49 protein-coding genes and 2 pseudogenes (2 of these 51 cut by a window edge) are annotated in these 57127 nt (G+C 70.3%); 34 read left to right on the forward strand and 17 right to left on the reverse strand.

Features of this window, described 5'->3' with window-relative positions:
* The 15 genes from ACZ6WN_RS05555 to ACZ6WN_RS05625 all read left to right on the forward strand — a co-directional run.
* Positions 1 to 417 carry the 3' portion of an SDR family oxidoreductase gene (locus ACZ6WN_RS05555; RefSeq protein ID WP_465863513.1) on the forward strand. Its footprint begins 330 nt before the window's first position, so only the last 417 of its 747 coding nucleotides appear in the window; its start codon lies beyond the left edge, outside the window; the stop codon is at positions 415 to 417.
* A 9-nt stretch (positions 418 to 426) separates the two neighbouring features.
* Complete coding sequence (locus tag ACZ6WN_RS05560) at positions 427 to 1197, forward strand: serine hydrolase (protein WP_465863229.1); 771 nt, start codon at positions 427 to 429, stop codon at positions 1195 to 1197.
* Positions 1198 to 1199: 2 nt separating this feature from the next.
* Complete coding sequence (locus ACZ6WN_RS05565) at positions 1200 to 2381, forward strand: dipeptide epimerase (protein WP_465863231.1); 1182 nt, start codon at positions 1200 to 1202, stop codon at positions 2379 to 2381.
* Positions 2378 to 2956: a C40 family peptidase gene (locus tag ACZ6WN_RS05570; protein WP_465863232.1), complete on the forward strand. Its 579-nt coding sequence runs from the start codon at positions 2378 to 2380 to the stop codon at positions 2954 to 2956. Before ACZ6WN_RS05565 ends, ACZ6WN_RS05570 begins: the two co-directional genes overlap by 4 nt.
* An 85-nt stretch (positions 2957 to 3041) precedes the next feature.
* Positions 3042 to 4775 carry a glycerol-3-phosphate dehydrogenase/oxidase gene (locus tag ACZ6WN_RS05575; protein WP_465863233.1) on the forward strand — a complete coding sequence of 578 codons (1734 nt, stop codon included), beginning with the start codon at positions 3042 to 3044 and terminating at the stop codon, positions 4773 to 4775.
* 90 nt (positions 4776 to 4865) lie between these two features.
* The gene (locus ACZ6WN_RS05580) at positions 4866 to 5465 is read left to right on the forward strand and encodes a hypothetical protein (protein ID WP_465863234.1); all 600 of its coding nucleotides are present in this window, start codon (positions 4866 to 4868) and stop codon (positions 5463 to 5465) included.
* A gap of 48 nt (positions 5466 to 5513) precedes the next feature.
* On the forward strand, positions 5514 to 7136 hold the full coding sequence (locus ACZ6WN_RS05585) for a succinic semialdehyde dehydrogenase (RefSeq protein WP_465863236.1): 1623 nt from the start codon (positions 5514 to 5516) through the stop codon (positions 7134 to 7136).
* On the forward strand, positions 7133 to 8845 hold the full coding sequence (locus tag ACZ6WN_RS05590; RefSeq protein ID WP_465863237.1) for a GMC family oxidoreductase N-terminal domain-containing protein: 1713 nt from the start codon (positions 7133 to 7135) through the stop codon (positions 8843 to 8845). The genes ACZ6WN_RS05585 and ACZ6WN_RS05590 overlap by 4 nt, the downstream gene beginning before the upstream one ends.
* Before the next feature lie 247 nt (positions 8846 to 9092).
* Positions 9093 to 10667, forward strand: coding sequence for a glutamine-hydrolyzing GMP synthase (gene guaA / locus ACZ6WN_RS05595; protein ID WP_465863239.1), 1575 nt, complete (start codon positions 9093 to 9095; stop codon positions 10665 to 10667).
* Positions 10668 to 10703: 36 nt separating this feature from the next.
* On the forward strand, positions 10704 to 11735 hold the full coding sequence (locus ACZ6WN_RS05600; RefSeq protein WP_465863240.1) for a hypothetical protein: 1032 nt from the start codon (positions 10704 to 10706) through the stop codon (positions 11733 to 11735).
* A gap of 66 nt (positions 11736 to 11801) precedes the next feature.
* Positions 11802 to 12143 carry a DUF3140 domain-containing protein gene (locus ACZ6WN_RS05605; protein ID WP_465863241.1) on the forward strand — a complete coding sequence of 114 codons (342 nt, stop codon included), beginning with the start codon at positions 11802 to 11804 and terminating at the stop codon, positions 12141 to 12143.
* A gap of 205 nt (positions 12144 to 12348) precedes the next feature.
* Positions 12349 to 12771 (forward strand): uracil-DNA glycosylase family protein, encoded by a 423-nt coding sequence (locus ACZ6WN_RS05610; protein ID WP_465863514.1) that lies wholly within the window; start codon positions 12349 to 12351, stop codon positions 12769 to 12771.
* 80 nt (positions 12772 to 12851) lie between these two features.
* On the forward strand, positions 12852 to 13223 hold the full coding sequence (locus ACZ6WN_RS05615; RefSeq protein ID WP_465863242.1) for a DoxX family protein: 372 nt from the start codon (positions 12852 to 12854) through the stop codon (positions 13221 to 13223).
* A gap of 236 nt (positions 13224 to 13459) precedes the next feature.
* Positions 13460 to 13792, forward strand: a complete 333-nt coding sequence (locus ACZ6WN_RS05620) for a hypothetical protein (protein ID WP_465863244.1) — start codon at positions 13460 to 13462, stop codon at positions 13790 to 13792.
* A gap of 10 nt (positions 13793 to 13802) precedes the next feature.
* Positions 13803 to 14066, forward strand: coding sequence for a hypothetical protein (locus tag ACZ6WN_RS05625; protein ID WP_465863246.1), 264 nt, complete (start codon positions 13803 to 13805; stop codon positions 14064 to 14066).
* A gap of 27 nt (positions 14067 to 14093) precedes the next feature.
* Here the strand turns inward: ACZ6WN_RS05625 and ACZ6WN_RS05630 are convergent, their stop codons facing one another.
* Positions 14094 to 14735, reverse strand: coding sequence for a GntR family transcriptional regulator (locus tag ACZ6WN_RS05630; protein ID WP_465863248.1), 642 nt, complete (start codon positions 14733 to 14735; stop codon positions 14094 to 14096).
* Between the two features lie 147 nt (positions 14736 to 14882).
* Between ACZ6WN_RS05630 and ACZ6WN_RS05635 the strand changes: the two genes are divergently transcribed.
* The 6 genes and pseudogenes from ACZ6WN_RS05635 (at position 14883) to ACZ6WN_RS05660 (ending at position 21057) form a co-directional block, all read left to right on the forward strand.
* Positions 14883 to 16139 (forward strand): NRAMP family divalent metal transporter, encoded by a 1257-nt coding sequence (locus ACZ6WN_RS05635; RefSeq protein ID WP_465863249.1) that lies wholly within the window; start codon positions 14883 to 14885, stop codon positions 16137 to 16139.
* 5 nt (positions 16140 to 16144) lie between these two features.
* Positions 16145 to 16924, forward strand: coding sequence for a LamB/YcsF family protein (locus ACZ6WN_RS05640; protein WP_465863250.1), 780 nt, complete (start codon positions 16145 to 16147; stop codon positions 16922 to 16924).
* The gene (locus ACZ6WN_RS05645) at positions 16921 to 17715 is read left to right on the forward strand and encodes a putative hydro-lyase (RefSeq protein ID WP_465863252.1); all 795 of its coding nucleotides are present in this window, start codon (positions 16921 to 16923) and stop codon (positions 17713 to 17715) included. Before ACZ6WN_RS05640 ends, ACZ6WN_RS05645 begins: the two co-directional genes overlap by 4 nt.
* Positions 17712 to 18314, forward strand: a pseudogene (locus ACZ6WN_RS05650) (5-oxoprolinase subunit B family protein); the annotation flags it as partial. The gene ACZ6WN_RS05645 and the pseudogene ACZ6WN_RS05650, both read left to right, overlap by 4 nt.
* Before the next feature lie 105 nt (positions 18315 to 18419).
* A pseudogene (locus ACZ6WN_RS05655) lies at positions 18420 to 19337 on the forward strand (5-oxoprolinase subunit C family protein); the annotation flags it as partial.
* Position 19338: 1 nt separating this feature from the next.
* Positions 19339 to 21057: an acetyl/propionyl/methylcrotonyl-CoA carboxylase subunit alpha gene (locus tag ACZ6WN_RS05660; RefSeq protein ID WP_465863253.1), complete on the forward strand. Its 1719-nt coding sequence runs from the start codon at positions 19339 to 19341 to the stop codon at positions 21055 to 21057.
* A 134-nt stretch (positions 21058 to 21191) separates the two neighbouring features.
* Here ACZ6WN_RS05660 and ACZ6WN_RS05665 read toward each other — a convergent pair whose 3' ends face one another.
* Positions 21192 to 23300, reverse strand: coding sequence for an MMPL family transporter (locus tag ACZ6WN_RS05665; protein ID WP_465863254.1), 2109 nt, complete (start codon positions 23298 to 23300; stop codon positions 21192 to 21194).
* A gap of 114 nt (positions 23301 to 23414) precedes the next feature.
* On the opposite strand from ACZ6WN_RS05665, the gene ACZ6WN_RS05670 reads away from it, so the two are divergent.
* Positions 23415 to 23846: a MarR family winged helix-turn-helix transcriptional regulator gene (locus ACZ6WN_RS05670; protein ID WP_465863256.1), complete on the forward strand. Its 432-nt coding sequence runs from the start codon at positions 23415 to 23417 to the stop codon at positions 23844 to 23846.
* A gap of 17 nt (positions 23847 to 23863) precedes the next feature.
* Here ACZ6WN_RS05670 and ACZ6WN_RS05675 read toward each other — a convergent pair whose 3' ends face one another.
* Together ACZ6WN_RS05675 and ACZ6WN_RS05680 are read right to left on the reverse strand one after the other, a co-directional pair.
* Positions 23864 to 24718 (reverse strand): alpha/beta fold hydrolase, encoded by an 855-nt coding sequence (locus ACZ6WN_RS05675; RefSeq protein WP_465863258.1) that lies wholly within the window; start codon positions 24716 to 24718, stop codon positions 23864 to 23866.
* Positions 24719 to 24766: 48 nt separating this feature from the next.
* Positions 24767 to 25816 (reverse strand): adenosine deaminase, encoded by a 1050-nt coding sequence (locus tag ACZ6WN_RS05680; protein ID WP_465863259.1) that lies wholly within the window; start codon positions 25814 to 25816, stop codon positions 24767 to 24769.
* Positions 25817 to 25954: 138 nt separating this feature from the next.
* Here ACZ6WN_RS05680 and ACZ6WN_RS05685 point away from each other — a divergent pair, with 138 nt between their 5' ends.
* The gene (locus tag ACZ6WN_RS05685) at positions 25955 to 26350 is read left to right on the forward strand and encodes a VOC family protein (protein ID WP_465863260.1); all 396 of its coding nucleotides are present in this window, start codon (positions 25955 to 25957) and stop codon (positions 26348 to 26350) included.
* A gap of 15 nt (positions 26351 to 26365) precedes the next feature.
* On the opposite strand, the gene ACZ6WN_RS05690 is transcribed toward ACZ6WN_RS05685, so the two are convergent.
* Complete coding sequence (locus tag ACZ6WN_RS05690) at positions 26366 to 26821, reverse strand: DUF5709 domain-containing protein (RefSeq protein WP_465863261.1); 456 nt, start codon at positions 26819 to 26821, stop codon at positions 26366 to 26368.
* Positions 26822 to 26947: 126 nt separating this feature from the next.
* Here ACZ6WN_RS05690 and ACZ6WN_RS05695 point away from each other — a divergent pair, with 126 nt between their 5' ends.
* Positions 26948 to 28492 (forward strand): sulfatase-like hydrolase/transferase, encoded by a 1545-nt coding sequence (locus tag ACZ6WN_RS05695; protein ID WP_465863263.1) that lies wholly within the window; start codon positions 26948 to 26950, stop codon positions 28490 to 28492.
* A 4-nt stretch (positions 28493 to 28496) separates the two neighbouring features.
* On the opposite strand, the gene ACZ6WN_RS05700 is transcribed toward ACZ6WN_RS05695, so the two are convergent.
* The 4 genes from ACZ6WN_RS05700 to ACZ6WN_RS05715 all read right to left on the reverse strand — a co-directional run bounded on the left by ACZ6WN_RS05700 (position 28497) and on the right by ACZ6WN_RS05715 (position 33859).
* Positions 28497 to 29453: a formylglycine-generating enzyme family protein gene (locus tag ACZ6WN_RS05700; protein WP_465863264.1), complete on the reverse strand. Its 957-nt coding sequence runs from the start codon at positions 29451 to 29453 to the stop codon at positions 28497 to 28499.
* Between the two features lie 4 nt (positions 29454 to 29457).
* Positions 29458 to 30675: a hypothetical protein gene (locus tag ACZ6WN_RS05705; protein WP_465863265.1), complete on the reverse strand. Its 1218-nt coding sequence runs from the start codon at positions 30673 to 30675 to the stop codon at positions 29458 to 29460.
* A gap of 20 nt (positions 30676 to 30695) precedes the next feature.
* Positions 30696 to 33221: a bifunctional FO biosynthesis protein CofGH gene (locus tag ACZ6WN_RS05710; protein WP_465863267.1), complete on the reverse strand. Its 2526-nt coding sequence runs from the start codon at positions 33219 to 33221 to the stop codon at positions 30696 to 30698.
* Positions 33222 to 33319: 98 nt separating this feature from the next.
* Positions 33320 to 33859 (reverse strand): TetR/AcrR family transcriptional regulator, encoded by a 540-nt coding sequence (locus ACZ6WN_RS05715; protein WP_465863268.1) that lies wholly within the window; start codon positions 33857 to 33859, stop codon positions 33320 to 33322.
* Between the two features lie 81 nt (positions 33860 to 33940).
* On the opposite strand from ACZ6WN_RS05715, the gene ACZ6WN_RS05720 reads away from it, so the two are divergent.
* Positions 33941 to 34675 (forward strand): SDR family oxidoreductase, encoded by a 735-nt coding sequence (locus ACZ6WN_RS05720; protein ID WP_465863269.1) that lies wholly within the window; start codon positions 33941 to 33943, stop codon positions 34673 to 34675.
* Positions 34676 to 34695: 20 nt separating this feature from the next.
* Here ACZ6WN_RS05720 and ACZ6WN_RS05725 read toward each other — a convergent pair whose 3' ends face one another.
* The 4 genes from ACZ6WN_RS05725 to ACZ6WN_RS05740 all read right to left on the reverse strand — a co-directional run bounded on the left by ACZ6WN_RS05725 (position 34696) and on the right by ACZ6WN_RS05740 (position 41970).
* Positions 34696 to 36963, reverse strand: a complete 2268-nt coding sequence (locus ACZ6WN_RS05725; protein ID WP_465863270.1) for a serine/threonine-protein kinase — start codon at positions 36961 to 36963, stop codon at positions 34696 to 34698.
* 114 nt (positions 36964 to 37077) lie between these two features.
* Complete coding sequence (locus ACZ6WN_RS05730) at positions 37078 to 38256, reverse strand: hypothetical protein (protein WP_465863272.1); 1179 nt, start codon at positions 38254 to 38256, stop codon at positions 37078 to 37080.
* Positions 38257 to 38577: 321 nt separating this feature from the next.
* Positions 38578 to 40836, reverse strand: coding sequence for an MMPL family transporter (locus tag ACZ6WN_RS05735; protein WP_465863273.1), 2259 nt, complete (start codon positions 40834 to 40836; stop codon positions 38578 to 38580).
* Positions 40837 to 40929: 93 nt separating this feature from the next.
* Positions 40930 to 41970: an LLM class F420-dependent oxidoreductase gene (locus ACZ6WN_RS05740; RefSeq protein ID WP_465863275.1), complete on the reverse strand. Its 1041-nt coding sequence runs from the start codon at positions 41968 to 41970 to the stop codon at positions 40930 to 40932.
* Positions 41971 to 41993: 23 nt separating this feature from the next.
* On the opposite strand from ACZ6WN_RS05740, the gene fgd reads away from it, so the two are divergent.
* The 6 genes from fgd to ACZ6WN_RS05770 all read left to right on the forward strand — a co-directional run bounded on the left by fgd (position 41994) and on the right by ACZ6WN_RS05770 (position 47422).
* On the forward strand, positions 41994 to 42998 hold the full coding sequence (gene fgd / locus ACZ6WN_RS05745; RefSeq protein ID WP_465863276.1) for a glucose-6-phosphate dehydrogenase (coenzyme-F420): 1005 nt from the start codon (positions 41994 to 41996) through the stop codon (positions 42996 to 42998).
* Between the two features lie 181 nt (positions 42999 to 43179).
* Entirely contained in the window at positions 43180 to 44154 is a 975-nt protein-coding gene (locus ACZ6WN_RS05750) for an RNA polymerase subunit sigma-70 (RefSeq protein ID WP_465863277.1), read from the forward strand.
* A 95-nt stretch (positions 44155 to 44249) separates the two neighbouring features.
* Positions 44250 to 45032: an SDR family NAD(P)-dependent oxidoreductase gene (locus ACZ6WN_RS05755; RefSeq protein ID WP_465863278.1), complete on the forward strand. Its 783-nt coding sequence runs from the start codon at positions 44250 to 44252 to the stop codon at positions 45030 to 45032.
* Between the two features lie 20 nt (positions 45033 to 45052).
* Positions 45053 to 45778, forward strand: coding sequence for an acyltransferase (locus tag ACZ6WN_RS05760; protein ID WP_465863280.1), 726 nt, complete (start codon positions 45053 to 45055; stop codon positions 45776 to 45778).
* 115 nt (positions 45779 to 45893) lie between these two features.
* A complete protein-coding gene (locus tag ACZ6WN_RS05765) occupies positions 45894 to 46772 on the forward strand; it encodes a glycerophosphodiester phosphodiesterase family protein (protein ID WP_465863281.1) in 879 nt (292 codons plus the stop codon).
* Between the two features lie 29 nt (positions 46773 to 46801).
* Positions 46802 to 47422 (forward strand): TetR/AcrR family transcriptional regulator, encoded by a 621-nt coding sequence (locus ACZ6WN_RS05770; protein ID WP_465863282.1) that lies wholly within the window; start codon positions 46802 to 46804, stop codon positions 47420 to 47422.
* A 1048-nt stretch (positions 47423 to 48470) separates the two neighbouring features.
* Here ACZ6WN_RS05770 and ACZ6WN_RS05775 read toward each other — a convergent pair.
* The 3 genes from ACZ6WN_RS05775 to ACZ6WN_RS05785 all read right to left on the reverse strand — a co-directional run bounded on the left by ACZ6WN_RS05775 (position 48471) and on the right by ACZ6WN_RS05785 (position 52260).
* Positions 48471 to 49733, reverse strand: a complete 1263-nt coding sequence (locus ACZ6WN_RS05775; RefSeq protein ID WP_465863284.1) for an HNH endonuclease signature motif containing protein — start codon at positions 49731 to 49733, stop codon at positions 48471 to 48473.
* A gap of 956 nt (positions 49734 to 50689) precedes the next feature.
* Complete coding sequence (locus ACZ6WN_RS05780; protein ID WP_465863285.1) at positions 50690 to 50941, reverse strand: hypothetical protein; 252 nt, start codon at positions 50939 to 50941, stop codon at positions 50690 to 50692.
* Complete coding sequence (locus ACZ6WN_RS05785) at positions 50938 to 52260, reverse strand: PspC domain-containing protein (protein WP_465863286.1); 1323 nt, start codon at positions 52258 to 52260, stop codon at positions 50938 to 50940. The genes ACZ6WN_RS05780 and ACZ6WN_RS05785 overlap by 4 nt, the downstream gene beginning before the upstream one ends.
* Before the next feature lie 124 nt (positions 52261 to 52384).
* On the opposite strand from ACZ6WN_RS05785, the gene ACZ6WN_RS05790 reads away from it, so the two are divergent.
* Positions 52385 to 53686, forward strand: a complete 1302-nt coding sequence (locus tag ACZ6WN_RS05790; protein WP_465863288.1) for an ATP-binding protein — start codon at positions 52385 to 52387, stop codon at positions 53684 to 53686.
* Positions 53679 to 54326: a response regulator transcription factor gene (locus ACZ6WN_RS05795; RefSeq protein ID WP_357337444.1), complete on the forward strand. Its 648-nt coding sequence runs from the start codon at positions 53679 to 53681 to the stop codon at positions 54324 to 54326. Before ACZ6WN_RS05790 ends, ACZ6WN_RS05795 begins: the two co-directional genes overlap by 8 nt.
* A 4-nt stretch (positions 54327 to 54330) precedes the next feature.
* Here ACZ6WN_RS05795 and ACZ6WN_RS05800 read toward each other — a convergent pair whose 3' ends face one another.
* Positions 54331 to 56601 carry a SulP family inorganic anion transporter gene (locus ACZ6WN_RS05800; protein WP_465863289.1) on the reverse strand — a complete coding sequence of 757 codons (2271 nt, stop codon included), beginning with the start codon at positions 56599 to 56601 and terminating at the stop codon, positions 54331 to 54333.
* A gap of 170 nt (positions 56602 to 56771) precedes the next feature.
* Between ACZ6WN_RS05800 and ACZ6WN_RS05805 the strand changes: the two genes are divergently transcribed.
* On the forward strand, positions 56772 to 57127 hold the 5' portion of the coding sequence (locus tag ACZ6WN_RS05805) for a hypothetical protein (protein ID WP_357337446.1). It continues 7 nt past the right edge of the window; 356 of the gene's 363 nt are visible here — the first part of the coding sequence; the start codon lies at positions 56772 to 56774; the stop codon falls past the right edge of the window.

Consider the following 57127-nt stretch of genomic DNA (forward strand, 5'->3'; position numbering starts at 1 on the left):
CCGGAGTGGGTCGCCCGTGGTGCCGGTCGGTTCGTGGTCACCTCCTCCTCCGCGGGTCTCCTCACGCTGCTCGGCTCCCCGTCCTACGCGGCCACCGAGCACGCCGAGATCGCCTTCGCCGAGTGGCTCGCCGCGACGTACCGGCACCAGGGCATCGTCGCTCAGGCGATCGTCGCGCGCAGCGTGAAGACGGCGATGCTCGAGCGCTCCTCCGGACTCCCGGGTTTCCGGTCGGCCGAGGGCGCGCTCACCGCCGAGGAGGTCGCCGACGCCGTCTGGGAGGCTGGGCAGAGCTCGCAGTTCTGGATCTCGCTCGAGCCCGACGTGGCCGAGGAGTACGCCACGCGTGCCGCCGACGTCGATGCCTGGATCGACGACGTCAACCGGGTCCGGCAGGAGCTCGACCAGACCGACTAGCCTCGAGTCGTGGAATCTTTGGTCTCGACCTGGCTCAGTGGCCTCGACGGCATCCCGACGCAGGCGCAGAACGTCAACCAGCAGCACTATGCGGCGAGCCTGATGAAGGTGCCGGTCGCGATCGCCGCCTATCGGCTGCGCGATCGCGGGCTGCTCTCGCTCGACGAGCCGATCACGGTCCATCCCGACTTCGACTCCGCCGCCACCGGGTCGCGGTTCGAGATGGACCCGGCCGAGGACCAGGACCCCGAGACCTGGCAGGCGGTCGGCTCCCAGCTGCCGCTGGGTGAGCTCGTACGCCGCTCCCTGACCGTCTCCGGCAACCTGGCCGTCAACCTCGTGCTCGAGCGGGTCGGGCTCGCGGAGGTCGCCGCGGTGCTCGCCGACGCCGGGGTGACGCCGATGACGACAGTGTCCCGCGGGATCGAGGACGCACCTGCGCGCGAGGCCGGGCTGCAGAACCTGGTCACCGCCAACGACATGGGCAAGCTGCTCACCAAGCTCGCCTCGGGCCGGCTGCTCTCGCCCGAGTCGACCGCCGAGCTCGAGGGGATCCTGGTCGCCCAGGAGTATCGCGACGCGATCCCGCTCGGGGTGCCCGAGGACGCGGTGGTCGGCAACAAGACCGGTTGGGTCGACGGCGTCCGCCACGACATGGCGATCATCCGCCCGGCCCAGGGTGAACCTCAGGTCATGGTCGTGCTCACGACCGGCCTGGACGACGACGAGTCGGAGTTCCGGATCAGCGAGGTCGCTCGCTATCTGTGGTCGACCCTGTGACGGTGCCTCGGGTCGCCGCGGTGCGCACCCAGCGTGTCCGGGTGCCGCTGCACACCCCGTTCGTGACCGCGCTGCGGCGTACGGAGTTCGCGGAGACGGTCGTCGCCACGGTCGAGGACTCCGACGGGTGCGTCGGGTGGGGTGAGGCGCCGCAGGTCTGGCGGGTCACCGGCGACTCGCTCGCCGGGTCCGCCGCGGCGTTGGAAGGACCGATCTCGGATGTCCTGATCGGGGCAGCCGCCGATCTGTCGTCGGCCGAGCTGATCCAGGGTGCGGTCGTCGGGAACCGGTCGGCCAAGATGGCCGCCGACATCGCGTTGCACGACCTTGTCGCTCGCCGGGCTGGGGTGTCGATGACCGAGCACCTGGATGTGTTGGTTTCGACACGCCTCCGCCTAGCGGCTCCGAGGTCTGAACGAAGTGGCCTTCAACCAACGCCGAGCCCCCGCTGGTTGAGCCCGGCGAGCGCCAGCGAGCCGGTGTCGAAACCAACACAGCTGCTCACCGACATGACCCTCTCCGTCGGCACCCCGGCCGACCTGGCAGAGACAGCAGCCGCCCGAGCGCGCGACGGGTTCACGACCCTCAAGATCAAGGTCGGCACCGACGCCGCGGGTGATGCCGAGCGCGTGCTCGCGGTGCGCGAGGCGGTCCCGGGGTGCGTGCTCCGGCTGGACGCCAACACCGGCTGGCGCGCGGACGAGGCGGTGGCGGTGCTGACGACCCTGGCCGACCAGGACGTCGAGCTCGAGTTCGTCGAGCAGCCGGTCGCCCGGCGGGACCTGGAGGCGATGGCGTACGTCCGTCGTCACCAGCCCTACCGGATCCTCGCCGACGAGTCGGTCTTCGACCTCGAGGACCTCGTCGACGTCATCCGCGCGGGCGCTGCGGACGCGGTCAACGTCAAGCTGGCCAAGTGCGGCGGGATCACGCCCGCGATCGAGCTGCTGGAGGTCGCGAAGCGTCACGGCCTGGGTCGCCTCGTCGGCTGCATGATGGAGTCCCACCTCGGCATCGGCGCGGCGGCAGCCCTGGTCGCAGCGCTCGGCATCCCCGGCGAGCAGGACCTCGACGCGGGCTGGTGGGCGAGGACCAGCCCGTACGCCGGTGGGATCAGCTATGACGGCCCCCGCATCCTCTTCCCTGATCAGCCGGGCCTCGGCATCGAAGGAGTCCTCCCATGACCACCGTCCACCAGCCCACCTTCGTCGTGGCCGAGCCCGCCGAGGACGCCGAGCACGAGACCGAGGTCGTCCCCGGCGAGGAGGTCGTCGTCCTCGAGACCCGAGGCGAGTGGGCGTACGTCGTGGTCCCCTCCCACGCCTCCACGAAGGACGAGCGGGGCTACCCCGGCTGGCTGCCGGCGGATGCCCTGACCAGCTCCGTCTCCGTCCTGCTGAGCAGGGCCAGGAGCTTCCTCGGTGTCCCGTACGTCTGGGGCGGCACCACCGACGCGGGCATCGACTGCTCCGGCCTGGTCTTCCGGGCGGCGGAGGCCATCGGCGTACGTCTCCCGCGGGACGCCCGTGACCAGGCCGCCGCGCTCACCGCGATCGACCTCGACGAGGTCCGCGCCGGCGACCTCTATTTCTTTGCGCGCCCGGACGGGCGGGTCATGCACGTGGCCGTCGCGACCGCGTCCCCGGAGCCCGACGGCACCCGCCCGATGATCCACGCCGACGGCGAGACGATGGTCGTGGTCGAGGAGCCCATGCCTCCCGACCGGCTCGCCACCCTGGTCGGTGCCGCCCGTCTGTGACACCCGCGTGACTTATCGGCCCGCGCCGGTGAATTTCTCGCGCGCCAGAAGTGACAATTCGACGTGGTGAGTTAACTTCGAACGTATGACTCGAACTGGGGCCCTGAGTCCACAGAGCCGCGATCTCGCGATCGGCACGATGGTCGGTGCGGCGGGGGAGACCGAGCTCGACGTACTCGTCGTCGGTGGAGGTGTGACCGGCGCCGGGGTGGCGCTGGACGCCGTCACCAGAGGCCTGAGCACGGGCCTGGTCGAGCAGCGCGACCTGGCCTCGGGAACGAGCTCGCGGAGCTCGAAGCTCGTCCACGGCGGCCTCCGCTACCTCGAGATGCTCGACTTCGAGCTGGTCCGCGAGGCGCTCCAGGAGCGCGGTCTGCTGCTCAACACCCTGGCCCCGCACCTGGTCCGGCCGGTGCCGTTCCTCTACCCGCTGACCAACCCGGTCTGGGAGCGCGCCTACATCGGAGCGGGCCTCGCGCTCTACGACGGGATGGCCAGCTTCGGGCCGCTCTCCGGGATGGGCAACTCCGGCCTCCCGCGCCACCGCCACCTCACCCGCCGGGGCGTCGCCCGGATCGCCCCCGACTTCAACACCGACACGATCACCGGCGCGATCCAGTACTACGACGCCCAGGTCGACGACGCCCGTCTGGTGATGACGATCGCCCGCACCGCCGCCTCCCACGGCGCCCACATCGCGACCCGGGTCCAGGTGACCGGGTTCCTGCGCGAGGGCGAGCGGGTCGTCGGGGTCCGGGCTCGCGACCTCGAGCACGACCAGGACCTGGTCATCCGGGCCAAGACGGTCGTCAACGCCGCCGGGGTGTGGACCGACGAGATCCAGGACATGGTCGGCGGTCGCGGCGCCCTGCATGTCAAGGCGTCCAAGGGCATCCACCTCGTCGTCCCGCGCGACCGGATCCGCTCCGAGTCGGGCTTCATCGTCCGCACCGAGAAGTCGGTCCTCTTCGTCATCCCGTGGGGCCGCCACTGGATCATCGGCACCACCGACACCCCCTGGACCTACGACCTCGCCCACCCGGCCGCCTCCAAGACCGACATCGAGTACGTCCTGGAGCACGTCAACGCGATCCTGCGCGAGCCGCTCGACCTCGAGGACGTCGAAGGCGTCTACGCCGGGCTCCGCCCGCTCCTGACCGGCGAGTCGGACCAGACCGCCGGTCTCAGCCGCGAGCACACCGTGGTCACGCCGCTGCCGGGGCTGGTGCTGATCGCCGGCGGCAAGCTGACGACCTACCGGGTGATGGCCAAGGACGCCGTCGACGCCGCGGCGCACTCGCTGGGGACCACGACCAACATGACCCTGCGCGACTCGATCACCGACAAGGTGCGACTGGTCGGGGCCGAGGGCTTCGAGACCCGCTCCAACCAGCGGGTCCTGCTCGCCCGTCGCTCCGGCCTCCACGTCGCCCGGATCGACCACCTCCTGGGCCGTCACGGCGGCCTGATCGACGACGTGCTCGACCTCATCCAGGAGCGCCGCCCGCTCGCGCTGCCCCTGGAGGGCGCCGAGGACTACCTCGCCGCCGAGGTCGTCTACGCCGTCACCCACGAGGGCGCCCGCCACCTCGACGACGTGCTCGAGCGCCGCACCCGGATCTCGATGGAGACCTTCGACCGCGGCGTACGCGCTGCTCCGGGGGTCGCCAAGATCATGGCCGACGAGCTCGGCTGGGACGAGCAGCGCGCCAAGGAGGAGGTCGACCACTACCTGCGCCGCATCGAGGCCGAGCGCCGCTCCCAGCTCATGGTCACCGACGAGGAGGCCGACCGCGCGCGCCTGGAGGTCGAGGTCTGAGCCTGCGACCCGAATCCGCGGGTCGAGATCAATCGAGGTGGGCTGGAATTGCCGTGGCGGAGCAAGCGGTTGACGTAGCAATCTGATCCCATGTTCCTGGTCGCAGATCCCCCCGAGCCGTTGGCCACCGACGACTTCGTGCTCGCGCCGCTGAGTCCCGAGCTGCTCGACCTGGACACCGAGGCCTACCTGGCCAGCCCGGACGTGATCCGCGACCACAGCTGCGGCAGGTGGCCGCTGGAGGGGTTCGGCAGCGACGACAACCTGCCCCTGGTGATCCGGCACTGGTCCGACCACCAGGCGAAGCGGGCCTTCACCTACCTCTTCCTCGACCCCACCGGCACCTCCTCGCTCGGCTGCCTCTACGTGCAGCCCTTGTACCCCTACCTGGAGGCGATGGGCGCCGACGCCCAGACCCTGCTCAGGTACGCAGGTGGCTCCACCGCCCGGGTGAGCTACTGGCTCCGCCAGGACCGCGATCCCGAGCTCACCGCGTCGGTCGCCGAGCGGCTCGACGAGTGGCTGCGTACGAAATGGCCGTTGGACGCCTATCTCTACCGGGCCACCCCCGCGGAGGAGTGCACCGTGCACGCCCTCGACCGGCTGCCGCTGGACCGCGTCGACATCGACCTCCCGGCCGAGCGTCACAGCTATCTGTGGTGGGCAGCGGACGTTCGTATCGTGAGTTAGTGGGACGGCTGTCTGGCTTCAGAGACGCCGGTCACATACTCTCGGTACATGAGCGCATCGAACCCGACTTCTTCCGGCGGCCCGATCGTCGAGGGCCCGCTCGATCCCGAGCACGACGCCACGGCGTCCCTGGCCCTCGAGCCTGACTATGTCTCCCGCCTGACCGGCCGCATCGTGGCGACGACGGGGGAGAGCCGAGAGGTCATCAGTCCGCTCAACGGGGCGCCGCTGGCGCACATCCCGCAGTCGAGCGACGACGACGTCGCCGCGGCCTTCGCCAAGGCCCGGGTCGCGCAGGAGAAGTGGGCCGCGACCCCGGTCTCCGAGCGCGAGCGCATCCTGATCAAGCTGCACGACCTCGTCCTCGACCGGCAGGCCGAGATCCTCGACCTGATCGTGCTGGAGTCGGGCAAGGCCCGCAAGCACGCGTTCGACGAGCCGCTGCACATCGCCCTGACCGCCCGCTACTACGGGCGGAGGAGCAGCAAGATCCTCGACACCGAGCGCAAGCTCGGCGTCATCCCGGTGCTGACCCGGGTCGAGCTCAACCACGTCCCCAAGGGTGTCGTCGGCATCATCAGCCCGTGGAACTACCCGTTCACGATGGCGCTGTGCGACGGCCTGGCCGCGATCGCCGCCGGCAACGCGGTGGTCATCAAGCCCGACTCGCAGACCATGCTCAGCGCGCTCCTCGGCGCCGAGCTGCTGGCCGAGGCCGGGCTCCCGGAGAACCTGTGGACCGTCGTGGCCGGACCGGGGTCCAAGATCGGCACCAGCATCATCCAGCGCGCCGACTACGTCTGCTTCACCGGCTCGACCAACACCGGCAAGATCGTCGCCAAGCAGGCCGCGGAGCGGCTGATCGGCGCGAGCCTCGAGCTCGGCGGCAAGAACCCGATGCTGATCCTGAAGGACGCCGACATCGAGAAGGCGGCCGAGGGCGCGACCCGCGCGGTCTTCTCCAACTCCGGCCAGCTGTGCGTCAGCGTCGAGCGCCTCTTCGTCGACGACAAGATCTACGACCGGTTCGTGGAGCGCTTCGTCGCCCGCACCCAGGCGATGACCCTCGGGGCCACCCTCGGGTGGGAGAACGACATGGGCACCCTGATCTCGCAGGCCCAGGTCGACACCGCGACCGCCCACGTCGAGGACGCCGTCTCCAAGGGCGCCCGCGTGCTCGCCGGCGGCAAGGCCCGCCCCGACCTGGCGCCGTTCTTCTTCGAGCCGACCATCCTCGAGGGTGTCACCCCGGAGATGACCTGCTTCGGCAACGAGACCTTCGGCCCGGTCGTCTCCCTCTACCGCTTCCACAGCGAGGAGGAGGCGATCCAGCGCGCCAACGACGGCGAGTACGGCCTCAACGGCTCGATCTACAGCCGCGACACCTCGCGCGCCCGCCGCATCGCCCGCCAGATCAAGTGCGGCACCATCAACATCAACGAGGCCTTCGGCGCCACCTTCGCCAGCATCGACGCCCCGATGGGCGGCATGCGCGAGTCCGGCCAGGGCCGTCGCCAGGGCGTCGAGGGCATCCTGCGCTACACCGAGACCCAGTCGGTCGCCTCGCAGGCCGTGCTGCGCTTCGCCCCGCAGTTCGGGATGAGCGACCAGGCGTACGCCAAGTTCATGACCGCCTCGCTGCGCGCGCTGAAGGCGCTGGGCCGCGCATGACCCACTACGACGTGCTCGTCATCGGGTCGGGTTTCGGGGGATCGGTCAGCGCGCTGCGTCTCACCGAGAAGGGATACAAGGTCGGGGTGGTCGAGGCGGGTCGCCGGTTCAGCGACGACGAGCTGCCCAACACCTCCTTCGACCTGCGCAAGTACCTCTGGGCGCCGGCGATCGGCTGCTACGGGATCCAGCGCATCGACATGGTCAAGGACGCCGTGATCATGGCCGGCGCCGGTGTCGGTGGCGGCTCGCTGGTCTACGCCAACACTCTCTACGAGCCGCTCGACCCGTTCTACGAGGACCCTTCCTGGAGCCACATCACCAACTGGAAGGACGAGCTCGCTCCCTACTACGAGCAGGCCAAGCGGATGCTCGGCGTCACCCTCTACCCCCACCTGACCCCCGCCGACGAGGTCATGCAGAAGGTCGCGGCCGAGGCCGGCCGCGGTGACACCTTCCACAAGGCGCCGGTCGGCGTCTTCTTCGGCGGCCCGGGCCAGGTCGAGGGGCAGGAGGTCGCGGACCCCTACTTCGGCGGTGAGGGCCCCGACCGGCGTACGTGCACGAACTGCGGCGAGTGCATGACCGGCTGCCGCCACAACGCGAAGAACACCTTGGTCAAGAACTACCTCTACCTCGCCGAGAAGAACGGCGCCGAGGTGCACCCGCTGACCACTGTCACCCGCGTCTACCCGGCCAGGACCGGAACCGGGTACGTCATCGAGACCCGCTCCACCAAGGCCAAGCTCGGCATCGGCCGCACCCGGAAGTTCACCGCCGACCAGGTGATCTTCTCGGCGGCCTCGCTCGGCACCCAGAAGCTGCTCCACAAGCTCAAGCGCACCGGCGACCTCCCGCAGATCTCCCCGCGCCTGGGTGAGCTGACCCGCACCAACTCCGAGTCGATCCTGGGCGCGATCGCGCCGGACACGGCCATCGACTACACCGAGGGCGTGGCCATCACCTCCTCGTGGCACCCCGACGAGCACACCCACATCGAGCCGGTCCGCTACGGCCACGGCAGCAACGCGATCGCGGCGATGCAGACGGTGCTCACCGAAGGTGGTCCCCATCGGCTCCGCCGCTGGCTCAAGGAGATGTGGCTGCAGCGGCGGTCGCTGCGTACGTTCTACGACTTCAAGCACTGGTCCGAGCGCACCGTCATCGCGCTGGTCATGCAGGCGCTCGACAACTCGATCACGACCTTCCCGAAACGCACGATCTTCGGGTGGCGGATGTCGTCGAAGCAGGGTCACGGCAAGCCCAACCCGACCTGGATCCCGGCCGGCCTGGATGCCGTGCGGAAGATGGCCGGGGTGATGAGCCGGGGCGACAAGCCGGGCTATGCCGGCGGCACGATCGGGGAGCCGTTCAACAAGCCGATGACCGCCCACTTCATCGGCGGCTGCACCATCGGCGACTCGGTGGAGACCGGTGTGATCGACCCCTACCAGCGGCTCTACGGCTACGACGGCCTGCACGTCGTCGACGGCTCGGCGATCTCTGCCAACCTGGGCGTGAACCCGTCGCTGACGATCACCGCGCAGGCCGAGCGGGCGATGGCGTTCTGGCCCAACAAGGACCAGGCCGACCCGCGCCCGGAGCTGGGTGCCGGCTACGCGCGGATCCAGCCGGTCCGGCCGGCCTCGCCGGCGGTGCCCGCGAGCGCGCCGGCTGCGCTGCAGCTGCCCATCGTTGACGTACGGTGACCAGACTGTTGCCGTAGCGACACCGACTGCGCGGGAAGTTCTTGGCAGGAAGTTTTAAGTTGACCCGTAACTGTGGTTAAGAGGGGTCGTTGGAGTGATCAGACCCGGGATTGCTCCCTCCCTAATACATGCCGGGTCTTTCGTCCGGGACAGTTCTGCCTCGGGCAATCAGGGCCCGGCCACCTCCCTCCCCGGCCGGGCCCTGGTGCATTTCACGGAGGACGCGACCCGTCGTTAGGATTCGTGCATGACGCAGGCTCCTGGGGCGGAAGAGCACGATCTGGTTCTCGTGGTGGACTTCGGTGCGCAGTATGCGCAGCTGATCGCCCGCCGCGTACGTGAGGCGAAGGTCTACTCCGAGATCGTGCCGCACTCGATGCCGGTCGAGGAGATGCTCGCCAAGAACCCGAAGGCGATCATCCTCTCCGGCGGCCCCTCGAGCGTGTACGCCGAGGGCGCCCCCGCCATCGACAACGGCCTGTTCACCGCCGGCACCCCGGTGTTCGGGATGTGCTACGGCTTCCAGCTGATGGCCCAGGGCCTGGGCGGGACCGTCGACGACAACGGAGCCCGGGAGTACGGCCGTACGCCGGTCACCGTCGGCGTCCCCGGCACCCTGCTCCGGGACATGCCGCCGGCCCACAACGTGTGGATGTCGCACGGCGACTCGGTCTCCGAGGCGCCCGAGGGCTTCACCGTGCTCGCGAGCACCGCGGACACCCCGGTGGCGGCCTTCGAGAACGTCGAGAAGCAGCTGGCGGGCGTGCAGTGGCACCCCGAGGTGCTCCACTCCGAGCACGGGCAGAAGGTGCTCGAGCACTTCCTGTGGGACATCGCCGGCGCGCGCCAGACCTGGACCATCGGCAACATCGCCGAGGACCAGATCGAGCGGGTACGCCAGCAGATCGGCGACCACCGCGCGATCTGCGCGCTCTCCGGTGGCGTCGACTCCGCGGTCGCCGCGGCCATCGTCGCCAAGGCGATCGGTGACCGGCTGACCTGCGTCTACGTCGACCACGGCCTGATGCGCAAGAACGAGTCGGTCGCGATCGAGAAGGCGTTCCGGGACTCGACCGGCGCCGAGCTGAAGATCGTCGACGCCGAGAAGGAGTTCCTCGACGCGCTCGCCGGGGTCACCGACCCGGAGGAGAAGCGCAAGATCATCGGCCGCGAGTTCATCCGCTGCTTCGAGCGTGCCGAGGTCGAGATCCTCGGTGACTCGGACGAGAAGGTCGCCTTCCTCGTCCAGGGCACCCTCTACCCCGACGTCGTCGAGTCCGGCGGCGGCGCCGGCACCTCCAACATCAAGTCCCACCACAACGTCGGCGGCCTCCCCGAGGACCTCGAGTTCGAGCTGGTCGAGCCGCTGCGTGAGCTCTTCAAGGACGAGGTGCGTGCCGTCGGCTCCCAGCTCGGCCTGCCCGACGAGATCGTCCAGCGCCAGCCGTTCCCCGGCCCCGGCCTGGGCATCCGCATCATCGGCGAGGTCACCAAGGAGCGGCTCGACATCCTGCGCGAGGCCGACGCCATCGCCCGCGAGGAGATGACCCGCGCCGGTCTCGACCGCGACATCTGGCAGATGCCAGTCGTGCTGCTCGCCGACGTCCGCTCGGTCGGCGTCCAGGGCGACGGCCGCACCTACGGCCACCCCGTCGTGCTCCGCCCGGTCACCTCCGAGGACGCGATGACCGCCGACTGGGCGCGCCTGCCCTACGACGTCATGGAGCGCATCTCCACCCGGATCACCAACGAGGTGAGCGAGATCAACCGGGTCACCGTCGACATCACCTCGAAGCCCCCGGGCACCATCGAGTGGGAATGAGTTGTTGAGCGGTCCCGGCCGTGGACAATGGCGTCCATGACTGAGCCGGACCTCGCTCGACGACTCCTTGACGCCCACGTCGCCCACGAGATGGCGGCGATGCGGGGCGTACGCTTCCTCGATCTCGTCACCGGCGAGATCGACTTCGCGCTGCGTGCGGCCAGCGGTCTGACGCTCGACCAGGTGATGCCGCGCGACCTGATCAAGGAGGTCGCGCTCAAGTACGTCAGCACCTTCCGGCTCCCGGGCGCGATCCCGGAGGTCGCTGGGGCGCTCGCGACGCGGCTGAAGGCGCATCCCGCCAACGACACCCAGCTGGGCAAGGTGGTCAGCCGGCCGCGGATCGCCGAGCTGGTCGAGGCCCTCGTCGAGATGCGTACGCTGCGCCAGCAGGTCCTGCGCAGCCTGGCCGACAACTCGGGGATCCAGGCCGGCGTCGGCACCTTGGTGCGCGGCACGGCCCGGGGTGCGGTCGACACCGGCCGCCGGCTCGCCGACAACCTGCCGGGTGGCTCCCTCGGCTTCTCGATCGCCGAACGCGTCGCCGGCCGGATGGCCGACACCGTGAAGGGCACCCCGGTCGGCGCCGCCGTCGACCAGAGCGCCCGCGAGCTGGCCGAGCGGGGTGCCGGAGCGCTGCTCGGCTACCTCACCGACACCGCCGCGAGCTCGGTCACCGACGAGGAGGTGCACGACGCGCTGCTGGAGATCTGGGACGCGCTCGCGACCCGACCGGTGCGCGAGCTCGCCGACCTGGTCGACGACGAGCAGCTGGTCGCGCTCTTCGTCGGGCTCTACCAGGTCTGGCTCGACATCCGGGACTCCGAGTATCTGCAGGCCCTGGTCGACACGGGTGTCGACTTCTTCTTCGACACCTACGGGGGCTTCACCCTCGACCGGCTCCTGGAGGAGTGGGGCCTGGGCCGCGACGACCTGATCGAGGAGGCGCTCCGCTTCGGTCCGCCGGTGATCGAGGCGCTCGCCGAGGCCGGTGTCCTCGAGCAGCTGGTCCGTCGCCGGCTCTCGAGCTTCTACGAGTCACCGGAGGCTCAGGCTCTTCTGGAGTGAGGCCGTGTGCCTGGCCGCCGGGGTGGGTACCGGACCCCGAGCAGTCGATCAGGCAGGAGGCACGACATGGCCGAGACGATCGTCGACGACAGGCTCTGGGAGAACTTCCACCGCGCGGTGAACATGACCTCGCGCGACCTGCGGAAGTGGCTCGCCGTGCAGGGGGCGGGGGAGACGACCGAGGCCGAACCGGACCGGGCCGGCAGCGCGCTCGGCCACCGGGTGGCCGCCATCCTGGGAAAACGCCGCGCCGACCTCACCCCCGACGACGTGGACGTGATGCATCGGGTCGTCGACAAGGTCACCGACCTGCGCGGCGGAGACACCGGCCAGTGGGAGCCGACCGCGGGCGATGCGCACTGGCGCCGCCGGCTGATGAACGTCGGCCACGACCCGCTGGGCTCGTGAGTGCCGCGGAGTGGGTTCCGGAGTCGCCGAGCCTCGCCGATCTCCGCAGCGCGGTCCAGGACTGCCGCGGCTGCGAGCTCTACCGCGACGCCACCCAGGGCGTGATGGGGGAGGGGCCCACGCCGGCCCCGTTGATGCTCCTCGGTGAGCAGCCCGGTGACGGGAGGACCGTGAGGGCGAGCCGTTCGTCGGCCCGGCCGGCGGCATCCTCCACGAGGCGCTCGCCGATGCCGGGATCGAGCCGGAGGCGACGTACACGACGAACGTCGTCAAGCACTTCCGCCACCGCCTCTCGGGCAAGCGCCGCATCCACCAGTCACCCACGAGCAAGCAGGTCGGGGCCTGCGCTCCGTGGCTGGCGGCGGAGCTGGACCTGGTACGTCCCGCCGGCGTCGTCCTGCTGGGCGGCACCGCCGGCAAGGCGCTGTACGGCTCGTCCTTCCGCGTCGGTGAGGCCCGCGGCCACCTCCTCGAGTGGCCCGACGCCATCGCCACGGAGACCCTCGACCCCTGGGTCCTCGCCACGACCCACCCCTCGGCGGTCCTCAGGGCGGAGGACGAGAGACAGGCGACGTACGACGGTCTGGTCGCCGATCTGCGGGTCGCCGCGAAAGCCCTGAAGAAATAGTGACGGGCGATGTCGAGATCGCCGGTGCACGCTCGACGCGTGGGTACGAGCATCACCACCCACTTCCTGAGGAGATCGAGATGAGCACCAACGCACAACGAGCCGGCTGGGTCATCACCGTCCTGGTCACCCTGTTCCTCGGCTTCGACATCGTCACGCACCTGCTGCGGGTCGAGCCCGTCATGGACTTCAACGACAAGGTCGGCGCGCCGGGCTGGTTCCCGGTGGTCTGTGGCGTCGTCCTCGGCCTGTCGCTGGTCGCCTACCACGTCCCGGCCACCCGGGCGATGGGGACGGTCCTGATCACCGCCTACCTCGGCGGCGCGGTCACGGTGAACCTGGTCTTCGGGCAGCCGGCCTTCAACACCGTCTTCGCCATCGCCACCGCCGTCCTCGTCTGGGCCGGCGCCTGGCCCCGCGACGAGCGCCTCCGCGCCCTCGTCACCGCCTGAGCCCCCGCCGAGTCGGCCCGTCCTGACCGAAAACCCCGCCGAGTCGGCTCGTCATGACGAGCCGACTCGGCGAGGGTTCTGGTCAATTCGAGCCGACTCGCCGCCCTTCGGGCTCGCGGTGGTATCTGGAGACGGTCTATGCCGGCCAGGTCGGTCGCTGCGACTGAGCTCGGAGCGACCGAGAATGTCGGTGGGCCGGATTACTGTTCCTGTGCGTGAGATGGAGCTACCCGACCATGGCGGATGGCACGAGCGTGTCCTTCCGTCCGTCGGGGCGCCCGCAGCTCTCAGCGTGGATGAGTGCGCACATCCTCGAGCGTCACCAGGCCACCTCTGAGTCCGAACGAGATTGGCCCAGGAAATCGAAGTTTCCCGCGGGCTGGAGCGCAGTTCAGATCATTGCCGCGGTGGACCTGGCCCTCGCCGAGCCCGACCGCCCGCCGACGCGTCTCGGCGACAAGATTCGCTTCGAGCGGGTGGTCGATGGTCAGCTCGTGCGCGTGCAGGTTCGGGACGACAGGGAGCCACCCGAGATCTGGAACGCCTATCCCGTGGACAGCGAGGGCTAGCATGGTTGTCATGAACGTCGAGGACTTCGCCTATGGCGTACTGATGGAGGCACTGCCGTCCATCCCCGCGGAGGTGCTCGAGGTCATCGCGGACGATATCGACGCAGGTGAATACCTGACATCCTTGATCGAATTGATCGAACGGGCCCCCGAGACCGTCTCGGTGGCGGTCGTGGATGCCCTGGAAGGCCATCTCGAGAACCTTCCCGAAGGGCCCCATCGCAGGGTCGGCGCCGACGCTGTGGCCCGTCTCCGCCACCTCAAGACCGCCTGAGCACCCGCCGACCCGGCGGGTTTCGGGCTAGCTGTGGTGCAGGCGGGTGAAGGCGCCGAGGACGGTGCGCTCGGAGAGGACGAGGTAGTCCTGGAGCTCGGCCGCGGCGGCGGGTCCGCCCTGCTCGAGGAAGGTCTCGAGGAGGGCGCGGTTGCGGGTGACGAAGGGGGCGTGCAGGGCCTCGGGGTTGTCGATCTCGAGGAACGCGAGCCGCAGCTCGGCGGCGATGTCGCGGAAGAGCCGCTCCAGGCGCGGGCTGTCGGCGAGGGCGACGATGGCGTCGTGGAAGGCCATGTTGGCGGTGCCGAGCGTGCGCCAGTCGCGCGCCTCGAGGCTGGTCTCGCTCTGCTCCACCGCCTCGCGCATCGCCGTCACCGCGGGATGGAGCGGGGAGCCGGCGGCCAGGGCGGCTGTCTCGACGTAGCGTCGCGCCCGATAGATGTCGACGACGTCCGCCACGGTGGGTGAGGCGACCGAGACGCCGCGGTGGGGTACGTGCTCGACGAGCCCCTGCTCGGAGAGGACGCGGAACGCCTCACGAAGCGTGTTGCGCGAGACCCCGAGCTTCTCGGCGAGGGAGATCTCCGAGAGCCGGGTGCCGGGGGCGAACTCGCCGTCGATGATCCGCCGGCGCAGGGCGTTCGTCAGGGTGTCCTCGACTTCGGGCATGACCGCATCCTAGGGGAATCGGATCCGCGGACAATCGAAACGCCATTTTAACAATGCCGGGTGTTGTTGTAGAACAATCTGTGCCATCTTGTACTACACAAAGAGTGTGGTGCCAGCCACACAGCCCGTTGATGGCAGGAGTCCCCCATGACTGACACGACCAGCGCCGAGCGCGCGAAGAGCTTCGCGCGCTCCCGCCGAGGACCGATCCTCGGCGCCATCTTCCTGATGGCCACCTCGGCCATCGGCCCCGGCTTCATCACCCAGACCGCGACGTTCACGGCACAGCTCGGCGCGGCGTTCGCCTTCGCGATCCTCGCCTCGATCCTGATCGACTTCGCGCTGCAGATGAACGTGTGGCGCATGATCACCGTCGCCGGCAAGCGGGCCGGCGACCTGGCGAACGAGGCGGTGCCGTACTCCGGTCACGTGCTGGCCACGCTCATCGTGATCGGTGGCCTGGCGTTCAACATCGGCAACATCGCGGGTGCCGGTCTCGGTCTGAACGCACTGCTGGGCATCGACCCGAAGATCGGTGGCCTGCTCTCGGCGCTGCTCGCGATCGGCATCTTCATGTACAAGCGGGCCGGCCGCGTCGTCGACATGGTCGTGCTCGTGCTCGGTCTGCTGATGATCGGGCTGACGCTCTTCGTCGCGATCGCGTCGCAGCCTCCTGTCGGTGACGCGCTGCGCCAGACCTTCGTGCCCGACACGCTCAACTTCGCGACCATCACCACGATCGTGGGCGGCACCGTCGGCGGCTACATCACCTACGCCGGCGCCCACCGCTACCTCGACTCGGGCCTGGTCGGCGCCGAGCACGTGCCGGCCGTGCACCGCGCCTCGATGAGCGGCATCCTCGTCACCGGGATCATGCGCTACGTACTCTTCCTGGCGATCCTCGGTGTCGTGGCCTCCGGCGTCACCCTCGACTTCTCGAGCCAGGCCGCGAACCCGGCCGGTCAGGCGTTCGGCGCGGTGCTCGGCGAGGCAGGCATCCGGATCTTCGGTGCGATCTTCTGGGCCGCGGCGATCACCTCGGTCATCGGTGCCGCCTACACCTCGGCCACCTTCATCTCGACCTTCTCCAAGAAGCTGGGAACGGGGTGGCGGCTGCAGGTCGCGACGGTCGGCTTCATCGTGGTCTCCCTCGCTCTCTACCTGCTGATCGGCGCGGCTCCCGCGGCTATCCTGGTCTTCGTCGGTGGCTTCAACGGCCTGATCCTCCCGATCGGCATGACGATCTTCATGTACATCGGCTGGTTCCGTCAGCGCGACGTTCTGCACGGCTACCGCTACCCGGTGTGGCTGCTGACCGTGGGCACGCTCGCGACCCTGCTCAGCTGGTACATGGGCATCGTCTCGATCGGCCCGATCTTCGCCTTCATCGGCATTGGAGCGTGAGCACCGTGAACAACAAGGCAACCATCGACCTGAACTCCGACCTCGGCGAGAACGCTCCCGACCGGGTGGTCGCCGACGACGCGGCCATGCTGGCGATCGTCTCGAGCGCCAACGTCGCCTGCGGGTTCCACGCCGGCACCCCCGAAGGGATCCGTACGACGCTCGCCGATGCCGTGGCCAACGGCGTCACGATCGGCGCGCACCCCGGCTACCGCGACTACGAGGGCTTCGGCCGCCGCGCGATGGACATCGACTCGGCGACGCTGCAGGCGCACGTCGAGTACCAGCTCGGCGCGCTGCTCGGCCTGACCTCGACGGTCGGCGGCGCGGTCCGCTACGTGAAGCCGCACGGCGCGCTCTACAACACGATCGCCCGCGACGAGCGACAGGCGCGGGACGTCGTCGCCGCGGTCAAGGCGATCGACCCGTCCCTCGTGCTGCTCGGGCTCGCGGGCGGCGTCGTGCTCGACATCGCCGAGGCCGCCGGGATCGCGACCGCCGCGGAGGCCTTCGCCGACCGCGCCTACACGCCCGGCGGCGAGCTGGTCTCGCGCGCCGAGCCCGGTGCGGTGCTGCACGACGCCGACGCCGTCGCGGCCCGGATGCTGCGGCTCGCGCGCGAAGGGGTGGTCGAGGCGATCGACGGCACCGACGTGGCCGTACGCGCCGACTCGATCTGCGTGCACGGCGACAGCGACGGGGCCATCCGGATGGCCGCCGCGACCAAGGCGCTCCTCGAGGCCGAGGGCATCGTCATCGCTCCCTTCGCCGGGGCGGACGCATGAGCGCGAGCACCACCCAGCTGGCGCAGGCGCGGGCCGCGCGTGCCGGGTACCGGGCGGGCGAGGTGGCTCCCACGAGCGGTGTCGCCGACGGCCTGGTGCAGGCCAACCTGATCTCCGTGCCGGCCGACTGGGCCTTCGAGGTGCTGCTGTTCGCGCAGCGCAACCCGAAGCCGTGCCCGGTGCTCGAGGTCCTCGACCCGGGCGCCTACGAGTCCGCCCTGGCGCCCGGCTCCGACCTGCGCACCGACATCCCGGCGTACCGGATCTGGCGTGACGGTGTGCTGACCGAGGAGGTCACGGATGCGAGCGGGGCGTGGGAGGAGCACCCCGACCTGGTCTCGTTCCTGATCGGCTGCAGCTTCACGTTCGAGGCGGGGCTGACCGACGCCGGGATCGCGATCCGTCACCAGGAGCTCGGCCGCAACGTGCCGATGTACCGCACCTCGCGCGCCTGCGCGCCGGCCGGGCGCCTGCGCGGAGACATGGTCGTCTCGATGCGACCGATCCCCGCCGACCGCGTCGCCGATGCCGTACGCATCTCGGGGCGCTATCCGGCGGTGCACGGCGCGCCGGTGCACGTCGGTGACCCGGCCTCGCTCGGTATCGCCGACCTCGCCGCTCCCGAGTTCGGGGACCCGCCCGAGGTGCGCGAGGGCGAGGTGCCGGTGTTCTGGGCCTGCGGGGTCACGCCCCAGGCCGCGATCATGGACTCGCGTCCGCCGTTCGCGCTCACCCACGCGCCCGGCCACATGTTCATCACCGACGTACGGGATTCGGAGTATCTGGCGTGAGGCGCGTTCTCATCGCATCGGATCAGGCGTTGCTGGTCGAGGAGGACGACCTCGAGGGCGCGATGCGGCTGCACGCGACGCTCGTGGCCGAGCCTCCGATCGGCGTCGTCGAGCTGGTGCCCGCGGCCCGGACGGTGCTCGTCCGGTTCGACCCCACGCTGGTCGACGAGGTGACGCTCGCCAAGGAGCTGTCCCGCGTCGAAGCCGTCCACGGCGGTCTTCCGGCCGCCGGTTCGGTGACGATCGGCGTGCGCTACGACGGGCAGGATCTCGACGAGGTCGCCGAGCTGCTCGGGGTCAGCGCCGAGCAGGTCGTCGCCCGCCATGCGGCCGCGACCTGGCGGGTGGCCTTCACCGGCTACGCGCCGGGCTTCGGCTACCTCGTCGGTGACGACCCGCTGTTCGACGTACCGCGGCGCTCGTCTCCGCGCACCCGGATCCCGGCCGGCTCCGTCGGCCTGGCCGGGACCTTCTCGGGTGTCTACCCTCGGGAGAGCCCCGGCGGCTGGCAGCTGATCGGGCGTACGGACGCACCGATGTGGGACCTGCACCGGGACCCGCCCGCGCTGCTCGCGCCCGGGATGACCGTGCGCTTCGAGCGGCTCGAGCGGCTCGAGCGGGAGTCGGTCGTCGTGAGCGAGCCTGCTCCGGCTGCCGCCGCCGCGGAGCATCCTGCAGAGCATCCCTTCGCCGTCGAGGTCGTACGCCCCGGCCTGCAGCTGGTGCTCGAGGACCTCGGCCGTCCCGGCCATGCCGCCCTCGGTGTCTCCGCCTCGGGAACCGCCGACCGCCGCGCCCTGCGGGCCGCGAACCGTGCCGTGGGCAACCCGCCCGGAGCGGCAGGGTTCGAGCTCGCCGGCGGTGGCGCGGTCCTGCGCTTCACCGGAGCCGCGGTCGTGGCGGTCGCGGGCGCTCCCGCCGAGACGACGGTCGTACGCACCGACGGCCCCGCGCTTCCCGTCGAGCACGGCGCCGCCACCGCCGTCGAGGACGGCGAGGAGCTGCATCTCGGCGCGGTGAGCGCCGGCCTGCGCGCCGTGGTCGCGGTGCGTGGTGGCCTCGATCTCGAGCCGGCGCTCGGCAGCCTCTCGAGCGACACCCTCGCGGGCCTCGGCCCGGGCGACCTCGGCGGACGGCCGCTGCGCGCGGGGGATGTCGTGCCGCTGAACGGACCCGCGGCCGCACCGCACGCGGTGGACCCGAACCCTGCGGCCGCCGACCTGCTGCCCGCACCGGGTGACACGGTCGTGCTGCGTGTCGTGCTCGGTCCGCGCGAGGACTGGTTCACCCCGGCTGGCGTACGCACCCTCGTCGAGCAGAAGTGGACCGTCACGCCCCGCTCCGACCGTGTCGGCGTACGCCTCGAAGGTGCCGTCCCGCTCGAGCGCGACGTGGCCGGCGAGCTGCCGAGCGAGGGGGCGGTGACCGGTGCCATCCAGGTGCCGCCCGACGGTCAGCCCGTGCTGTTCCTTCCGGACCACCCGCTCACCGGCGGCTATCCGATCATCGGCGCGGTCATCGACCGCGACCTGGACCTGGCCGGGCAGCTGCCGCCCGGGGTCCGCATCCGCTTCCGACCCGTCGCGCCCGATGGGCCGGCTGCCGAGACCCGAGGAGACTGACATGCGCAGGGTGCTCATCGCCAACAGAGGAGAGATCGCCGTCCGCGTCGTGCGGGCGGTTGCCGAGGCCGGCCTCGTGTCGGTCGCCGTCTACGCCGACCAGGACGCCGACGCACTGCACGTGCGTCTTGCCGACGAGGCGTACGTGCTCGGTGGGGCCACGGCCGCCGAGTCCTACCTCAGCATCGAGTGGCTCATGGCCGCGGCGCAGGCCTCCGGCGCCGACGCGGTGCATCCGGGCTACGGGTTCTTGTCGGAGAGCGCCGAGTTCGCGCGCGCCGTCGAGGCCGCCGGCCTGACCTGGATCGGACCGAGCCCGGAGAGCATCGACCAGCTCGGCGACAAGATCACCGCGCGCCGGATCGCGCAGAGCGTGGGCGCACCGCTCGTGGCCGGCACCGACCGGCCGCTGGAGTCCGCCGACGAGGCGGTGGCGTTCGCGCGCGAGCACGGTCTCCCGATCGCGATCAAGGCCGCCTTCGGCGGCGGCGGGCGCGGTCTGAAGGTCGCCCGGGAGCTCGAGGACGTCGCCGACGCCTTCGACTCCGCCTCGCGTGAGGCGCTGGCCGCGTTCGGTCGCGGGGAGTGCTTCGTCGAGCGCTTCCTCGAGCGTCCGCGGCACATCGAGGCGCAGGTGCTCGGCGACGGCGCCGGGCACGTCGTGGTCGTCGGTGACCGGGACTGCTCGCTGCAGCGCCGCAACCAGAAGCTCGTCGAGGAGGCCCCGGCGCCGGGGCTGACCGACGAGCAGCGCCGCCGCATCCACGAGGCCGCGCGCGACATCTGCGCGGCGGTCTCCTACCGCGGCGCCGGGACCGTCGAGTTCCTGATGGGCGAGGACGGGGTGATCTCCTTCCTCGAGGTGAACACCCGCCTGCAGGTCGAGCACCCGATCACCGAGGCGGTCACCGGAGTCGACCTGGTCGCCGAGCAGCTCCGGATCGCCGCGGGTGAGGGGATCTCCTTCTCGGAGACCCCCGCGCCGACGGGCCATGCGATCGAGCTGCGGATCAACGCCGAGGACCCGGGCCGCGGCTTCCTGCCGAGCCCGGGCGTCGTGACGGGGCTGCGAGTTCCCGCGGGGCCCGGCGTGCGCTGGGACGCGGGAATCGAGGCCGGCGACACCGTGCAGAGCGCCTTCGACTCGCTGATCGCCAAGCTGATCGTGCACGCGCCGGACCGGGACACCGCCGTCGTACGCGCCCGCCGCGCGCTCCGCGAGCTCGATGTGGAGGGGGTGGCGACCGTCGTACCCTTCGCTCGGACGCTGCTCGAGGACCCGGCCTTCTCGACCGACGGGTTCGCGGTGCACACCCAGTGGATCGAGACCACGCTGATGCCTCGGCTCGAGGCGCAGCGGCGTCCCGAGCCGGCCCCCGCGCAGCCGCTGCGGCGGGTACCGATCGAGATCGACGGTCGCCGGGTGATGCTCGGTCTGCCCGATGAGCTCCTGCGGGGGATCGCGGCGGGCGGGTCAGCGGTGGCTGATGCGGGTCCGGCGGCTGCCGACCCGGCCGGGCTGGAAGCCCCCGTCCCCGGCGTGCTCGTCGACTGGCTCGTCGCGGACGGCGAGCAGGTCGCCGCGGGCCAGGACGTCGCGGTCATCGACGCCATGAAGATGGAGACCCGTGTCGCCGCACACCGTGCGGGCGTGCTCGCCCACGGCACCGACGTGGGCGGCACGGTCGCGATCGGGGACGTGCTCGGGAAGATCGACTAGCTCAGGTAGCCCGGCTCCGGCTTCGGCGTACGGAGACAGCGGCATCATTGGGGAACCCCTGCCGGCAGGGCGAACCACGCCCTGCCGGTCGAGGCAAGAGTTCCTGGGACCGACCCCGTTCACCCGCGGGTCGATCACGCCGGTCGATCGGGCTCGCCCGTGATCGCCCCGGATCGGCGCGGCCACCAGAACGCCGGGCCAAGCCACAACGACAGGGCGGGGACCAGCACGGTGCGCACGAGCAGCGTGTCGAGCAGCACGCCCACGAAGATGACGATGCCGAGCTGGGCGAGCACCACCAACGGGAGCACGCCGAGCACGGCGAAGACCGCCGCCAGCAGGATGCCCGCGCTGGTGATCACGCCGCCGGTCGCTGTGAGACCGCGGAGCATGCCGTCGCGGAGTCCGTGCCCCCGCGACTCTTCCAGAGCCCGGGTGATGAGGAAGATGTTGTAGTCCACCCCGAGCGCGACCAGGAACAGGAACGCCAGCAGCGGCACGCCGACGTCGATCGCAGAGAACCCGAAGACACCGGTGTAGATCCACCACGACGTGCCGAGGGCGGCAAAGAAGGTGCCGACCACCGTGGCTACCAGCAACAGCGGAGCGACGATCGATCGCAGCAGCAGCACCAGGCCGATGATGACCAGGCCGAGGATCAGCGGGATCAGCAGCGCCCGATCGCGCTCGGCGGCGTCGCGCTCGTCGACCGACTGCGCCTCGGTGCCGCCGACCCAGGTGTCGTCGAAGCCGTCGAGCCGGTCACGAAGGTCGACGACGGCGGCCTCGGCGGCTGCGGTGTTGCTCGCGGCGTCGAAGACCACGGCGAGCCGGGTCAGGTCGTCGTTCTGCCCGGTGATGCGCACGGAGACCACGTCGTCGCCCTGCTCGATCGAGGTTGTCACCTCGCCGGGATCGCTACGGGTGATGACGGTGGCGGGGTCGACGGTGCCGGCGGGGAAGGACTCGCCGAGGCGGGCGGCGGCGCTGATCGACTCCGGCGTGTCGAGGAACTGCTCGGAGGTGGGCAGTCCCTGCTCGATCTGGGTGACGGAGAAGCCCAGCAGTGCGACCACGCCGATCGCGCCCAGGGCGAAGCGGCGGGGACGTCGGGAGACGGTGGTGCCCAGCCGGTGCCACGCCGAGGTGCGCGAGTCGACCAGTGGTTCCTGCCCGACGCGCGGGACCAGCGGCCAGAACACCCACCGCCCGAAGAGCACGAGAGTGCAGGGCAGCACGATCAATGCATACGATGCCGCGATGACCACGCCGACTGCGCACGCCAGGCCGAGGCCGCGGGTCGTCGGCACCACCGACAGCAGCAGGGTCAGCAGGCCGAGCGTGACCGTCGTGGCGCTGGCCAGCACCGCTTCGAGCGTGCCGCGCACGGCGGTGGCCATCGCGACGTAACGATCCTCTTGGACTCGCAGCTCGTCGCGGTAGCGGCTGATCAGCAGCAGCGCGTAGTCGGTGCCGGCGCCGAAGACGAGGACGCTCAGGATCCCGATGGTCGACTCGTCCCAGGCGACACCGAACGTTGCGAGGACATGGGTGGCCGAGACGGCGGCCACCTGGTCGGCGAGCCCGACCACCAACAGCGGAACGATCCACAGCAACGGGCTGCGGTAGGTGATGATCAGCAGCACTGCGACGATCACGGCGGTGGCGGCGAGCAGGGTGACGTCGGCGCCCTCGAAGACCCCGGCGAGGTCGGCCTGGACCGCAGCAGGACCGGTGACCTGAGCGTCGACGCCGTCGGGTGTCTTGTCGTCGAGAAGGTCGCGGATCCGCTCGATCGCGTCGGCGGTCTCGCTCGCGCCCTCGGCCCCGATCGGCACCACGCCCAGGGCGGCCGTGGCGTCCTCGCTGGTCTGAAGCGGTTGCTGCTGGGCGGGTCGGCCGCCGTCACCTTGTTGCGGACTCTCCGAGGCCACGACCTCGCCGTACAGTGCCGTGAGCTCGCCCTCGACCGTCTCGGTGGACAGCGTGCCGTCGTCGGTGGTGAACAGCACGATGGCAACTGCGGAGTCGTCGGCCCCGAACTCGTCAGCGAGCTCTGCGACGGTGCTGGAGTCGTAGCCATCCGGGAGGTTGTCGGTCGGCGAAGGCGTGCGTTCCGCCTCCCCGACAGCGCCGATCAAGAGGCCCGAGAGAACGAGCGCGACGAGCGAGACCACGGCGGCCAGGGATGGTCGCAACAGCCGCCGGGTCGCCGGCGCTCGACGCGAGGAAAGAGACGGCACGTGCGTCCTCCTAGGTAGACTTGAACGAAAGTATGAAAGTAACTTAGTAAGTTGGTGAGAGAAATCCAAGGCGACGAGTCGAACGACCCTCAGGTGAAGCCCTCGCCTGGGCGGGTGGCCGAGGCCATGGGCACATCCACGCTGCAGCTGCTTCGGCGACTGCTCGACGTCGCGCAGCAGTCGGCGCCGGCGGTGGCTCGTCGCGCCGACCTGAATCACCATGAGCTCTCTGCGATGAAGCTGATCACCCGCGCGCCGATCGGGCCGAGCGACCTGGCCCGCGAGCTGGGCGTGAGCTCGGCAGCAGCCTCCGGGATCGTCGACCGACTCGCTTCACGCGGCCACGTCCGGCGTGAACCGGACCAAGACGATCGCCGCCGGACCCAGGTCGTGGTCACCGACTCCGGTCGCGCGGACATCCTCGGTCAGCTGATGCCGATGTTTCTTGCCCTGGACGAGCTCGATCGCGGGCTGTCACCTGACGATCGTGCGGTCATCGACGCGTATCTCACCGCCGCGATCGAGGCGGTCGAGCGGCTCCTCTGAGTTGCGGGAGGACTTCCTTACCGACGTGTGTGGTCGAGGATTGCCGGGATGACCGTGTCCCAGGTGTACGGCGGCGGAGGTTCGTGCCCGACGCCGTCGAGGACGAGGAGCGTCGCGTCGGGGATGTCGCGGGCCAGGATCTCGGCGTGACCGATCGGGAACAGCGGGTCGCGGGTGCCGTGGACGACCAGGGTCGGCGCGGCGATGTCGGCCAGCGTCGCCACCACCGGCTCGCCGTCGCTCATCGCGTGATGGTTGGCGAGGCTCGGCCGCATGTCCGGGGTGCGACGTACGGCTCGCTCGACCACGGCCCGCGTCCGGGCCTCGTCGAAGCGCTCGGGCACGAATGCCCGCTGGTCCTCGACCAGCATCGTCACCAGGGCCTCGTGGTCGCCGGGATCGGGCACCGCGCTCTTCGCGGCCGCCGCGAAGAAGTCGGCCAGCTCCTCACCGACGGGCGGCAGGTCGGGTACGCCGTCGAAGGCCGGTGAGGTCTCGTCGAGGATCATCGTCTCGACCCGGTCCGGATGCAGCACGGCCACGCACTGGGCCAGCGCGCCGCCCATCGAGATGCCGAGGAGGTGGGCCCTGTCGAGGCCGAGGGCATCGAGCAGGGCCGGGATGTCCGCGATCATGTCGCGCCCGGTGTAGCCCGGCGCGCCCGGCGGCCAGGTCGTCGAGCGGCCGGTGTCGCGGTGGTCGTAGCGGATCACGAACCTCTCACCCGCGGCCAGCGCCTGGCAGAAGTCGTCCTCCCAGTAGTCCATCGAGGCACTCATGCCGCCGACGAGCAGGATCGGCGGGTCCTGCGGACTCCCGAACGTCTCGACGCACAGCTCGATCCCGTTGACCGCCAGTGTCTGCTCGCCCATGGCGACCAGCAAACGGGTGGTCCTGGCCCGCGTCAAGGCGTTAAGACGTCAACGCGTCGAGTACGCGTCGATCTCGTCGCGCAGCCGGGCCTTGACGTCGTCGGGTGCGTAGGAGACGTCGACCGCGGCACGGGCGAGGTCGGCGATGCCGGCGGTGTCGAGGCCGAGGAGGTCGGTCGCGATCTCGTACTCCTGGTTGAGCGTGGTCGCGAACATCGGCGGGTCGTCGGAGTTGATCGTGACCGGCACGCCGGCATCGACGAACGTCTTCAGCGGGTGCTCCTCGAGCGTCGCGACGGCACCGGTGGCGACGTTGGACGAGGGACAGACCTCGAGCGGGATCCGGTGCTCGGCGAGGTGGGCGAGCAGGGCGGGGTCCTGGGCCGCCGAGGTGCCGTGGCCGATCCGCTCGGCCTTCAGCACGGTCAGGGCATCCCAGATCGTCTGCGGCCCGGTGGTCTCGCCGGCGTGCGGCAGCGAGCGGAGCCCCGCGGCGCGAGCCGCGTCGAAGTGCCTCTCGAACTGCGGCCGGGGAACCCCCACCTCCGGCCCACCGAGCCCGAACCCGATGAGCGCCTCGGGGCCGTGGTCGACGGCGTACGCCAAGGTCGCGTCGGCCGCCGGGATCCCCGCCTCGCCCGGGATGTCGTAGATCCAGCGCAGCGTGATCCCGAAGTCGCGCTCGGCACCGACGCGCGCGTCCTCGAGCGCCTCGGTGTAGGCCTCGATCGCCATCCCGCTGTGTCCCGTCCCGGCCGGGCGCTCGGCCAGGTCGGGGCGTACGGAGGTGTACGGCGTGCAGGTCAGCTCGGCGTAACGGACCTGCTGGGTCTGGGCCAGGTCGCGCGCGATCTCGTAGGTCAGATAGCGGATGTCCTCCGGTGTACGCACCAGGTCGACGACCGAGAGGTAGACCTCGATGAAGTGCGCGAAGTCGCTGAACGTGAAGTAGTCCCGCAGCAGCTCGATATCCGCCGGCACCGTCCCCGGATGCCGCGCGGCCAGCTCCGCGACGATCCGCGGCGAAGCCGACCCGACGTGGTGGACGTGCAGCTCTGCCTTCGGCAGTCCGGCGATGAAGGTCTTCAGGTCACTCACGCCCCGATCCTCACACGCGGGTTCGCCCTTCCGCGACTTCCTTTCTCGGCCGTCCTCATCAGGTCTTCGGGTCCGAACCGATCCACGTACGCCGCTGCGCGAGGTAGCCTCGGCCTCACCGGCCGGTTAGGGGGAGAGATGCGAGCGATCCATCACTGGGACCTCTGGGTCGACGACTTCGAGACCGCCGCGGGCGAGTGGGGGTGGCTCTTCGGCGAGCTCGGCTGGGAGGCCGGGGAGAAGGGTCACTTCTGGGAGGCACCGGACGGGACGTACGTCTTCCTGGAGCACTCCACCGACCAGCACGGCACGCAGGACCGGCTCCGGCCCGGCGTGAACCACATCGCGTTCACCATCGAGAGCCGAGAGGTGCTCGACCGGATGCGGGCGGCGTCGACAGAGCACGGCTGGCACGAGATGTACGCCGACCGCTACCCGCACGCCGGCGGCGACGAGCACACCGCGCTCTACCTGGAGAGCTCCGAAGGGTTCGAGGTCGAGGTCGTGCTGGACGTCGACGACCTCACCGCCTAGCCGCAGCCGGAAGGCTCAGCGGTAGTCCTCGTCGTCCTCGTCGTCGATGATGTGCATGGCGGCCTCCTCGGCCGAGGCACCGGCGCCGTCGATGCCGGCGTCCACGCCGTAGAGCTCGGACTCGGTGTCCTCGCCCTCGCCGAGGTCGGGGTCGACCAGCCGGCCCGCTCGCTTGTTGCCGACCTCGCGGCCGTCGGGGTCGTCGCTCTCCTCGGCATCGTCGTACTCGACCGCGTAGGGATCCGGCTCCGGCACCTCCTGGTGGCGGCGCTGGTCGATGCACTCACGGTGCTCCTCCTCCCAGGGCGTGTTGCCGTAGTCGGTGGAGTAGTGATCGGCGGTGACGATGCCGTGGTCGAGCTCGTCGCGCACCTCACCCTCGAGAACGTCCCCGGAGAGCGCGTCCTCGCCGGTGATCTGGTCCTCGTCGTCGACACTGTAGTCGCCGTAGTTCTCGCGCGATTCGCTCACTTGAGTCTCCTGATCGGCCGGCATTGGGGTCATCGCGGCCCCCTTCGGTAACGTTAACCCGGTCCGGTAGGTAGTGGAACCGGGCGCAAACAAACGACGCGGGGATCGACCGAGGGAGCAGACCAGATGGCGCCTCGCGCCCGATTGGCGGTGGCCGCCGTTGCCGTGCTCGCCGGCGCCTCGATCGCGCTCGGCGCGATGCCTGAATCGGCCGGTCCGTTGGGCTCGTTGGGCTCGCTGGCCGGGAACGCCTTCGCGCGCGGCGACGACCAGGGCGTGGTTCCCTCGACACCGACGGCGACCCCCGACTGGACGCCCTCCTCGACCCGGCCCAACATCCTCATGATCACGGCGGACGACCTCGCCTACGAGGACCTCGAGTTCATGCCCCACACCCGCCATCTCCTGGCCGCCCAGGGCACCTCGCTGACCGAGGCGATCGCGCCCACGCCGATCTGCGTGCCGGCCCGCGCGTCGTTGCTGACGGGGCAGTACAGCCAGAACCACCACACCGTCACGATCAACGGCGAGCGGGGTGGCTACCAGGCGATGGACCACACCGGCACGCTGCCCGAGGCCCTGCAGAAGGCCGGCTACGACACCCTCTTCACCGGCAAGTACCTGAACGGCTACGGCCTCGACGGGACCGCCAAGGACGTGCCGCCCGGGTGGACCGACTGGCGGGCGACGACCGACATGTCGACCTACAACTTCATCCGGCCGCGGATCAACCACAACGGCAAGCTCACGACCTACCACCGCTACACGACCTACGTGATGCGGGACCAGGCCAACGAGATGATCTCGGCGCCCGAGCGTGCCGACAAGCCGTGGTACATGTGGCTCAACTACGTGGCCCCGCACCACGGCGGCCCCGATGAGCCGGGCGACCCGGAGGGCACCAGCACCACCAGGCCCGCGGAGGAGGACAAGCACTCCTTCGACGGCCTCGAGCTGCCGGACACTCCCTACATGTTCCGCACGCCGACCGATGCGCCGCGGATCTCGGCCTCCCGCAAGTACTTCGACGCGCAGGGCCGCGCCGAGCTGCGGATCGCGCACGAGCAGCGGGTCGAGGCCGTCCAGGCGCTCGACCGGGCGGTCGCCAGTCACGTACTCCGTCTGCAGGAGACCGGCCAGCTCGACAACACCATCATCATCTTCACCTCGGACAACGGCTACACCACCGGCGGCCACAACATCAACGGCAAGCTGATGCACTACCGCGAGACGCAGCGGATCCCGGTGATCCTGCGCGGCCCGGGCGTCCCGGCCGGACGGAGCCTGGCCACCGGGGTCGGCAACCCCGACATCGCCACCACGATCATGGCGGTCGCCGGTGCCGAGCCGGGGCGGCCCCAGGACGGCGTCAACATCATGCCGTGGCTCAACGCCCCCGCGCAGAACCGGGTGATCCCGCTCTCCGCATGGCGGGTCAACGACGGCTCCAAGCAGATCTACTCGGGGATCCGCTTCGGTGACTGGACCTACGCCCGCTTCTCCGACGGCAGCGAAGAGCTCTACAACCTGGCCGACGACCCCTACCAGATCCGCTCGCTCGCGCTGCTCCCCGAGCACGCCGACGAGCTGGCCGAGCTGCGTGGGCTGAGCGAGAAGTACGCGAAGTGTGCGGGGGACGAGTGTCCGAAGGAGTTCTACCCCGCCGGCTGAGCCCCTACGGCTGCTCGTCGGCCGCGCAGCGGAACCCCAGGTTGCCCGCGGTCGAGTCGGGCGGGCTGCTGGAGCGCGCCGAGAGCCGGTAGCGGTGGCAGTAGGAGTCGTGGCAGAGGTAGGAGCCGCCGCGCATCACCCGGGTCAGGCCCTCGGCCGGGCCGCGCGGGTCCGAGGCGAGCCCGTCGACGAGCTCGGTGTAGTAGGTCGGCGAGAACCAGTCCGCACACCACTCCCAGATGTTGCCGATCATCTGGAACATTCCGAAGCCGTTGGGCTCGTACGTCCGTACCGGCGCGGTCGTGACGAACCCGTCGGCGGCGGTGTTGGTGTCCGGGAAGACTCCCTGCCAGACGTTGGCGTGATGGGTGCCGTCCTGCTCCAGATCGTCGCCCCACGGGAACCGGGAGCCGTCGAGGCCGCCGCGGGCGGCGTACTCCCACTCGGCCTCGGTCGGCAGCCTGGTCCCTGCCCAGTCGCAGTAGGCCAGCGCGTCGTCGTGGGAGACGTGCACGACCGGGTGGTTGCCGCGGCGGCCGACGTTGGAGCCGGGGCCCTCCGGCGCCCGCCAGGAGGCGCCGCGCACCCCGAGCCACCAGGGGGCTTCGGGGGAGCGGCCGAGGATGTCGCGGGGTGAGCCCTCGAAGGCCAGATGGAAGACGGCCGAGAAGCCCTCTCGCTCGGCCGTGGTGACGTGACCGGTCGCCTTCACGAACCGGGCGAACTCCTCGTTGGTGACAGCGGTCGCGTCCAGCCGGAAGCCGGGCAGGGCGACCGGGTGCACCGGACCCTCGCCGTCGGCCTGGTAGCCCTCGCCGAACGAGTCCCCGGCGGCGTACGTCCCACCGGGGAGGTCCACGAGGGTGCGGCGGCGCTTGCGGGGCAGGGCCGGCGGGCGCCGAGCCGGGTCGGGGCTGGGCCCGCGGGTCGCGCCGAAGGTGAGGTCGGAAGGCACGCCCACCAGCCTACGAGCCGGTGTAGGTGGCCTTCAGACTGCCCGCGCTCGCCACGACCTTCCCCTTCTTGCCGGTGACCATGAGGCCGGGCGTGCGGGCCTTGCCGTTGGCGTCGGCCTTGATCTTGACCGTGCAGGTCGGCTTCTTGCCGGCGCACGTGAAGTCGCCCGTCGGTCGGTAGGTGACTGTCATCGTCTGGTTGTCGGAGAGGCCTTCGACGTATGCGGCCATGTAGGTGCACTTCGGCTTGCCCTTCGGGCACGAGCGCTCGACCGGGTGCCACTCCATCCGGGCCGCGGCCGCCTTGCCGCACAGCTTGGCCGGCTCGCCGGCGCGGACCGTGCCCCAGGCGTACGTCACCTTGGTGGTCGCCTCCACGCAGGCCTCGGTGCCGCCCTTGTCGACCGGGAGGGTGTAGGTGAGCTCCGGGTCCTCGCCCGTGGTCGGCTGCGTGGCCCCGTCGTCGATGGAGGCGATGCCGGAGGTGACCGTCGGAGCGGTGACCTTCAGCGTGACCTCGCGGTAGCCCGCGGCCGCGGCAGCGGTGGGCGCTTCGGGGGTGCGGGCGTAGCACGTGTCCAGGTCGGTGATCGCGGCGACGTTCTTGGCAGCGAGGTCCTCGTCGGTGAGCCGCAGGTTGGTGACGGCGAGGACGCCGGCGATCGCCGGGCGGCCGACCTCGCGCAGGCAGCGCGGGTCGTCGAGCGTCCAGGCCTCCGCGACCTGCCTGCTCCAGTTGTTCGCGCCGCCGTCGGCGCAGCCGAGCAGCTCCGCGTACCACTGCGAGCCCAGCGCCGAGGGCCACTCGCCGGTGTAGCTGAAGCCGCCACCCGCCCTGGCGACCACCCCGGCATCGGTGAGCCCCGCGCTGCCCTCGTCCTTGGCGATCGCGTCCGCGGCGCAGCGGATCTGCTCGGGGTCGGCCCAGGCGGGGGTGTCGCCGGCGAGGGTGAGGGTGCGCGCCACCGCCTTCTCGTCACCGCGCAGCGGACCGATCTCACCGGTGAAGTAGGCCCACGCCGAGGTGCCGAGGAAGGCCACCGCCACGAGCACACCCACGCTCACGAGCCAGCGCAGCGCCAGGCGTACCGGACGGCCCCGGTCGCGCCGACGGCGCGGCAACGGCGGCAGCCCGAGCCGTCGCCGACGGGCCTCCTCGGCCGCCGCGTTGGCGAGCTCGGTGGGTTTCGGTTGTTGTTGAGCGGTGCTGCCGGTGGGGTCGGACATCTCACTCCCTCGAGAACAGTTCAGCGAGGATCGTAGAGGGTAGTCCGTTCCGATACCGCCCGCCCTATGCCGGCGCCGATGTCTTCGAGCTCGGACACAGTTTTTGCCGAGCCGTGCTCGGAGCCGGCCATCCGGGAGATGGTCTCCTCCATCAGCGTGCCGCCGAGGTCGTTGGCGCCGGCCTGGAGCATCGCCCGGGTGCCGTCGACACCGAGCTTGACCCAGCTGGTCTGGATGTTGTCGATGCGGCCGTGGAGCATGATCCTTGCCAGCGCGTGCACCGCGAGGTTGTCGCGCATCGTGGGGCCGGGGCGGGCTGCGCCGGCGAGGTAGATCGGTGCGCTGGTGTGCACGAACGGGAGCGGCACGAACTCGGTGAAGCCGGCGTTGCCGTGCTCGCGGGCCCGGTCCTGGATGCCGGCGAGGACGCGGAGGTGGCCGACCCAGTGGCGCGGGTTGTCGACGTGGCCGTACATCATCGTCGAGGTCGTCGGGATCCCGACGCGGTGGGCGGTCGAGACGATCTCGATCCAGGTCTTCGCGGGCAGCTTGCCCTTGGTCAGCACCCAGCGGACCTCGTCGTCGAGGATCTCGGCCGCCGTGCCCGGGAGCGAGCCCAGCCCGGCCTCGCGGACCTTGATCAGGAAGTCCTCGATGGAGAGGCCGGTGCGGGCGGTGCCGTTGACGATCTCCATCGGGCTGAACGCGTGCACGTGCATCTCCGGCACCCGCTGCTTCACGGCCTGGACGAGGTCGAAGTAGGCGGTGCTCGGGAGCTCCGGATCGATTCCGCCCTGCATGCAGACCTCGGTCGCGCCGAGGTTCCACGCCTCCTCGGCGCGGTCGGCGACCTGGTCCAGGTCGAGGGAGTACGCATCCGCGTCCGTGCGCCGCTGGGCGAAGGCGCAGAACCGGCAGCCGACGTAGCAGACGTTGGTGAAGTTGATGTTCCTGTTGACGACGTACGTGACGGTGTCGCCGTTGACCTCCTGGCGCAGGTCGTCGGCGAGCCTGGTGACCTGGCGCAGCAGGTCGCCCTCGGCGGTCATCAGGGTCAGCGCGTGCTCGTCGGAGAGGTTGCCGGGGTCCTTCTCGGCGGCGGCCAGAGCCGCGCTCCCTTCAGCGTGCAGGACGGCGGGAGCACCGGTCGCGGTGGCCGCCTCCCGGACGGCGTCCCAGTCGCCGTAGACCGTCTCGAAGTCGTCGCGGCGGTCGTTGGTGCGGCCTTCGGTGTCGACGGAGGTGTGCAGGTCGACGCGGCCGGCGGCGGTGAAGCCACCGTCGGGCTCCTGCCACGGGTGACCCTCGGGCCGGACGCCGTCACGGGCCAGGCCGTCCTCGTCGGCGAGGGCCTCGACGTGGGAGAGGACCCGCGGGTCGATCCAGGACTGGCCGTCGCGCAGGGTGCCGGCGACGTACTCCGGGTGGACGGTCAGCCGCGGCCGGAGCTGGAAGCCGGCCTCGGCGGTGACCTGGCGCAACGCGTCCAGCGAGGGCCAGGGGCGTTCGGGGTTGACGTGGTCGGGGGTGAGCGGCGAGACGCCGCCCCAGTCGTCGATGCCGGCTCCGAGCAGCGCCCGGCACTCGTCGAGGTCGACCAGGTTGGGCGGCGCCTGAACCCGGGCCTTCGGCCCGAGGACGATCCGGGCGACCGCGATCGCGGCCAGATACTCGTCCAGTCCCAGGTCGTCCACGTGGCGCATCGCGGTCGCCGGCTTCGCCCGGAAGTTCTGCACGATGATCTCCTGCAGCCCGGCGTACGCCTTGTGCACCTTCCGCAGCGCGAAGATCGTCTCCGCGCGCTCGGTGAGCGTCTCGCCGATACCGACCAGGAGGCCGGAGGTGAACGGGATCGAGAGGCGGCCTGCGTCCTCGAGCACCCGCAGGCGGACCGCCGGATCCTTGTCGGGGGAGCCGAAGTGGGCCTCGCCCTTGGTCTCGAACAGCCTGCGGCTGGTGGTCTCGAGCATCATCCCCATCGAGGGGGAGACGGGCTTGAGCCGGTTCATCTCCTCCCACGACATCACCCCGGGGTTGAGGTGGGGGAGCAGGCCGGTCTCCTCGAGCACGCGGATCGCCATCGCGCGCACGTAGTCGAGGGTCGACTCGTAGCCGCGGCTCTCGAGCCACTCCCGGGCTTCGGGCCAGCGGTCCTCGGGTCGGTCACCGAGGGTGAACAGCGCCTCCAGGCAGCCGAGCTTCGCACCCTCGGCGGCGATCTCGAGGATCTCGTCGGGGCTGAGGTAGGGCTCGCGGCCCTCGCGCTCCGCCTGTGCCGGTGTCTCCACGAACGTGCAGTAGTGGCACCGGTCCCGGCACAGCTTGGTGACCGGGATGAAGACCTTCGGGGAGTAGGTCACCGTCTCCGGTCGCCCGGCCGCGACCAGCCCGGCGTCGCGTACCTTCGCCGCGGCTGCGGTCAACCGTTTCAGGTCGTCGCCCCCGGCCGCGAGGAGAGCCGAAGCCTCCGCCACGTCCAGGGCTGCGCCTCGTTCGGCCCGGGCCAGGGCCCGGCGGATCTGCTGAGGTGTCGGCTGCTCGCTCATCACTTGCAGCCTAGTCCTCGGGGGTGCAAGCGCCGATGGCGGATGGATACGTCGAGACCAGGTGTGGTGGCGAGGGCTCTCGGACGATGTCCGGCCGGTCAGTGTCGACGTAGCCCGTCGATGATCACATCGAGCAGGTGTCGGGCGCGCAGGTCCCACTCGTCGTCGTTGAGGCGCGCGAGGTAGCCGATGAGCAGGATCACGTCGCGGGCGTCCACGTCCGAGCGCACCTCCCCCGCGCGCCGGCCGGCTTGCAGCAGCTCGTCGACGGCCGAGGTGATCCGGACGATGCTGGCGTCGGTCAGCTCACGCCACACGGTCGCCTCGACCGCGCTGATCAGTCCTCGTTTGACCTGCGCGTAGTCAGCCACCTCCGCGAGCCACAGCCGCAGGGCGTCGAGCGGCGGGTGCTCCGCGAGCAGTCGTGGCGCGGCGCCGGCCAGCTCGTCCACCTCACGGTCATAGGCCGCGGCCAGCAGGTCTTCTCGGGTCTGGAAATGCCGGTAGAGCGTGGCCTGCCCGACACCGGCCGCGCGGGCGACCGCGCTGAGGCGTACCTCGTCGGCGGAGGCGAGCGCGGCGCGAGCGGCGACCAGGATGCGGTCGCGGTTGTGCTCTGCATCGGCGCGTGGGGACATCGGGAGACTTTCGTGATCGATAAACGGACAGTTGTCCGATAATCTCTTACGGACAGTTGTCCACTTTAGTCGGGAGAAAGCATGATCGAGGGAAAGACAGTCGCGATCACCGGGGCGAGCAGCGGGATCGGTGAGGCAACCGCTCGACTGCTCGCCGCCAAGGGTGCGGCGGTGGTGCTCGGCGCGCGCCGCACGGCGAGGCTGGCGACGATCGTCGAGGAGATCACTCAGGCGGGAGGTCGAGCGGTGGCGTACGAGGTGGACGTCGCGCGGCGTGAGGACATGCAGCGCTTTGTCAGGTTCGCGGTCGAGGAGTTCGGCGCTCTGGACGTCCTGGTCTCCAACGCCGGGATCAGTCACCTCGGGCCGATGAGCGACCTCGACGTCGACGGCTGGGACGCCATGATCGACGTCAACCTGCGCGGCGTCCTCAACGGGGTCGCTGCGGCGCTCCCCGTCTTCCGTGACCAAGGACGGGGCCACCTCGTCACCACGGTCTCGACGTCGGGACTCAAGATCGTCCCGACCCAGGCGGTGTACGCGGGTACGAAGAACGCGGTCCGGACCGTCCTCGAAGCGCTGCGCCAGGAATCCACCGACGGGACCCTGCGGACGACCTCGATCTCACCCGGATTCGTTCAGACCGAGCTGGTCGACAACGTCGTGGACGACACCTCACGTGCGGAGGCGCAGCGGCGCATGGCCGAGCTGGGGATCTCGGCCGAGATGGTCGCCCGAGCCATCGCGTTCGCCATCGACATGCCCGAGGACGTCGAGATCGGGGACCTCACCATCCGCCCGACCCGGCAGAACTGACCTGCCGGGCGGACCGAAGGTCAGTTGTCGATCTGAGCGCTCGCGCCGGGGGCGGTGGCGACGAACCTGTCCGTCCAGTCCTGCGGGCCCGACCACTGGACGACGGCGCCTCGGCCGTCGCCGGCGGGGGTGCCTGGGTAGGTGCACTGAGCGCCCTTCGCCTCCGAGCACTTGCCGCCGTTGCGGGTGAGCTTCACGTTGAACTTCTTGCCGGGTTCGAAGCCCTCGAAGTTGAGCTGCCAGGTGTTGCACGCGATCTTTCGCTTCGTGTAGGTCGGATCGGTGCACTTGTCGAGCTTGTCCCACATGAGCTTCTTCGGCTCGGCCTTGCCGCACGCATCGGCGTCGGTGGCCTTCGCGGTGCCCCAGGCGAAGGTGACGGTGGTCTTGACCGCGATGCAGCCCTCGACGCCGCCCTCGGTGACGGGGAGCTCGTAGGTGGAGCCCTTGAGCTTCTCGTAGCTGCTGCTGCCCTTCTTGGCGATCCCGATCACCGACTGCCCACCGGGTGCGGTGGGCTCCTGCACGTCGAAGTCGACCTGCATGTAGGCGGCCTTGGGGGTCACCTTGGCGCCGAGCGCGTCGGCCTTGACGTAGCACGCGTCGAGGGCCTTGACGGCCTTCTCGCTGGCCGGGCCGGCGGCGCCGGTGTCGCCGTCCTTGAGGAGGTCCCCGACCGCGAGGAGACCGGCCATGGAGGTCTTGTCGACCTCCTTCTCCATGCAGCGGGTGTCGCCGACCTTCCAGTTGTCGCCGATCTCGGTCGCCCAGGACTCGGTGCAGTCGAGCATGCCCTGGGTGAACTTCATCGCGTCGTCGGCCGGCCAGTCGCCGGTGTAGGTCCAGTCGTCGCCCGCGTCCACGACCCCGTGGGAGCGCAGTTCGGCGGCGGGCACCTTCCCGACCAGGGTCTCGGCCGCGCAGGTCATCTGGTCCTCGGTGGCCCACCCCGGCTTGGGTACGCCGCTGGCGATCGCCTCGGCCGCCTTGGCGTCGTCGCCGTGGAGACCGAAGATGCCGAAGCCCTGGGTGAAGATGCCGACGCCGAGGAGCAGGACCGCGGCGACCCCGCCGCCGACGATGGTGTAGAGCCTCTTCTTGTCGCCGCCGTCGCCCTGGCCGGCGTTGGAGTGGTGCGAGGGCAGCCACTCGGGCTGGCCACCACCGGCGCCGGTGCCGCCGGTCGCGGCCGCTGCGGCCGCGGCGTGGGGCAGGCCCTTGCCGCTGTGCACGACCGTGGAGTCGGTCTCGTTGGCGAGCGGGGCGGGAGTCGGGGTGCCGTCGCCCGGGCGCTTGACGATCGTCGGCTGGGCCTCCGCCTCGGGCACGGGGGTGCCGCCCCCGGAGGTGCCGCTGGAGGTGGTGTCGTAGCCGGCGCCGGGACGGGAGCCGAGGTCGGCGGCGGCCGGTCCGGCGACGCCGCCGATGATGCCGCCGCCCATCCCGGACTCCTCGAGCCGGTCGGCGGCCTTGTCGAGAGCCTTGGCGAGCTCGGAGGCGGTCCGGAAGCGGTTCTCCGGCTTCTTGGCCAGCGCCCGCTGGATGATCGGGTTGATCAGGTCGGCGCCCGGCGTCGAGGCGGGCAGCCGCGGCACCGGGCTGTTGATGTGGGCGCTCATCAGCTCGAAGTCGGTGCCGACGTAGGGGGCCTTGCCGGTCAGACAGGCCCACAGCAGACAGCCGGCGGCGTAGATGTCGCCCGACGCGGTCGCCTGCTCACCCATGTGACGCTCGGGCGACATGTAGGGCAGCGAGCCTACCACGGAGCCGGCCCGGGTCACGTTGGAGTCACCCTCGGTCGCGATGCCGAAGTCGGTGAGATAGGGGACGAGCTCGCCCTCCTGGCGCTCCCACAGGAGCACGTTGGACGGCTTCACGTCGCGGTGGACCACGCCGGCGCGGTGGGCGTCGAAGAGCGCGTCGCTGACGTCGCCGACCAGGCGCAGCGCCTGGACGGTCTCCAGCGGCCCCTGGGTCTTCAGCCAGCCGTGCAGGTCGCCATCGGGGACGTACTCGGTGACGAGGTAGACGGTGCCCTCGACCTCGCCGTACTCGATGATCTGCACGATGTTGCGCGAGCGCAGCTTGGCCAGGATGTTGGCCTCCCGCTCGAAGCGGGTGATGAAGTCCTTGTCCACCGTGAGCGAGGGCAGGACCAGCTTCAGGGCCACCTTGCGTCGCAGCGCCGGGTCCTTCGCCTGGTAGACGACACCCATGCCACCTTGACCCAGGACCCGCTCGATCACGTAGCGACCGAACTGCTCGCCTTCCTGGGGGAACGCAACCATCTTTAGAACCTCGCCCTGATTTTTTTACCCGATTCCAGACCTCTGCCGAAACCCTAGCGTCCCCTTAACGATCGTCGTGCGGCAACGCCACGGGCGAGACCATTTGTTAAGGCGTTAGTTAGGAAGTACGGCTTTGAGCCCGTCGACCTCGGCGGTGAACCGGTCCTTCCAGCCCTTGGGTGCGGTCCAGTTGGTCCAGGTGCCGCTCGGCTTGGTGACGAAGGCCCTGTCCGAGCAGGACCCGGAGGCCGACCGGCAGTCCCCGCCGTTCAGCTTCAGCTTGATCGTGACGCTGGAGAGGAGCTCGTAGCCCTCGTAGTGGAGCGTCCAGGAGCTGCACGGGGCGTACTTCGGCTGGGCGCACGACTTGTCCTTCGTCCACCACAGCCGGCGGTCCTTCGCCTTCCCGCAGGCCTCGCTCTCGCTGGTTTTGGTGGTGCCCCAGGGGTAGCTGATCGAGGCCTGGAAGGTCGCGCAGCCCTCCTGGCCGCCCTCGCGTACGGGGATGTTGATCTTTCCGCCGCTCACCGGGGCCCACTCCGAGGAGTCGGCGGACTTCGCCTGCACGACCACCTCGCTGCCCTCGACGGTGGGCGAGGTGACCGCGAAGTCGACGCCGAGCACGGCCGGGGTGGCGGTCGCGGCCGGCGCGGTGAGCTCGTCGCTGACGTAGCACTCGTCGAGCGCGGCGACCGCCTTCTCGGCCTGCCTCGTGACGCCGGCGTCCTCGACCTCCATGACCTGGGTGGTGATCAGGCCGGCCATCGCGCTCTCGTCGACGTCGCCGAGGCAGTCGGTGTCGGTCAGTGCCCACTCCTTGCCGATCGCCTTGCTCCAGTCGCCCGAGCAGGAGAGCAGGCCCTCGGCGTACGTCGTCGCCTGCGGTCCCCGCCAGGCGCCGGTGTAGGTCACCGACTCGCCGGAGATCTGGATCAGGCCGGCCTTGCGCAGGGCGTCGCTGCGCTCGTCCGCGACCAGCTGCTCGGCGGCGCACCTGGCGTCCCCGGCCGAGGCCCAGGACGGCTTCGGCGCGTCCGCGGCGATCGCGGTCACCGCCTTCTTGTCCTCGGCGCTCAACGGGCCGAACCCGAGGCGCCCGCTGAAGAACGCCCACGCGCCGGTGCCGAGCAGAGCGACGAGCACCACCGCACCTGCGGCACCCAGCCCGATCAGCAGCCCCTTGTTGCTCTTCTTGGGCTGCTGGTGGTGCGGCGGCAGGCCATAACCCGAGGCGTACGCAACCGGCGGCTGCCCCGGAGGCGGCCCGTAGCCGCTGGGCGGTGCCGCGGGCATCGCCATCGTGGGCGGCGGCGGGGGCGGTGTCCACGACGGCGGCTGAGCAGGAGGGGGTGACGACGGCGGCGGCGACGGCGGCGGAGGCGGCGGCGGCGGGGTGGGGCTCGCGCTGGGGATCCTGGTCGCGTCCGGGTCGATCGGGTTGGCCGGCTCAGGCGCAGGAGGCGGCGTGGGCCGCGGCGTACCCGGTCTCGTCTTGTCCTGGTCGTCTGGCCCCATGTCGCACGCCCCGCATGTCAGTGAAGTGGAGCGACCGGGCCGAGCGACCCGAGTCGTAGGCACATCGTAAAGACACTTCGCCGAATCCGCAGCCTGGCCTCAGTACTGGCCAGGATTGCGTGGCCGAGGCGGTTGCGGATAGCCCCGGAGGTCGGGTCGGCCACGGAGGTCGGGACGGCGCTGGCCGTCCCGAGGCGGCATCGGCCGCCGAACAACCGGAGCCGGGTGCGGCGACGGAGCTCTCGTTCGCCCGCGGGCGAGCCTGCTCGGCCACCAGATGACGTCGCCCAGGTCGAGGTTGAGGGCGGTCACCAGGATGGAGCGGACCACGAGGGTGTCGAGGAGTACGCCGAGGGCGATCGCCAGGCCGATCTCGATGAAGCTCACATGGGGCAGCGTGGTGAGCACCGCGAACGTCGCGGCCAGGACGATACCGGCGCTGGTGATGACGCCACCGGTCGCCGAGAGGGCGACCAGGGAGGCGCGCCGGGTGTCGCCGTGGGTGACGACCTCCTCGCGGACCCGGTGCATCAGGAAGATGTTGTAGTCGATGCCCAGCGCGACCAGGAACACGAAGACGAACAGCGGGAACTCGCGGCCCTGCCCGGCGAAGCCCATGGCGTCGAAGATGATCGCCGAGAGGCCGAGCGCGGCGCCGAAGCTGAGCACGACCGTGGCCATCAGCAGCAGCGGGGAGAGCACCGAGCGGAGCAGGATCATCAAGATGATCAGCACCAGTCCGAGCACCAGCGGCATCACGACCTTGGTGTCCCGGTCGGTCGCCGAGGCCATGTCGAGCTGGATCGCGGCGGTGCCGGTGGCGAGCGCGTCGGCGCCCTGGACGGAGTGGACCACGCTGCGTACGTCCTCGACGGTGTCGAACGACGCCTTCGACATCGGGTCGGTGGACAGCGGGACCGCGGTCAGCGCGACCTCGTGGGTGCCGTCGGTGACCGGGGTGACGCCGTCGTAGCCGGCCCGGGTGAGCGCCTCGACGACGTCCTTCTCGGTGCCCGGGGCGGAGACGACCTGGATCGGGTTGGAGGGGTCGCCGAGGTCGTGCTCCTCGAGCACCCGGTCGCCGATCAGCGAGGGAAAGTCCTTGGTGTAGGTCTCGGAGCTGTCCAGGGTGGTGATGTTGAGCATCGAGAGCCCGCCGCAGCAGGCCAGCAGCACCGCGGCGGTGCCGACCCAGACCGCCCGCGGCCGCTTCCGGATCCAGCCGCCGAGCCGCGCCCAGATGCCGCCGTGCTTCTCGCCGCTGGTGCCGTACGCCGGCTTGACCGGCCAGAACACCCAGCGACCCGTGATCACCAGCAGCGCCGGGAGCAGGGTCAGCATCACGACGAGGCCGGCGACGATGCCGATCGCGCAGACCGGGCCGAGGCTGGCGGTCGACCCCATGGTGGCGACCATCAGGCCGAGCATGCCGACGGTGACGGTGCCGGCCGAGGCGATGATCGCGGGCGCCGACCCGCGCAGCGCCGCCGCCATCGCCTTGTGCCTGTCCTCGTGCCGGCCGAGCTCCTCGCGGTATCTGGCGATGAGCAGGAGCGCGTAGTCGGTGCCGGCGCCGAAGACGAGCACGTCGAGGATGGCCCGGTTCATCTGGTTGAGGGTCAGGCCGGCGTACATCGCGCAGAGGTAGACGACCCCCATCGACACGACCAGGGCGACGAGGACCGAGACGAGGGGAAGGAACCAGAGCACCGGGCTGCGGTAGGTGATCAGCAGGATCACGATGACCACGCCGGCGGCCGCGTACAGCAGTGCGCCGCCGATCCCGGCGCCCGCCTCCATCTGGTCGGCGGTGGAGCCGCCCGCGCCGCCGATGTAGACGTCGACGCCGTCGATCTTCGTCAGCTCGACCAGGTCGTCGCGCAGGTCGAGCAGCGCGGTCGGGTCCTCGTCGGCGTAGTTGACCACGAGCGAGACCGTGGCGACCTCGCCGTCGGCGGAGACCAGGCCATGCTTCTGGCCGTTCTTCTCGCCGGTCGGGTAGGCGATCGCCGGCATCACCGGCTGATCGGGCTTGCTCTCCTGCGTGACCACGCCGTCGAGCGACGCGATCTCCGGGATCTGCAGCACGATCCCGGTGTAGTCGGACGTCGTCAGGCCACCCTCGCGGTGGTAGACGATCGTCGTGGTGAGGTCGTCGGGGTCCTGCACCTTGGCGAGCTCGTCGATCGCCTGCGTCGACTCCGCGTTGGCCGGCAGCCAGTCGGAGCTGTCGTGGGACTCGACGTCGCCGAGCTTGCCGGTCAGCGGCCCCATCAGCACCAGCATCACCAGCCAGAAGCCGAGCACGACCCATTTCGTGACGGGCCCGGTGATGGCGCTGACGATCCGCTCAGACATGCGTCCATGCAACCAATGCCCGCGGGGGCAAGGTCACAGGGGGACGGCCGGGCCGGCCGTGAGGGTAAGCGAAGTCACAGCCGGCCGGGGAGATCAGGCCAGCCACTCCTTGACCTGGGCGATCGACGCGAGGCCGTCGGTGCCGAAGGCGGGGGTGACCTGGAGACTGGTCACGCCGGCCTCCTTGAACGCCGCGATCCGCTCCTTCACGAACGACTCCGGCCCGACCAGGTTGCCGGCCTCGAGCCAGGCCTCGGGCACCTCGGCCTCGGCGTCGCGCTTGTGCCCGTCGAGGTAGAGGTCCTGGATCTTCTTGGCCGCGTCGCCGAAGCCGTACTTCACGGCCATGTCGTTGTAGAAGTTCTTGCCGCGGGCGCCCATGCCACCGACGTACAGGGCCAGCAGACCGCGCATCGTGTCGCGGTGACGCTTGGCCTCGTCGGGGTCGTCGGTGATCGCGAGGAGGCCGCCGGCGGAGATCTCCAGCGGCTTCAGGTCGGGCGAGCGCTTGGCCAGACCCTTGTCGAGGGCCTCGCCCCAGACCTCGCGGGCCTTGTCGGGCAGGAACTGGAACGGCAGCCAGCCGTCGGCGACCTCGGCGGTCATGGCGACGTTGTTGTCACCCAGCGCGGCCACCCAGATCGGGGTGTCGGCCCGCTCGGGCCGGTTGAGCAGCTTGAGCGGCTTGCCGAGGCCGGTGCCCTGGTCGGCCGGCAGCGGGATCTTGTAGAGCCCGTCGCTCTGTAGCCGCTCGCCGCGCAGCCCGGAGCGCAGCAGCGCGATGATCTCGCGGGTGCGGGTCAGCGGCTTGTCGTACGCCACCCCGTGGAAGCCCTCGATGACCTGGGGCCCGCTCGCACCCAGGCCCAGGATCGCGCGACCGCCGGAGACGTTGTCGAGGCCGGCCGCGGTCTGGAGCAGCGCTCCCGGCGTACGGCTGTAGATGTTGAGGATGCCCGCGCCGAGCTCGACCCTCTCGGTCTTCGCGGCCAGGTAGCCGAGCAGAGAGACCGCGTCGAAGCCGTACGGCTCGGCGACCCAGAGCTGGTCGAGTCCGGCCTTCTCCAGGCCGACGACCTGGTCCGCGGTCTCGCGGGGGTTCCCGAAGTACGTCAAGGGCATCGCAAGCTTCATGCCGAGGAGGCTACCGTGACCGTGTGACGGAGATCAGGTTCGGATACAAGGCGTCCAACGAGCAGTTCGCACCCACGGAGCTGCTGAACTACGGCGTGATGGCGGAGGAGCAGGGTTTCGACTCGGTCTTCATCTCCGACCATCTCCAGCCCTGGCGGCACGACGGTGGGCATGCGCCGTTCGCCATGACCTGGCTGGGCGCGCTCGGCGCGCGCACGGAGCGGATCGTGATGGGCACCTCGGTGCTCACCCCGACGTTCCGCTACCACCCGGCGATCGTGGCGCAGTCCTTCGCGACCCTCGGCTCGCTCTTCCCCGACCGTGTCGTGCTCGGCATGGGCACCGGTGAGGCGATGAACGAGGCGCCGCTGGGTGTGGAGTGGCCGGAGGGCAAGGTGCGCTTCGCGCGGTTCCGCGAGGCCGTGCGGGTGATCAAGAAGCTCTGGACGGAGGACCGGGTCACCTTCGAGGGCGACTACTACCAGCTCGACCGGGCGACCATCTACGACAAGCCCTCCACGCCGGTCCCGATCTACCTGGCGGGTTCGGGTCCCGCCGCGACCAAGTACGCCGGCCGTGCCGGTGACGGCTACATCACCACCTCCGGCAAGGGCGCCGAGCTCTACACCGACACGCTGCTCCCGGCCGTACGCACCGGCATCGAGCTCTCCGGCCGCAAGCCGGAGGACGTCGACATGATGATCGAGGTCAAGGTCTCCTTCGACCACGATCTGGAGCAGGCGATGGAGGCCACCCGATTCTGGGGCGCTCTCGGTCTCACCCCCGAGCAGAAGCACTCCGTCGAGGACCCGGTGGAGATGCAGCGCCTCGCCGACGCGCTCCCGACAGAGGCGACCGCCAAGCGGTTCATCGTGTCGACCGACCCCGACGAGCACGTCGCCCGGATCAAGGAATACCTCGACATGGGCTTCACCCACCTGGTCTTCCACGCCCCGGGGCCGGACCAGGCGAAGTTCCTGAAGCTGTACGGCGAGGAGATCCTCCCGAAGCTCCGCGGTCTCATCTGATCGCGCCCGGAACGGACCAGGGCCCCGGCCGGGGAGACACTTCACTCACACAGCGGCCGGGGCCCTGGGAGGACCGCCCCACATACGTGGTACGTCGTGCGGATGGGTTGCGTTGCACCGGTTTGACATTGCTTGCAAAATCCGTGTCGGGAGTGTCGGCCAGGGCCTACGCTCACCAGGCATGGGCGTGATGGGCGATCCGTTCGTGGAGGCCGCCGAGAAGCACCGGCGCGAGCTGAGGGTGCACTGCTACCGGATGGTGGCGAGCTTCGACGAGGCCGAGGACCTGGTGCAGGAGACCCTCGTGAAGGCCTGGGAGCGGCGCGACCAGCTGGCCGACCCCGAGGCGATGCGGGCATGGCTCTACCGGATCGCGACCAACACCTGCCTCGACTTCCTGCGCCGCAACGATCGGCGGCCGAGGACGTACGCCCCGCTGCCGGGGTTCGACCACGGCACCGGCGAGCCCCCGGAGCTGCTGGAGTGGCTCCAGCCGTTCCCCGACGCGCTGCTCGAGCCGGAGCGTCCGGAGGAGGAGGCGGTCGCGCGGGAGACGATCGAGCTGGTCTTCCTCACCGCGATCCAGCACCTGACCCCTCAGCAGCGGGCGGTGTTCGTCTTCCGCGAGGTGCTCGGCTGGTCGGCCGCCGACACCGCGGCCGCGCTCTCGGTCAGTGTCGCCACGGTCAACTCGCTGCTCCAGCGGGCCAAGCCGGCGCTGCGCCGGCACCTGCCCGAGGACCGGTCCACCTGGCGCACCGAGGGGCCCACCGAGGAGGAGCGGAAGGTCATCGACGCCTACATCGCCGCCGGGGCTAGCAACTGGCGCGAGGGCATCGCCGAGCTGCTCACCAGCGATGTGGTGCTGACCATGCCGCCCAACCCGTTCTGGTTCACCACGCGCGAGGCGCTGCTGGGGTTCGTCGGGCCGAACCTGGATCCTTCCTCGCCGACCTACCTCGGCGAGTGGCGGTTCGTCCCGGCGAGCGCCAACCGGATGCCCGCGGTGGCGGGCTATGTACGCCGCCCGGGCACCACGATCTACCGCCCGCAGACGCTCGACGTGCTCCGGGTCGTCGACGGCCGGCTCGCCCAGATCACCACCTTCGAGCCGCATCTCTTCCCCGCCTTCGGGCTCCCTCAGGCGCTCATCTGAAAAAGTTTCGGCCGACCCGATGAGTGGGTGGGGTGGCGTACGTCCTAACGGTCGATCGCGCACACCAGGTGCGCGACAACTGCTGAGGAGACATCGTGAACGCACAGCTTCAGGACCGCACCGCCATCGTCTGGGGCGGCGCGGGGGACATCGGCTCGACGACCGCGAAGGCCTTCGCCGAGGCGGGCGCCAAGGTCTACCTCGCCGGCCGCACCGAGGCCACTCTCGCGGCCCGGGCCGAGGAGGTCGGCGCCGCCGGCTACGGGGTGGTCGACGTCCTCGACGAGGACGCCGTGGTGGCCTTCGTGGAGCGGGTCGTGGCCGAGACCGGCTCGCTCGACATCTCGTTCAACGTCGCTGACCGCGGCGACATCCAGGGGCAGGCGCTCCTGGAGATCTCGGCGGCGGACTACACCCAGCCGGTCGTACGCGGCATCACCGGCTCCTTCCACGCCGCCCGTGCGGCCGCCCGCCAGATGGTCGCGCAGGGTCGCGGCGTCGTGCTCGCGCTCGACTCCGGCTCCGCACGTGGCTCGGCGCCCGGCATGGGCGGGACCAGCGCCGCCGACGGCGCCCTCGACGCGCTGGTCCGTGATCTCGCCGCGGAGGTCGGTCCCGCCGGCGTACGCGTCGTGGGGATCTGGACGGCCGGGATCACCGAGACCTTCACCCCCGAGAAGTTCGAGCGGGTCATCGGGACGCCCCTTCCGGAGGAGGCCCTCGCCGGGATCAGGGAGAACCTCGACGGCCTGCGGATGACCAAGCGGTCGCCGCGGCTGAGGGAGGTCGCCGACACCGCGACCTTCCTCGCCTCCGACGGCGCCGGCGCGATCACCGGCACCTGGCTCAACGTGACCAGTGGGATGTACCCGAGCTGAACCGGGTTATGGTTCCCGGCATGTCCTGGACCAGGGGTGAGCCGCTCACCGACGTACATCGGGAGCGGCTCATCGCCGCGGGGCTCGAGCCGGAGGTGCTTGCCGGGCTCGAGCTGAGCGAGATCACCGGACCGTTGCCGACGTGGTGGCACGAGGGTGGCAACGCGCTCTACCTGCGTGAGGGCTTCCCGCTCGACGAGCGGCTGATCGAGCTGCTCGGGTTCTACCCGTTCTCCGATGCGCTGATCGTGGTCGCGACCGACATCACCTCGATGCAGGCACTGCTGGTCGGCGGCGACTCGCCGACGATCTTCATCGGGCCGGACACGAGCATGGTCTGGGGCGAGATCTACTGCGGCGGCGGCTCCGCGGTGATCCTCTCCGGCGGTCTCGTCGCGACCTCGCGTGCGCAGATCGACGCCCGCAACGGCGGCTCGATCGTGGCTGCCCGCGACCAGCTCTGGGCGGCCAACGTCTACATCGCCACCGACGACATGCACCGGCTCGAAGATGGTGAGACGGGGCAGCGGATCAATCCGTACGGAGCCAACATCCGCTTCGGCGAGCACGTCTGGCTCGGCCGCGACGTGATCGTCACCGGCCACGCCGAGATCGGTGACGGTGCCGTCGTCGGCATGCGCGCGATGGTCCGCAACCAGAAGGTCGAGCCGCGTACGGCCGTGGCCGGTGTCCCCGCTCGGCTGATCCGCGAGAACGTCGTCTGGGACGGCGAGGACACCCCGTGAGCAGGACCTGATGGTGCCGAACCGGCTGTGCTTGATCAAGATGGCCCGCCGCTCGTAACGTCCCATTCATATTGCGCCCGCCGCGGCGTCGCTGCCGGCACGCACGCTTGGCGCCATGGCATCGGCCCACCGCCCTCTTGTGATCGGCCATCGCGGAGCACCCGGCTATCTGCCGGAGCACTCCCTGGAGTCCTACCGTCTGGCGCTGCGCCAGGGCGTGGACGCGCTCGAGACCGACGTGGTGATGACGAGCGACGGGGTGATGGTGCTCCGACACGAGAACGAGCTCTCCCGCACCACGGACGTCGCCTCGCACCCGGAGTTCGCGGAGCGGCGTACGACCAAGGTGATCAGCGGCAAGACATGGACCGGCTGGTTCACCGAGGACTTCACCTTCCCCGAGCTGCTCAGTCTCGGCGCGCCGACGACGAGCCAGCCGATCATCACCCTCGACACGCTGCTGCTGCTCGTCGCCGACGAGTCGCAGCGCCGCGGGCGCCGGGTCGGGCTGCATGTGGAGGTCAAGCACCCGACGTACTTCGCCTCCATCGGCCTGCCCGTCACCGAGACCCTCCTGCAGACGCTGGCCGACCACGGCGTCGACGCCTGGAACAGCCTCCCGGGCCTGCCCACGCAGCGGCTGTGGCTGCAGAGCTTCGACGAGGCGTGGGTGCGCGACATGAGCACCCGCACCGACCTTCCGCTGGTGCAGCTGGTCGACAAGAAGTGGGGTGCGGTCGACTGCGCGGAGATCGCGACGTACGCCCAGGCCATCGGGCCCAAGAAGTCGATGGTCCGCAAGAAGGGGCAGCCGCCGACCGGCTTGGCCGACGAGGCCCACCGCCACGGTCTGCTGGTCTTCGTCTGGACCCTGAAAGCGGGCCGCGACCAGGCAGATCGCCTCTTCGAGGCCGGGGTCGACGGGGTCTTCGCCGACTACCCGAACCGGCCGATCGCGGCTTTGCTCGACGCCACACAAGCACGTACGGCCTGAGGCTGGCCTCCCCGCGTAAAGTCTGGGGCATGGCGCCCCTCATCGCGGACCGTGCGGTCCTGATCGCCGCTCGGGAGGTCCTGATCAGGGATCCTCGCGCGACCATGGCCGCGGTCGCCGAGGAGGCCGGGATGGGGGTGGCCGGGCTCTACCGCCGCTACGCCAACAAGCAGGCGCTGCTGCGGGCGGTCGCCGCTGACAACTACCGCCGCTACATCGCCTTCGCGGAGGCCGCCCTGAGCGACACCGACGACCCGTGGCTCGCGTTCACGGGCTTCCTGCGCCAGGTGCTCGACGACGGACTCCCGCGGCTCACCCTCGCTCTGCGCGACGAGGTCACCTTCGACCAGGGCCTGCGTGACCTGGACAAGCTCGCGGTCCACACCACCAACCGGCTCCTGCGCGCCGCCCGCGGCAGCGGCATCCTCCGCCCCGACGTCACCCGCACCGACATCGTCGTGATCCTCGAGCAGATCGGCCGCATCGACATTGGAGACGACGTACGCAGCGCCGCCCTGCGCCGCCGTTACCTAGCCCTGGTCTGCGACGGTCTGCGCGCCGAGGCAGCCAGCCGCCGCCTCCCCGGTCCGCCCCCGCACGAGGCCGATCTCATCGCGAACTGGACGGGGGAGATCTCCAGCGTCTCCTAGCTGGTCTTTCTCGTGGCCGGTGGCTCTGTCCTTGACGGGTTTCTCGGCATCGTCCGGAGTCAGTCGATCGGTCGCTGGGTTGGTGAGGGGCTCGGTTCTGGGGGTCGGGGTTTCTTGTTGGGCCGCCGGGTGGCCGCCGACCCGTTACGGAGGGTGTTCTCGCCGGTTCCCGGAGTCAAGGCGATGTATCGAGCTTGTCGAGATGACGGCCTGCGGCCGCCGGCTTCGCCGGCCGCTTCGCGGTCCTGGACACCGGGACCCGTCGAGAATTTTGGCTGGTTATCGGGTCGGCGGCGGGGTTTGGCGCGGAGTTTTTTGGGTTGGGTACGGGCCTGGGATCCAGGGTCGATGGGTCATGGCGGCCGAGGTGTTTGCGGTGCTTTTACAAGACGATGACGCCTTGTGAAGGCTTCACAAGCAGTGCCGTCAGGAAGGGGCCGCGACAACGTGGGCGTAGCTGACGATGCTGTCGCCATCGGCTGCTGACCCGGCCGGCCAGGCCGGCCGCCCAGGCGATCAGGCTGGGTCGATCTCAGACGCATCAGCGAATGAACGAGGCAGGCCGTCAGCTGATAACCAGACGACGAGAGTTCGCGCCAGCCCTCAGGTGCAAGCGCTCACGACGGGCCACTGACCCGGGCACAGCACAGCGAACGATGCGTGTCGGCCTCGGGGCGGTCGCTTGCGGCGAAACCGGTGCGGCGAAACCGGTGCGGTGGGATCGGTGCGGTGGGATCGGTGCGGTGGGATCGGTGCGGTGGGATCGGTGCGGTGGGATCGGTGCGGTGGGATCGGTGCGGTGGGATCGGTGCTGGCGAGCCCGGTGGGGCCGGGCGGATCCAAGGGCCAGGTTCCCCACTGCCGGGGAGTCTCTCCCACCCGAAGATGGGGATTTCCCCACCCTCCGGAGCGTGGGGAACCGACACCGGCGTGGGAAACCTCCCCAGCAGTGGGATGCACGGCAGCAGTAGGGCGCACGGCAGCAGTAGGGCGCACGGCAGCAGTAGGGAAGACGGATCGCTGCCTGACAGCGTGCTTGGGTGCTGATTCAGGCGCGTCGGGTGAACCGGATCTGCCCGTCCGGGAGCCGCTCATGGGCGTAGTTGGCGTCGTGGATCCGGTGATGATCACTCGGGCACAGCAACACCATGTTGGCCAGGTTGGTTCGGCCGCCTTCGGACCACGGTTTCAGGTGGTGGGCTTCGGTCCACGCGGCGGGGGCATCGCAGTCTTCGGCTTGGCAGCCTTGATCTCGTAACCGGAGTGCTCGGTGTTGGATCGGGTGCGCCAGGCGGGCGGTGCGGCCCAGGTCGAGGATCTCGGAGTCGGTGCCGAGGACGACCGGCACCAGGTCGGCGTTGCAGGCCATCCGGCGGGCCTCGGCGGCGGTGATCTGGTCCCCGTCGAACCCCAACGCTGCGGTGCCGAGGTCTTTGTGGAGGTCATCCACGCTCATGGTGATGAACACCGTGGTGCCGTGGCCGCCGTGGCGGGGCAGCAGGTTGACGTCGTAGGTCTCGACGACCCGGGTGAAGGCCTGGCCCAGGAGCCGGTCATAGGGGGCTTTGCGGCCCTTGTTCTCCGCGGACAGCTTCCGGGGCTGCGCCAGCGAGTCGAGGATGGTGCGCAGCCGCATCCCGACGGCGCGGGAGACCCTGGCGTGGAGATCGATGGTGCCATCCCCGTTGTCCCTGCTCGAGAAGAAGGTGCGCCGGGCGGCGTGCTCTTCTTCCCGCTGGAGGGCCTTGGCTTCGGCTTCTTCGAACCTCTCGGGGTCGATCTCGGCGAGGATGCGTCGGCCGGCGTTCTTGAGCTCGTTGGCGGTCATCCAGGCGGCATAGTCGACCAGCATCTTCTCGGCCGACAGCAGGTGCTCACCACTGGCGGCGGGGTCGGCCTCGACGGCATCAAGCGCTTTCGTGATCACCCAGGCTTTGTCCTGAGACACCACACCTTCGGCCAGCCCGGCAGCGACCAGGTCGTACTTGGCGACCCCAGCAGCGAGTTTGATCTGCGAGCGGGCAACACCCTTGTCGACCAGGAGTTCGGTCCGCAGCCACCCCGAGACGTCTTTCGCACCGGTCTCCTCGGCGATGTCGCCCGCAGCGGCGAGGACTCGCAGCTTCAGTGCGGCCTGTTGAGCCTGGAGTTTCTCCAACCGTGCCAGCAGGTCCTTCTTCTGCGCGGTGCGCCAATAGGCAGGGTCGCTCGAGAGGAGGTCATGGAGGGCGGTTTCGATGGCGGCCAGGGCGGCGTCGATCGCGTCACCGGGGTTGGTTCCCCAGTGGTTGATGTCGCGGCCGAGACTCATCGCGTGGTTCCTTCGAGGAGGTGTGTTGTGATGGGTCTGATTCTACGCCTCGACCGCTCTCTTTACTATCTATTTTCCCTGTTCAAACCCGGTTTTCGCGGTGAGCGAACGTCCTCGCTTCTGTGGATGGTAAGTGGCCCGAAGGGCCACCTCTCACACTCCACCAACACCACCTATCCCAGTAACGATTCCGCTGCGCCACACCCGGGCCGCCGCCCCGATAGCCAGCCAAATCTTTTCTCGATCTGGTCCGGAGTCCAGGACCGCGAAGCGGCCGGCGAAGCCGGCGCCCGCAGGGCGTCCTTGACGCCGGACCAGATCGAGAAGACCCTCAAAGAACGGGTCGGCGGCCTAGACCAGCCCCGAAGAAACGTTCCGCGACAGGTGGTCTCGACAAGCTCGACCACCGACCATCACCGGTCCACGACACAGACCCCCGAACGCGGCCGTCGATCCCGGCGCCCGCAGGGCGTCATCTCGACAAGCTCGATACATCGCCTTGGCGCCCGGTCCAGATCGAGAAGACCCTCGTGATCGGGTCGGCGGCCCACGTAAGCCACGAAGAACCCTTCCGCAACAGGTGGTCTCGACAGGCTCGATCACCTGGAGCAAATGAATGCCGAGTCGGCGCATCTTGACCGGCTCGCTCGCTTCGCTTCGCGAGACACCGGTCAAGATCCGCCGACTCGGCAGGGTTGCACGCCGCCCTGCCACTGCTCGTGGCTGTGGCTCGACCAGCGACAGATGGTCTCGACAGGCTCGGAGTGAATGTATGCCGAGTCGGCGCATCTTGACCGGCTCGCTCGCTTCGCTTCGCGAGACACCGGTCAAGATGCGCCGACTCGGCAGGGTTACGCCGCCCTGCCACTGCCCGTCGCTGCGGCTCGACCACCCGGCGCGTACGGGCTGATTTGGCGATGTCCGTGCCGCAGACCGGAGAAGCGGCGTGGTGAGCGTCAGTTCTTCCGAAGCAGCGCGGCGAGCAGACCGATGGAGCCACCGACGATCCAGGGGAGCGGGAGGAGCCAGCGGAGGTCCTCGATGCTGTGGATGACGACGGTGTCGCTGGCGATCAGGGCCCAGACGACGACGAAGACGAGGAAGACGAGGCCCATGACGAGGTGGCCGATGTTGACCGGGTGCCGCCCGGTGCGCTTGGGCGGCGCCTGGTCCTCGAAGCGTGGCGGCGGGGCGTAGTCGTAGGTCACGGGTTGCTCCTCTCGGCCGTACCGACGAAGGCTGCGGCTCTGGGGTCGCTCTCCTCGTAGACGTTGATCGCGCCGAGGTCCGCCGTGGCGGTCAGATGCAGGTCGGCGTCGTCGGCGAGGCCGGGCTCGCTGCCGTCCTCCCCGGCGACGTGGGTGCGGGACAGCGTGAACCCGCCGACGTCACTGCGGGTCTCGTCGAAGAGCTGTGCCTCGCCCAGGGCGCCGACGGTGGCCTCAGCGGCGACGGTGGCGTCGTCGGGGACGATCACGGTGATCTCGCCCAGCGAGCTGGTGATCTCGAGGTCGCGGCCGTCGAGCGTCTTCGGGTCGATGGCGCTCAGGTCCAGCATGATCGCGCCCGCATCGACCGTGTAGGAGGTCTCCAGGGCCGCGACGCTGCGGGGGTGGATCTCGACGCTGCTGCCGGTCTCGATGTTCGAGAGGTCGATCATCGTCAGCGGCAGCGCGGCGAGCGCCAGCAGCCCGAGGAAGATCAGCCCGCCGGCCCGGCCCCAGAAGGCCCCGAGCACGAGGAAGCCGCCGAAGACGGCCAGCAGTGCCGCCGGGTAGGCGCTGGTCGGGACCGGCGCCCAGTCGGCGACGTCGACGAGCCCGAGGACACCGACCACGAGCGCTGCGACCGCGACGGCGCGGCCGAACAGCAGCGGCGGCCGCCGGCGACCGGCCGGGATGACGGATGCGTGCGGATCATAGGAGCCGGGAGGCCACGGCGCCGGCAGAGCGCGCGTCTGGGCTGCGGAGACGTCCATGCGGGTGGTCGCCGGCGCCGCGGCCGGAGACAGGGACGACGACGGGGACGACGACGGGGGAGCTGCACCGCGCTTGCGGCCCCACTTGCCGCGGTTGGCGTACCAGAGCGCGACCACGCCGAGCACCGCGAGCCAGAACCACGGGACGCTGGTGTCGCCGAACGCGTCGCCGAGCAGCGAGATCGAGGCGATCCCGCCGGCGATCCAGAGCAGGAGGTTGCGGGCGGGTGGCCCGACGGGGATCATCCCGTCCTCGGCGCCCTCCTCGGGCACCAGCAGCCAGGCCGCGACGTACACGATCCCGCCGGAGCCCCCGAAGAACACCGCCACCACCAGCAGCACCCGCACCAGCAGCGGGTCGATGTCGAAGTGGCGTGCGATCCCACCCGCGACGCCGGCGATGTGCCGCCCCTCCGGGGAGGCATTGGTCGTACGCCGCAGGCCACTGAGGTTGCGCAGCTGCTCGCCACTGGGGCGGGTGCGCGCCTCGGAGACAGGCGATGGCGGCTCCGGGGTGGGAGGCAGCGGCGCCTCGGGCGGGATCGTCACACCCCTACTCTGACCCCTCCGCGCCCCGCAGACCATCAGGGACGGCCCTGAGTTCTCGACGCGCAAGGATCAGGGTGAATCCTCATGGCACACACCCACGGTTGGTGTGACGATGGTTGTCATCATGACGACAACCCATGCCACGACGGAGCTCCCGGCGCCGCCGCCCCCGGAGCGCGCAGTACGCCGCGCCTACCGCGACACCGACGCGTCGGTGATCGGCGGCGTCGCCGCGGGCCTGGCCGAGCACCTCGGCCTCCCGGTGCTCGCCGTGCGCGCGTTCTTCGTGGTGACCGCCGTGTTCAGCGGCTTCGGCGTGCTGCTCTACGCCGCCCTGTGGATCTTCGTCCCGGCCGCGCCCCACCTGGAGCAGTCCACGCCGGGCGGCGAGAGCGCGACCCGCGGTGGCCGCCGCCCCTCCTCCCGCCCCGGTGGCGTCGACAAGGGCCCGGCGATCGCGCTGCTCGCCCTCGGTTTCGGAGCCGTCGTGCTCTTCGACACCCTGCTGGGTGCCGGTGCGCTGATCTGGCCGGCGATGCTCGGCGTCGCCGGCGTCGCGCTGTTGTGGCGCCAGGCCGACGCCGCCCAGCGGGAGCGCTGGATCGACGGCACCGGACGCCTCGACCTGGTGCGGATGGTCTTCGGCAAGGGCGGCTGGCGGGCGTACGTCCGGGTCGGGGTCGGCGTCGGGCTGATGCTCTTCGCGGTGATCCTCGCCGGCGGCCAGCTCGACCTCGGCAACGCCACCGCGCTGGTCATCGCCGGGCTGATCGTGCTCGCCGCGGGCTTCCTCGTCGCCGGGCCGTGGGTGCGTCAGCTCGCCAGCGACCTGGGCAGCGAGCGGGAGGAGCGGATCCGGACCCAGGAGCGCGCCGACATGGCCGCTCACCTGCACGACTCCGTCCTCCAGACCCTCGCCCTGATCCAGCGCAACTCCGGCGATCCCGCGATGGTGCAGAAGCTGGCCCGCGCCCAGGAGCGCGACCTGCGGGAGTGGCTCTTCTCGACCCCGGCCGAGGCCGACGAGACGTTCGCGGCCGCGCTGAAGGCGGCCACCGCCGAGGTCGAGGACGCTCACGGCGTGACCGTCGACGTGGTGGTCGTCGGCGACGGCCCCTTCGACGAGACGGTGCGCCCGATCGTCGCCGCCACCCGCGAGGCGGTCACCAACGCCGCCAAGCACGCGGGCACCGGACGGGTCGACGTCTACGCGGAGGCGACCGATGAGGCCTTCGAGGTCTTCGTCCGCGACCGCGGAGCGGGCTTCGTCATGGACGACATCTCCGCGGACCGACACGGCGTACGCGACAGCATCATCGACCGGATGTCGCGCCACGGCGGCAGCGCTGTGGTGAGATCGTCACCCGGAGAAGGCACCGAGGTGCGGCTGAAGCAGCCTCGCACGAAGGAGAACGATCATGAGTGAGGTCAAGGTCGTCATCGTCGACGACCACGCGATGTTCCGCACCGGCGTACGCGCTGAGCTGAGCCGATCGCCGGTGATCCGGATCGTCGGGGAGGCCGAGGACGTCGACACCGCGGTCAAGGCGATCGCCGAGGGCAAGCCCGACGTGGTGCTGCTCGACGTACATCTTCCCGGTGGCGGCGGTGTCGAGGTGATGCGCAAGGCGCCGGCCATCGACGGCTCGCCACGCTACCTCGCGCTGTCGGTCTCCGACGCCGCCGAGGACGTCATCGGCACCATCCGCGGCGGTGCCCGGGGCTATGTCACCAAGACGATCACCGGCACCGAGCTGGTCGCCGCGATCCAGCGGGTGTCGGGGGGAGACGCGGTCTTCTCACCGCGCCTGGCCGGCTTCGTGCTCGATGCCTTCGCCGGCACCATCGCCATCGCCGACATCGACGAGGATCTCGACCGCCTGACCGAACGAGAGCGCGAGGTGATGCGCCTCATCGCGCGCGGCTACTCCTACAAGGAGGTCGCCGGCGAGCTGTTCATCTCGATCAAGACGGTCGAAACCCACATGTCCAACGTGCTGCGCAAGCTGCAGCTGTCGAGCCGTCACGAGCTCACTCGCTGGGCCAACGACCGCCGCCTGCTCTAGATCCCTACGCCGGCTCCGGTGGGCGGGCCTCCATCAGGTGGGCCAGCTCATCGGTCTCCGCGTCGGTCAGCGTCGTGAAGCCGTCGCCACGCAGGATCTGCAGCGTGCCGTCGGAGATGTCCAGGAACAGGCCCACGAGACGTACGTCCCGGTCCCCGAGAAGCTCCCCGAGACGGTCGATCATCACCGCGACGTTGACCTGGGACACCTGGTCGACCTCGCTCCTGCCGGCCGCGGCGGCAGCGGCGCCGACCGGGTGTCCGGCCTGCCACTCCTGGATCGCCGGGGCAGCGTGGCGCAGCCAGTCGCCCACCGGCCCGGCGGGCACCGTGCCGGCCCGGGTGCTCTTCAGCGCCGAGGTGATCGCACCGCAGCAGGAGTGGCCGCAGACGACGACGGTGTTGATGCCGAGGTCGTCCACGCCGAACAGCATCGGCGCCGCGACCGAGCTGTCCGCGCTCCCGGGCTCGGGCACGAGGTTGCCCATGGTGCGGACCGTCAGCAGGTCGCCCGGACCGCTCGAGGTGATCAGGTTCGGCACCACCCGGGAGTCGACGCAGGTCAGGAAGACAGCGTGTGGTTCCTGGCCGTCGGCCAGGCCCTCGTAGACCGGGCGCAGCGGCGCCGCGTGGCGGCGGTGGTACTCCCGGACGCCGAGCGCCAGCGGGTGGTGCCCGTCGGTGCGGTCGGCGCGTACGTCCTGCCACGCGCCCCAGGGGAGCAGACCGCGGGGGCTGATCGGAGGCGCCTTGAGCGCGCGCTCCTGCCGGGGTGCCTCGACGCCGTGCGGTCCGGAGTGCTCCACGAGCACGGTGCCACCGGCGGCCTCGTAGCGGGCACGCCAGTGGTCGAGCTGGTCGCGCCCCGCCGGGTCGAGGTAGTCGACGAGGAGGTCGAGCTCGACGAGCTGGCCCTCCGGGATCTCGTCGAGCCGGCTGACCAGCTTCGGTGTCGCCAGGAACGACAGGCTGCCGTGCACCTCGACCAGCCACTTCTCGCGGCTGTCGGCGGCCTGGCCGGCCAGGCGTACGTCGATCCGCACGTGGACCAGGCGCCACAGCACCAGGACCAGTGCGGCGACCAGGCCGATCAGGACACCCTCGATCAGGTTGAGCGCGAGCACCCCGGTGATGGTGAGGGCGTAGATCCACAGCTCACCGCGGGCACGCGCCTGGGAGATGTCGGCGGGCCGGACCAGGCCGGTGCCCATCATGATCAGCAGCCCCGCGAGGGCCGCGAGCGGGATCTGCTCCACCAGCCCCACCAGGACCAGGGCGAACAGGAGCACCCAGACGCCGTGCAGGATCGCGGAGACACGGGTGCGGGCGCCGGCGGCGACGTTGGTCGAGCTGCGCACGATGACGCCGGTGACGGGGAGGCCGCCGAGACCTCCCGAGACGGTGTTGGCGAGCCCCTGGCCGATCAGCTCGCGGTTCAGGTTGCTGCGCGGTCCACCGTGGAGCTTGTCGACGGCTACCGCCGAGAGCAGGCTCTCGACGCTCGCGATCAGAGCCATGGTGAGCACCGCGCCGGCCACGGCGAGAGGCGTGCCCTCCGGCAGCGCGATCGAGCCGATCTCGTCGAGCAGGTCAGGGCCGAGGTGGACGCGCTCGGCCCCCGGGAGCCAGGCGGCCGCGAGCAGGGTGATCGCGACGATGGCCACGAGCTGCCCGGGCACGGCGCGGACCCGCTGCGGCAGCCGCGGCCAGACGAGCAGGATGCCGATCACGCCGAGCCCGGCCAGGACGGCGTGGATGTTGGGGTTCTGGGCGTTGCCGACGATGTGCTTGATGTTCTCGATCGCGCTCGCCTGCGACCGGCCGCCGAGCGCGACGTTGAGCTGGCCGAGGACGATCGAGATCCCGATCGCGGCGAGCATCGCGCTGACGACGGTCGGAGAGATCGCCAGTGCGTAGCGTCCCAGCCGGCTGGCGCCGAGCGCGATCTGGAGGAGGCCGGCCATCAGCGTGATCGCGCAGGTCGCCTCCCATCCGAACTCGGCGACCGTCTCTGCGACGACGACGGTGAGACCGGCGGCCGGGCCGCTGACCTGTAGGGGTGAGCCGCCGAAGACGCCGGCGACGATGCCGCCCGCAGCGGCGGCGATCAGGCCTGCGGCGACTGGTGCACCGGAGGCGACGGCGATGCCGAGCGAGAGCGGCACGGCGACGAGGAAGACGACCAGCGAGGCAGGTACGTCGAAGCGAAGGGACTGGCGGAGCTGATCGAGCGGTCTGGACCCGCCGGTGGGCAGGGTCGGGCGAGGTGATGACACGTCAGAATCCTCCTTGCGGAGCCGAGAGCGATGGTGGCGGTCACGGTGAGAGTAGGCAGACGCCGCCGAATTCCCCAAGACGAATGTGCGCAAAATCGTGTGATCGTTCGAAAACGTGTCGAAGAGGTACCGCTTGGTGGGCTCCGAGGCGGTGGCTCTAGTCTTTGCGCATGGAGATCGTGCGGCACATCCTGCTCGTCATTCACCTGCTCGGCTTCGCGGCCCTCTTCGGCGGCCTGCTGGTGCAGATCAAGGCCCCTGACAAGGTGTCCAACGGCCTCATGCGCGACGGCTCCGGCACCGCGTTCCTCGCCGGTCTGCTGCTCGTCGGCGTCCTCGAGATGGGCGACGGTCCGGTCGACCACGCCAAGGTCGGCGTGAAGCTCGTGATCGGCCTGGTCATCCTCGGCCTGGTGATGTCCCAGCTGCGTAAGCCCAAGATCTCCGACGGCCTCTACTGGACGATCTTCGGCCTGACGATCATCAACGTCTGCGTGGCGGTCTTCTGGTCCTCCGCGCACGTCGC

Source organism: Nocardioides sp. NPDC054178, assembly GCF_055585005.1.

Bases quoted from the DNA above. Each gene is read 5' to 3' on its own strand.
- ACZ6WN_RS05570 (WP_465863232.1), top strand. From the start codon at position 2,378: ATGACCACCGTCCACCAGCCCACCTTCGTCGTGGCCGAGCCCGCCGAG.
- ACZ6WN_RS05575 (WP_465863233.1), top strand. From the start codon at position 3,042: ATGACTCGAACTGGGGCCCTGAGTCCACAGAGCCGCGATCTCGCGATC.
- ACZ6WN_RS05580 (WP_465863234.1), top strand. From the start codon at position 4,866: ATGTTCCTGGTCGCAGATCCCCCCGAGCCGTTGGCCACCGACGACTTC.
- ACZ6WN_RS05585 (WP_465863236.1), top strand. From the start codon at position 5,514: ATGAGCGCATCGAACCCGACTTCTTCCGGCGGCCCGATCGTCGAGGGC.
- ACZ6WN_RS05590 (WP_465863237.1), top strand. From the start codon at position 7,133: ATGACCCACTACGACGTGCTCGTCATCGGGTCGGGTTTCGGGGGATCG.
- guaA (WP_465863239.1), top strand. From the start codon at position 9,093: ATGACGCAGGCTCCTGGGGCGGAAGAGCACGATCTGGTTCTCGTGGTG.
- ACZ6WN_RS05600 (WP_465863240.1), top strand. From the start codon at position 10,704: ATGACTGAGCCGGACCTCGCTCGACGACTCCTTGACGCCCACGTCGCC.
- ACZ6WN_RS05605 (WP_465863241.1), top strand. From the start codon at position 11,802: ATGGCCGAGACGATCGTCGACGACAGGCTCTGGGAGAACTTCCACCGC.
- ACZ6WN_RS05615 (WP_465863242.1), top strand. From the start codon at position 12,852: ATGAGCACCAACGCACAACGAGCCGGCTGGGTCATCACCGTCCTGGTC.
- ACZ6WN_RS05620 (WP_465863244.1), top strand. From the start codon at position 13,460: ATGGCGGATGGCACGAGCGTGTCCTTCCGTCCGTCGGGGCGCCCGCAG.
- ACZ6WN_RS05625 (WP_465863246.1), top strand. From the start codon at position 13,803: ATGAACGTCGAGGACTTCGCCTATGGCGTACTGATGGAGGCACTGCCG.
- ACZ6WN_RS05630 (WP_465863248.1), bottom strand. From the start codon at position 14,735: ATGCCCGAAGTCGAGGACACCCTGACGAACGCCCTGCGCCGGCGGATC.
- ACZ6WN_RS05635 (WP_465863249.1), top strand. From the start codon at position 14,883: ATGACTGACACGACCAGCGCCGAGCGCGCGAAGAGCTTCGCGCGCTCC.
- ACZ6WN_RS05645 (WP_465863252.1), top strand. From the start codon at position 16,921: ATGAGCGCGAGCACCACCCAGCTGGCGCAGGCGCGGGCCGCGCGTGCC.
- ACZ6WN_RS05660 (WP_465863253.1), top strand. From the start codon at position 19,339: ATGCGCAGGGTGCTCATCGCCAACAGAGGAGAGATCGCCGTCCGCGTC.
- ACZ6WN_RS05675 (WP_465863258.1), bottom strand. From the start codon at position 24,718: ATGGGCGAGCAGACACTGGCGGTCAACGGGATCGAGCTGTGCGTCGAG.
- ACZ6WN_RS05685 (WP_465863260.1), top strand. From the start codon at position 25,955: ATGCGAGCGATCCATCACTGGGACCTCTGGGTCGACGACTTCGAGACC.
- ACZ6WN_RS05695 (WP_465863263.1), top strand. From the start codon at position 26,948: ATGGCGCCTCGCGCCCGATTGGCGGTGGCCGCCGTTGCCGTGCTCGCC.
- ACZ6WN_RS05705 (WP_465863265.1), bottom strand. From the start codon at position 30,675: ATGTCCGACCCCACCGGCAGCACCGCTCAACAACAACCGAAACCCACC.
- ACZ6WN_RS05710 (WP_465863267.1), bottom strand. From the start codon at position 33,221: ATGAGCGAGCAGCCGACACCTCAGCAGATCCGCCGGGCCCTGGCCCGG.
- ACZ6WN_RS05715 (WP_465863268.1), bottom strand. From the start codon at position 33,859: ATGTCCCCACGCGCCGATGCAGAGCACAACCGCGACCGCATCCTGGTC.
- ACZ6WN_RS05720 (WP_465863269.1), top strand. From the start codon at position 33,941: ATGATCGAGGGAAAGACAGTCGCGATCACCGGGGCGAGCAGCGGGATC.
- ACZ6WN_RS05725 (WP_465863270.1), bottom strand. From the start codon at position 36,963: ATGGTTGCGTTCCCCCAGGAAGGCGAGCAGTTCGGTCGCTACGTGATC.
- ACZ6WN_RS05730 (WP_465863272.1), bottom strand. From the start codon at position 38,256: ATGCCCGCGGCACCGCCCAGCGGCTACGGGCCGCCTCCGGGGCAGCCG.
- ACZ6WN_RS05735 (WP_465863273.1), bottom strand. From the start codon at position 40,836: ATGTCTGAGCGGATCGTCAGCGCCATCACCGGGCCCGTCACGAAATGG.
- ACZ6WN_RS05740 (WP_465863275.1), bottom strand. From the start codon at position 41,970: ATGAAGCTTGCGATGCCCTTGACGTACTTCGGGAACCCCCGCGAGACC.
- ACZ6WN_RS05750 (WP_465863277.1), top strand. From the start codon at position 43,180: ATGGGCGTGATGGGCGATCCGTTCGTGGAGGCCGCCGAGAAGCACCGG.
- ACZ6WN_RS05760 (WP_465863280.1), top strand. From the start codon at position 45,053: ATGTCCTGGACCAGGGGTGAGCCGCTCACCGACGTACATCGGGAGCGG.
- ACZ6WN_RS05765 (WP_465863281.1), top strand. From the start codon at position 45,894: ATGGCATCGGCCCACCGCCCTCTTGTGATCGGCCATCGCGGAGCACCC.
- ACZ6WN_RS05770 (WP_465863282.1), top strand. From the start codon at position 46,802: ATGGCGCCCCTCATCGCGGACCGTGCGGTCCTGATCGCCGCTCGGGAG.
- ACZ6WN_RS05775 (WP_465863284.1), bottom strand. From the start codon at position 49,733: ATGAGTCTCGGCCGCGACATCAACCACTGGGGAACCAACCCCGGTGAC.
- ACZ6WN_RS05790 (WP_465863288.1), top strand. From the start codon at position 52,385: ATGACGACAACCCATGCCACGACGGAGCTCCCGGCGCCGCCGCCCCCG.
- ACZ6WN_RS05795 (WP_357337444.1), top strand. From the start codon at position 53,679: ATGAGTGAGGTCAAGGTCGTCATCGTCGACGACCACGCGATGTTCCGC.